Origin of the sequence: Pseudoalteromonas sp. APC 3893 (assembly GCF_030408095.1) — a bacterium.
Taxonomy (GTDB): Bacteria; Pseudomonadota; Gammaproteobacteria; order Enterobacterales; family Alteromonadaceae; genus Pseudoalteromonas.
The window spans coordinates 1-57,671 of the sequence record NZ_JASDCD010000010.1; the positions used below are offsets into that span (position 1 = coordinate 1).

Sequence of the window (57,671 nt, forward strand, 5' to 3'; positions counted from 1 at the left end):
AGAATTTAGAGATAAAATCGATGAGTTTTTTAGTCAAACACTTCCTAATTTAGGCGATATTTTGGCGAGCAGAATTAACGACAATTTTCAGGTGTTAAATTCTGCATCTTGAGGTGTGATGGGTATATGACGGCGGCTGAAACAGGGCACTTAGTTTTTGGTACACTGCACACCACCTCGGCACCTAAAACCATTGACCGTATTATTGATGTGTTCCCAGGTGAAGAAAAAGACATGGTACGTTCAATGCTCTCTGAATCACTGCGTGCGGTTATTTCGCAAACATTGTTGAAAAAAGTTGGCGGTGGGCGAGTTGCAGCCCACGAAATTATGATTGGCGTCCCTGCTATTCGTAACTTAATTCGTGAAGATAAAATTGCGCAAATGTATTCATCTATTCAAACGGGTTCGTCTCATGGCATGCAAACGATGGATCAATGTTTGATTAATTTAGTGAATCACGGTGTGGTTTCTAACGCAGAAGCACGCGCTAAAGCGCAAGATAAAACTAATTTTGGCGGCTAGACCGAAGGATAAGAAATATAATGACTCATTCTCTTAACTATTTTTTACAACTGATGATAAACAAGCAAGCTTCTGATTTGTTTGTTTCGAGTCAGCTACCGGTCAGCGCTAAAATTAATGGCGAATTGATTGCATTGGGAGACGATAAAATTTCGGATGAGGAATCCTTAGCGTTAGTTGAATCGGCAATGAGTGAAAAGCAAAAAGCCGAATTTCATAACTCTAAAGAGTGTAATTTTGCCATTGCTACTGATGAGGGGCGCTTTAGGGTTTCTGCGTTTTGGCAGCGCGACTGTGCTGGAATGGTCATTCGTCGCATTGTGACTACAATACCTGATGTGAATGAATTAGGCCTACCTTCAACTCTGACCGATGTCATAATGGCTAAACGTGGTTTAGTGTTGTTTGTAGGTGGTACTGGTACGGGTAAATCAACTTCATTAGCAGCACTGTTGGGCTACCGTAACCGTAACCAGCGAGGCCATATATTAACCATTGAAGATCCGATCGAATTTGTACATGAACACCGCAAGAGTATTATTACTCAGCGTGAAGTAGGACTTGATACAGAGAGCTTTGAATCAGCTCTTAAAAGTTCCTTACGCCAAGCGCCAGATGTTATATTGATTGGTGAAATTCGCTCGCAAGAAACAATGGAGTATGCACTAAGCTTTGCCGAAACAGGGCATTTGTGTGTTGCTACTTTGCACGCGAACAACGCCAACCAAGCAATCGACCGAATTATGCACCTTGTGCCAAAAGAAAAGCACGATAAGCTAAAGTATGATTTATCCTTAAATTTACGGGCAATCATAGCTCAACAATTAGTGCCTACTGCTGATGGAAATAGTCGTGTTGCTGCAATTGAGATTTTACTTAATACACCAATCATCGGCGAACTAATTAAAAAAGGTGATATTGGCGGTATTAAAGAAGCGATGGCTAAGTCAAAAGATATGGGGATGCAAACCTTTGATCAAGCTTTATTTGAGCTATACAAGCAACAACGTATAAGCTATGCAGATGCATTGCACCATGCTGATTCACCAAATGATTTACGTTTGATGATTAAATTAAGAGATAACGAACAGCAGGGAGCTGGCTTTTTACAAGGTGTAACCATAGATGGTTTAGACCAAAAGGGTTCGTAATATGCAAAGTAGTCCTAAATGGTGTTTTTTGGCGTTGCTGTTTATCAGTTTAAGCACACCGTTTTTTGCTATTTCTCAACAAGATGTCATCCCTATTTATTTACGGGATGACGTTTACCATGATTACGTCCGTTTTTTAGACGGTGAAACCCCCGATAAAATTAACGATTTTAGCGGTAAATTCATTCGCCGTGATGTGGTCGATATGATCATTGCCCAGAAGGCATTACATTTGGGTGGGTTTAAAAAACGCTTTGATTACCAAGTTGGTAAGGTCAATTTTAGAAACACTAGGCTGCTTGAGCAAGGTGAGTTACTTATTAGCTTTGATACTTATTGGTATCAAGATGCCAAGCTGCTGGAAGAAAAAGTGCTAATTAGTGAACCAGTGATCCGTAAAGGAGAGTACTACGCTGGCATTTTTACTGCCCCTGATAATCAAGCAGTTTTCAAAATCCAGCATTTATCAGATTTTAATCAACTAACCAGTGTATCCACTCCACGCTGGCGAACAGATTGGCGCACGCTTGCACAACTACCGTTAAAAAACCTTATTCGTGAAGATGAGTGGTTAAGCCAAGTTCGAATGGTTTCCATGCAGTGGGTTGATTTTATGCTGATGCCCTTAATGCCTGCGATTAATAATCATTATGAGCTTGAAAATATCACCTTAAAAGCAATTCCTAAGGTTTTAATATTATTAGATGATAGTCGCCACTTTGTGGTATCAAAACTTCACCCAGAAGGCTACAGAGCGTTTGCTGCGTTACAAAAAGGCTTGCAAATAATGCGCGACCAAGGTGCAATTGAAAGAGCATATCGACAAGCTGGGTTTATTCCTGAGCTGACCGATCAAGTGATTATTAACCTACCACTTACCCGTAAGCTTGTTCAAAATAGCTCTCTAAAATAATCACTGCAGACATGTTATCCACGTTGCCTTTGCCTAAGCTCTTGTAACCACCTTGTTCAAATAACCGAGCCTTGGCGTCAGCTGTAGTTAAACGCTCGTCTTGGGTCTCTACGGGTAGGCCAAAATTATTATGTAAGCGGTTGGCAAACTTCTTAGCTTTGAATGTGACTTCTTGATTTGTTCCATCCATGTTCAGTGGTAAGCCAACTACTAATAGATCTGGCTGCCATTCATCAACGTGTTTTTTAATAAAATCCCAGTTTGGTATGCCATCTTTGGCTTTTACAGCGCTGAGACTTGAGGCTGATCCAGTCAGTTCTTGGCCAATGGCAATACCAATACTGGTCGTGCCAAAATCAAAGCCCATCACAGTACGTTCACCTTTGGGCTTAAGTTGTTTTTTGCTCATTGTTTCTTCTATTTAAAGTGCGTTGCGTTTAGGCATGACCTGCTTCAGCGCTTAATTGGCTAATATCAAAACCTAACGTTTCAACGGCCTTTTCCCAGCGTTGCTCCACTGGAGTGTTAAATATAATGTCAGGGTCCGCTTTGATGATAAGCCACGAATTTTCAAGTAGCTCTTGTTCCAGTTGACCTTGCTCCCACCCAGCATAGCCTAAAGTTATAATAAATTGCTCCGGTGCTTGCGTGGTCGTTAGGCTTGCTAATACATCTTTTGAAGTCGTAATCATTATTTCACTACTAAGCTCTTGGCTTGCTGCATAGCCCGGCTTTGGTGAGTGCAACACAAAACCACGATCGGTTTTTACAGGCCCGCCAGCAAACACGGCGACTTGTGATGCTTGATTTGATTTATCGTTATCGATTTCAATTTTATCAAGTAAATCACCTACAGTGATATTAATAGGCTGGTTAATAACCAGCCCCATAGCCCCATCTTCATTGTGCTCACAGATATACGTTACTGCACGTTTAAACAAAGGGTCTTGCATTGAAGGCATTGCGATTAAAAAGTGATTTTCTAATGATTGCATAACGTTACCCCTTTATTATATTGAAAATTAAGTATGGCTTAGTTTTCTCTCTATCGCATCAAATAAGATGCCGGTAATTGAAATATCATAAGCAGCCTCAATCTCTTTGACGCAAGTAGGGGCTGTTACGTTTATCTCGGTTAGCTTATCGCCAATAATATCAAGCCCAACAAAAACCAAGCCCTTTGCTTTTAATGTTGGTGCCACTGCTTGGGCTATTTTAAGGTCTGACTCACTAATAGGACGAGCTTCACCACGACCGCCAGCAGCTAGATTGCCACGGGTTTCACCATTTTGTGGAATACGCGCTAAACAATAGGGGATCACCTCACCATCAACAACCAGTACGCGCTTGTCGCCTTGTTTGATTTCAGGGATGTAATTTTGCGCCATCGCAAAGCGGCTACCATGCTCCGTCAAAGTTTCGCAAATGACGCCTATATTGGCATCATTTTCTGTCACTCTAAAAATAGATGCGCCACCCATACCATCTAAAGGCTTGAGGATAATATCTTTATGCTCAGCTAAAAATGCTCTAATTTGATGCTTATCCCTAGTTACTAAGGTATCTGGAGTATGTTCACTGAACCATGCGGTAAAGAGCTTTTCGTTAGCATCACGTAAGCTTTGTGGTTTATTGACGATTAATGTCCCTTCAAGTTCAGCACGTTCCAGAATATAGGTTGCATAAATATATTCAGTATCAAACGGCGGATCTTTACGCATTAAAATAACGTCTAAATCAGCAAGGGCAATGGTGGCTTTTTCTTCAAGTTCATACCAGTGGCTTTCATTATCAAATACTTGTGCTTTAGCTGCTGTTGCAAAAGCTTTACCTTTGCGTAGAGATAAATCATCCATTTCCATGTAATAAATTTCATAGCCACGACTTTGAGCTTGCATCATCATTGCAAAGCCTGTGTCTTTTTTAATGTTAAACCCGCTGATTGGATCTGAAATTATACCTAACTTAATTGCCATGTCGTTGCCTTACTAAATATGTTGCAATAGATATGAGGGTGCTTTTAGTAATTTCAATTAGCTAAATCACCAAACTGTAGTTGTAATGCACTTAAGACCGTTAAAGCGGCGGTTTCAGTTCGTAAAACTCGTGGGCCAATGCGAATATCTGTAAAACCTTGCTGTTTGGTTTGTGCTATTTCTTCATCAGTAAAGCCACCTTCAGGGCCAACTAAAAAGCGAACACCACTTTTTGGTACTGTGATTGTCTTAATCGAATGTTCGGCACGTGGGTGCAGAGTCAGCTTTATTTCATCACTGCTTTGTTTTAGCCACTCATTTATATCAATAGGGGGGTGGATGGTGGTAATACGGTTACGACCTGATTGCTCTGCTGCAGAAATAGCTATTTTTTGCCATTGTTGGTGTTTCTTTGCTAAACGCTCAGCACTGAGTTTCACACCACAACGTTTACTAAAAATAGGGGTGATCTCTGTAATACCTAATTCAACAGACTTTTGAATGGTAAAGTCCATTTTATCGCCGCGAGATATACCTTGACCTAAATGAATACTCAATGGTGATTCAACGTCTATGTCGTTAAATTCAAGTGGCATAGCAACGACAGACTTTTTGCCAACTTCGATGAGTTCACACAAGTATTCACCGCCTTGGCCGTTAAATAATGATATTTGTTCACCCACCTTCATACGTAACACTCGACCAATATGACCTGCTGCATCATCGTTTAAATGAACGGGGGTTGAAAGTGCGATTTCGCTTGCTTGATATATATGAGGAACGCGCATGATGACCTTAAGATAAATAGCTAATGTAGCTTATGGTATGTAACGCTGCTCTTTGGTGCAAATATTATTAGCAGAACTAAACTTTAACTGTTTATTTTTTCATTTAAGGCGTCTAAATCTAGAGGTGTTTCTGCAATATCATCTTGACAGGATAAGTGGTTACTGTGTGCTTGTTCGGTGACCGGTTCAAAATGATAGCCGTGTTCAACCTCACTCACTAAAAATCGTACATTGTGCAGTGAGTTGAAGATAAAACGTTGATTGTCATCTGCAAGTAAATAATCGGTTTGATTAAATAAAACGCCTACAATATCGTGATGTTCGTGTAAGTAGCTTGCCAGCTCTGACACGCTAATTTCATTATTAAAATCACAGTAACAATAATCTTTGATAAGCTCATCAAACATCAATTTTACGAGCTGGCGGGTATTTATACCAGCAACTACTAAAGTGCTAGGGGTGCTGGTGCTAGCTTGACCAAAATAGTGTTCAGTGAATTGTCGGCTAAATTCACTGTCATTATCGATCAACAAGTAATTATCTACTTTAAACGGCATGGGGCCCCACATGTTGGTATTTTCAATAGCTAAATTGAAAACATACTAATAAGTAAATAGCCTATAACGCTGAAAACAGCAAATTCGATACAGGCAATACCAATGTTATCTTGATGGTCAATCTCAAGTGCAGTATCAATATTGGGTAAAGAAATGAACTTAATAATGGCCGTTAGTATATACAGTAATAACCACATCGTGCCGCAATGTAAAGCTAATGTGAAGATATTCTCTACCATTTTTCCGTTATGGAAAATTGCGCTTGCCAGCCCTGCATAAATCGCTAACGCTAAACCAATAGATTTTCCCGCATAACGTATGCCTATGGAAGTATTTTCTAGATTGAAGTTACTTTGTAGTGAGGCACCTTGATTTGCTCTAGCAAATCGATATTCGCGTAATTTACTATCTAAAGCAAAAATTCCCTGCAATAAAAAGAAGCTAACAAATGCGATTAATAAGCTACTAAACCCCTGAGTATGTGACCAGTTATAAAGGCCTAAGGTAATAATACAGTTTGCGATTAACATGCCAGAATCAACCAAAGCTGCACATACGTTTTGTTTTAAAATAGCTGCTTCTTCATTAAATCGATGCAAAATCCATTTACGATGAATTAAATGACCGATTTTAATGAAGCTAAATAAAAGTACAATTAATGTAATAACCTTTAAGGGGTTTGATTGTGCTGCGCTGATGCTAATTTCCTCAAACAAATAGGCAATGGTTGCAACGACTACACTTATCTCTGAAGCAAAACTAATACCCATAGCAAAGTTGTCATGTTGGGCAAGTTCTTCTTTCAAAGCTTGCTTTGCCTTGAAGTGGTTTAGTCCTCGTAAGCCTATTACGGTTAAACAAATAACCGCAAAACAAATGGCAATCGCGAGTAAACTAGTGTTAGATAAAGACAAATATGACATGTTGAACCTAGATAACAATTAATAATTTCATTCTAGTATGATTACTGCTGATATAAAAGAGAGTATTTAATGAGCCAACAACTCCCCACACAAATACAGACCCTTGGTACGGAACGCTTTGTAGAACTATATGCTGAGCGTCCAGTAAACGAGAAAATTATCAAGCTACTTGGCTTGAGTGAATTTGCTTGGCGTTGTTTAGAGTCTCAACCTGAGCTTATTGATATGTTGCTTTCAGAGCGTGACATGTTGCTGCGGGACTGCCCTTGCCCTTTTTTAGGCTATGAGCTTAGTAATATAGATGAAGTTGTAGGCTATAAAATACTACGCCAGTACAGAGAGCGCTACTGGCTCAAAGTGGCGTTCTTGGATATGTGTTGTGATAACGATATAGCAGATAGTATTCGCTATATTTCTATGTTGGCAGACAGCTTAATCGATGGTGCAAATCGTTGGGCTTTTGCACAAGTAGCTAAAGTTAATGGTGAGCCTGTGGATGAGCAGGGCAACGCTATGCAAATGTTGGTTTTAGGGATGGGCAAGCTAGGGGGAAAAGAGCTTAATTATTCCTCTGATATCGATTTGATATTTGCTTATCCGCAAAGTGTAAAAACACAAGGCGGTCGACGCTCACTCGAAGCGCAAGTTTTTTATACTAAAGTTGCACAAAAATTGATTGCGTCATTGAACCAAAATACAGCTGATGGGCAGGTATTTAGAGTCGATATGCGACTTCGTCCTTTTGGTGAAAGCGGCCCGTTAGTGATGAGTTTTAATGCAATAGAAGATTATTATCAAGAGCAAGGGCGAGAGTGGGAACGCTATGCCATGCTAAAAGGTCGTTTAATTGGTGAGCAAACTCAATACAGCGATGAATTTTACCAGTTATTAAAGCCTTTTGTGTATAGGCGTTATATTGACTTTTCAGTGATAGAATCACTGCGTAAAATGAAGCAAATGATTGCTCAAGAGGTTAGGCGTAAACGCTTAACCAATAATATTAAGCTTGGTGCGGGTGGCATACGTGAAGTTGAATTTGTGGTACAGGCATTACAAATGGTTCGCGGTGGACGTGAGGCTAATTTACAAACGCAATCACTGCTTAAAGCCCTTACAGAGCTAAGTGCAACCAATGTAATAGCTTCAGACGAAGCTAAACTCCTACAAAGTAATTACTTGTTTTTACGTAAAGTTGAACAGTACCTACAAATCTTTGATGATCAACAAACACAAACATTACCAGATGATGAACTTAATCAGCTGCGTCTAAATTTTTTACTAGGGCACATTGATTTTAGTCACACACTCGATGAAATAAATAACATTATGGCTGCGGTACATAGTGAGTTTGAATTAGTCATTGGTTATGACAGTGAGCCTGATGATCCTTGTGAAAGTGCCTTTGTAAGTGCATGGGAGCATAATGATGTAAGTTTACTGTCAGAGGCAGATGACAGTTGGCAACAGCCTTTGAGTGACTTTAGGGAGCGATCAGCTAAAGCAAAGATAGGTTTACGAGGTCGTGATATTCTCGATAAATTAATGCCATTGCTGCTAAAGCAGTTAACTCAGTGCAATGCATCAGACGCGGTGTTTAGTATGATTAGTCAAGTGCTGAATAAAGTCATTTCGCGTACTGCATACCTCGAGCTGTTGTATGAGAACCCTGGTGCGCTCAAACAGCTTGTAACCTTGTGTTGCCACAGTAAATGGATTGGTGAGCATATTTCTCGTTATCCTATCTTACTTGATGAATTGATTGACCCTGCTGTACTTTACAAACCCACGCCATTGACGGCTTATAAAGATGAAGTACGACAATATTTTTTACGTATAGATAGTGACGATTTAGAGCAGCAAATGGAGGCGTTACGCCAATTTAAGCAAACCCATCAGTTACGTATAGCCGCAGCTGATGCGACAGGCGTGTTGGATGTAATGAAGGTTAGCGATCACTTAACAGCGCTTGCTGAAGCGATTGTTGACCAAGCCGTAAACATAGCTTGGCAGCAAATGGCCACGCGTTTTGGTATTCCGCCCAACACAGATGATGAAAATAAAGGGTTTGGTGTTATAGCATATGGTAAAACAGGAGGTTTTGAAGTTGGTTATGATTCGGATTTAGATTTGGTATTTGTACATAACCACGATGGTACAAGCCAGACAAATGGCGAAAAAAGTATATCCTCTAGGCAGTTTTATTTAAAACTCGCGCAGCGCTTGATGCATTTATTTAATACGCGTACGGCTTCAGGTATTTTATATGAGCTCGATACACGTCTAAGGCCTGAAGGAGCCTCAGGGTTGATGGCTATTAACTTGGAAAGTTTCCATCATTATCAATTAACGCAAGCTTGGACTTGGGAGCACCAAGCGCTAGTACGCTCAAGAATGATTTTAGGGCAAGAAGAACTGCAACAAAGGTTTGAGCAAATCCGCTTAGAAATACTGTCGCAGCAGCGTGATAATGCCGTGTTAAAAGATGATGTCATCAAGATGCGTGAGAAGATGCGCAGTCACTTAGCTAAAGGCAACGACAAGGAGTTTGATTTAAAACAAGATGCTGGTGGTATGGCTGATATTGAGTTTATAACCCAGTACCTGGTGCTAAAAAACGCGCATACATTTTCTCAGTTAACGACTTTTTCAGATAATGTGAGAATTCTGACTGACGCAGCTCGATTAGGTTGTATTGATACACCGTTGAAACAAGGGCTAATTGCAGCCTACATTGAATATCGCTCTCGCTATCATGTGCTAAGTTTGGATCAGCAAGGGCGTTGTGTTAGCCGTGAAGAGCTTAGTGAGCATATTAATTTAGTAGTAAAAGCTTGGCAGGAAATTTTTGAACTAATTAAATAGCCGTGAATTTAGAAGTCTGAGCGAGTGTAAGTATTCACTTGCTCTCATTCAGATAAACACTAACTTTTTAAGCGTCGGCAGTTTTCTCTTACATATTCAGAAGGGAGCTCAGTAATCACTGCTGCCCTTTGTTTAAAGCAAAAGAAGGTGTATACCTCGTTTTCAAAATCATCATTTATAGCACGGCCAACTTGGTATAAAGTCGAGTTGAAATTACTATCTACTCGAAAATGATCTTTAACGACGTAGTCTTTGCTTAAATACCAATAGAGCACGATATCTTCATTGCGTGCGTATTGCGACATCACTTTTTTAAGAGTCGACCCATTTTCAAAACGTCTTGCTGTGAACTCACCCGTCCAATTTGGAGATGATGGCTCGACAACACGAGCTCGCTCTATTAATGCTGCATCAATATTTAACTCAGGTTTTGGTAGTTTTAAAACATATTTATCTCGTTCATTATTTTTATTTACTTGATTACGCAACGCCGAATAAAACCGCGATAACCCTTGCGCAGCAGCATTTTTTGTTTCTTTCATGTCCATAACGGGGCCATGACCAAATAAAAAATAAATGGCGGCTATAATTAATATAACTGCTAGTGATAAATGCTTAACCCAAAACCACATAACTCATACTCTTGTTTTTGTGTTTGTTCATAAAATCATATTAAACCACGAAAGTCATCTTCTACTTATAGTAAGAAGGCGCGTTTTCGTCAGGGCGAGTTTTAAAACGTCTGTGTAGCCACATGTATTGCTCTGGTGCTATTGTTACAGCCTGTTCCATGCGTTGATTCACTCGTGTTACATCTTGTTTGTCATCGCCACTTGGGAAGTTTTCAAGCAATGGGAATATTTCTAGGTGATACTTACCGTCTTTGTCACGCTGGCTAGCAAAACTGACGACCTCACAATGTTTACTCGCCGCGAATAATAGCGTTCCTGTTGTTGTTGCCGCCTCAGCTACTGCGAAAAAAGGGGCAAACTCACAGCGCTTTCGGCCATAGTCTTGATCTGGTAAGTAGTAACACACTTTTTTGTTTTTAAGCGCTTGTAGTAGCCCTTTAACGTCACGTTTGCCAATTAAAAACTCATTAGAGCGTAAACGACCATTAGTTGTAAAATATTCCATTAACGGATTATTGTGCGGGCGATAAAAGCCAACACCTTGACAGTTTATTCCCATCACTCGGCTGGCCATTTCTAAGTGTAGAATGTGGGGGACTAACAACAAAGCGCCTTTGCCTGATTGATTAATTTTTTCTAGGTGTTCTAGTCCTTTAATTGAGCCGAATACTTTATTTACTCGCCATTGTGGCCACCACCATGCCATACCTGTTTCCATCATGGCGATGCCAGTATTCTCCATATTTTCTAGCACTAGTTGTTGTTGTTCGTGTTCAGGCATATCAGGAAAACACAGTTTGATATTTACTTCAGCAATGTGTCGGCGCTTCTTCATAAAGCGGTGTACTAAACGCCCTAAATATTTACCCATTAGTAATTGTAGTTTATGAGGAAGCCATGAGATCAAATAAAGAAAAAATACGCCAACCCAAGTTAACCAATAGCGAGGACCTAAAAAAGACAGCTTGAAAGCAGAGGAATTAACCACAAAAAAACATCTCAGAAAATAAAAGAAGTAGTTTAACTGTATGTGTTTAAAAACACAAAAAAGCCAGCATTAAGCTGGCTTGATAGTTAAAAAGCGATGGAATTAATTGCTTAAATAGCTTTTAATCCCTGATTAATAGCAATTAAGTCTTCACTGGTAAGGGTACCAGCGGCTTGCTTTAAGCGTAATGTAGAAACCACATAGCGGTAACGTACATTGGCTAGGTTACTCTTTGCATTGTAAAGATTTTGCGTGCTAATGAGTACATCTACAATGGTACGAGTACCCACTTCAAACCCGGCTTCGGTGGCTTTTAATGCACTTTCTGCTGAAACAACAGCTTGCTCAAGTGCTTTAAAGGTAGCAATGTCAGACACAACTTGATTATAAGATGTAATAACAGAGCGAGTTACACCACGCAATGATGCTTCTAAGTCTTCACTGGCAGCAACGTAAAATGCACGGGCTTGCTCTGTTGCTGCAGTTGTTGCACCACCAGAATAAATCGGCACAGTAAAATCAAGACCAACCGTTGCGCTATCACCACGAGGTTTCATGGTGTTGCTATTATAATCGGTTAATGAATCCCCATAAGTAGCATTTAGGGTTAGTTTTGGATAATGCCCAGATTGCGCTAAATCAATTTGATCTTTAGCAATATCGACCGTTACTTTTGCAACTTGTAAATTTAAGTTCTTTTGCTCAGCCAATTTTACATAGTCAGTTGATTGTTTGTTTGGCTTTACTGTCGAAAATGTTTGGGTATCTAGCGTGTCTAATTTGGCATGATATTTACCAGTGATTTCACGAAGTTGCTCTCGAGCAGTTTCAACGCCGTTTTTAGCCACAATCTCTTGTGCAACTGAGTTATCATATTGTGCTTGTGCTTCGTGAACATCAGTGATAGCTGTAAGGCCAACAGCATAGCGTTGTTTAGTTTGCTCAAGTTGACGCTCGATTGCACGTTTTTCTGACTGTACAAATTCAAGATTGTCGATGGCACTTAATACATTAAAATAGCCATCCGCAACACGAACTATTAAATCTTGCTGTGCAAAATCATATTGTGCAGAAGCTTGTAAAGCTTGTTTGTCGGCGATATCTAAAGAATTCCATGCACCTAGGTCAAAAAGTGTTTGATTTAAACTCAGTCCACGGCTGAATGTATCAGTATCACCGTCTATTTTTGCATAGCCTAATGGGTCAGTACCTTCATATGTTGTGCTATCTGTCTTATCATAGCCCATTGAAAAGCCAATTTGCGGTAGTAAGGCGCTTAAAGCTTTATCACTGTTATAAGATTGTGCATCGGCTTGTGCTTTAGCTTTTAAAACCGTTGGATCATTTGCAGTGGCAATTTCGTATACTTGTAATAAATCTTCAGCATTTGAAGCTGTAGCAGTCAATGCGCATGATAAGCCGATCAGCGCAGCAAGAATGTTCTTTTTCATTAGTTGTTCAGTCCTTAGACAGTTTGCGTACTAAAAGCATGGTAACCTGTTTTGTCAAATAACTAAAAAAAATTTGTGTAAAACAGCGCAAACAAGTGTAACAGAATATAATAAACCGCAAAATTTTTGAGTTAAGAAACCGATTAAGGAAATAAATGACTAATAAAGCGATTACTCAATTTACCAATAATGATGTTGACGTTGCGCCAATCGAAAACTTATACAGTGGCTTTTTTAAAATTAACCTTTATCAATTTGAACATGCTTTATTTGCCGGAGGTAAGTCACAAACCATTAAGCGTGAAATTCTTGAGCGTGGTGATGCTGTTGCTGTGCTTCCTTATGATCCCCTTACTAATAAAATATTGCTTATAGAGCAGATACGCATTGGTGCTATGCGTAGTAAAGAGTCGCCTTGGCTTTTAGAGTGTATAGCTGGTATGACTGATGGCAACATTGATTATGAAGCCGTTGTTAAACGCGAAGCCTTTGAAGAAGCTGGCCTTCAATTGCAGCAACTTGAGTATATGTTATCGTACTTATCAAGCCCTGGTGGCACCACTGAGCGTCTTTATCTTTATTTAGCCATCGTAGATTTAAGCCAACATACTAGCGGTGTTTTTGGTCTTGAGACAGAAGGGGAAGATATTAAGACACATGTGATAGATTTTGACGAGGCCTTAGCGCGTCTAAGCAGTGGTGAAATAGATAATGCGGCAACGGTGATATCTTTGCAGTGGTTAGCGCTCAATCGCGAGCGTATAATAAGTAAGTAGACTACTTTTAACTCTTAACTTTATGGCGGTAACTTGACAGCAACAGCAGTGAAACAACGATATATCCAAAGCTTACCTAAATACCTTACTTTGTGTGAGCATAATTACCTGCGCGCTTTAAAGCTGTTACCGCTAAGTAAAGAGGTTGGTCAAACACGCCGCGTTCAATTAGGTGAGCATCAGTTTGAAATTAACGTTGATGGCTGTGCCAAGTACACCATGGATATTTCAATAACTCAGTTATCTGGTGTTATTCAAGGCATGACGCCGTTATTTTTAACTGTGCGTTTGTACCATGATGCGAAAGTTGCTGAGATTGTTCATCACGATTATCATCAAAGAATTAAGCCATCATATGGCTACCCGAATCCTTTAATGCATCAAAAAGATGAAAAATATCAACTCAATGCTTTTTTATACGATTGGCTAGTGGCCTGTATTGATAGTTGCCGTGCAGTGCTTAATTGGGACGTTAATAATGGCTTGGTTTGAACAAAGTGTTCAGTTTAATCGTGAAGTATTAAAGCTGGCTCATGTTACAGATAGTCATTTGTTCGCCAGTCGTCATGGCGAATATTTTGGAGTCAACACTGCCGACCACTTCCTCGCTTGTTTAACACACATGGCGACGAAAAACTTAGATGCAGTGGTATTTGGCGGCGATTTAACCCAAGATCACAGCGTAGAGTCATATTCATTATTTGCTCAATTAATAGCAGAGTCACCATTAACTTGTCCTGTTTTTTGGTTGCCGGGGAATCATGATGAGCTAAATTTATTAACATCTCTGGCTAATAAGCAAATCTCAAATGCGAAGCGACTAATCACTAATAGCTTTGCTGTACTTCTACTTAATTCAAAAGGAGCAACACCTGCCGGATGGGTAACTGATGCTCACCTAACAGAAGTGGTAGACTGTTTAGAGCAAAAAAAATTGCCGAGTGTTGTTTTTTGCCATCATAACCCATTACCAATAAATGGTTATTTGGATAAGCACATGCTAGAAAATGGCCCGCAATTGCTAAATAGGCTCAATAACAGCAATTATGTAAACTGGTTGTTTCATGGTCATGTACATAACAATTATGAGTTTGATTACAGGGATATGAAAGTGGTTTCAACCCCTGCAAGCTCTGTACAATTTTTAAAAAACACACCTGATTGGCAACAACAAAATCAAGGTGCAGCTTATAGGCTTATTACTCTATCTATGAGTGCAGAGAGTGGAAATTTGACCTGCGACACGGAATTGGTATGGTTAAACGTGTAATTTATATTCATGGCTTTAATAGTAGCGAAAAATCATATAAAGCTGTGCGCTTTGGCGAGTATATGGCAAACTATGACGTTGAATATTTTGTGCCGCGCTTAAACCATGAGCCTTTACATGCCATTATTCAATTAGAGCAACTACTAACGCCAGAGACAGTTTTAGTTGGTAGTTCTTTAGGTGGTTTTTATGCCACGTATTTATCGCAAAAATATCAGCTTCGTGCAGTGGTCATTAATCCTGCGGTTGAGCCTTTTTTATTATTGAGTTCATTTTTAGGGCCTAATTATAACCCTTATCAGGATACCCACTACGAGCTAAATAAAAGCCATATTAGTGCGTTAAAATCACTGTTCATAACACCGCTAACTTACCCATCATTACTGTATTTATTACAGCAAACGGGCGATGAAGTACTCGGCTTTGAACAGGCAGTTAATTATTATTCACAGTGTAAACAACATATTGAGTTTGGTGGCGATCACAGTTTTCAAAACATTGAGAGCACCTTTGTAAGTATTGTGGATTTTCTTAAAATCACGTAAAACATAGCTAAGCGCATAAAAAGATAAAAACTATGAGTCAGCAAAATTATAACGCCGAAGCCATTGAAGTCTTAAATGGTTTAGAACCCGTAAAACGCCGTCCAGGTATGTACACAGATACCACGCGCCCTAATCATTTAGGCCAAGAGGTGATCGATAATAGTGTCGATGAAGCAATGGCTGGGCACGCGAGTAAAATCGACGTCATTCTACATGAGGACAACTCGTTAGAGGTGAGTGACGATGGCCGTGGTATGCCAATAGATATTCATCCTGAAGAGGGTATTCCTGGGGTCGAGCTGATTTTTACCAAATTGCATGCCGGTGGTAAATTCTCAAATAAAAACTATCAATTTTCAGGTGGTTTACATGGTGTAGGTATTTCGGTTGTTAATGCACTATCTACTCGTGTTGAAGTGCAAGTACGTCGTGATGCGCAGCAATTTATGATGGCGTTTGAAAATGGCGACAAAGTTGAAGACTTAAACGTTATTGGCACTGTGGGTAAGCGTAATACGGGTACGACGGTGCGTTTTTGGCCTGATGCCAGCTACTTTGATTCTGCTAACTTTTCACTGACTAAATTACATCATTTACTTAAAGCCAAAGCTGTATTATGCCCCGGTTTACGCATTAAGTTTATTAACAAGCAAACTAAAGAAACTCAAGAGTGGTATTACGAAACGGGCTTACGTGATTACTTAAATGAAGCTGTAAAGGGCTATGAAGTCTTACCAAAAGAACCGTTTACAGGGGAATTTTCCAGCTCCACAGAAGGGGCTGATTGGGCTGTTGTATGGCTACCTGAAGGCGGAGAGTCAATTGCAGAAAGTTATGTAAACTTAATTCCGACTGCGCAAGGTGGTACGCATGTAAATGGCTTGCGCCAAGGCTTATTAGAAGCAATGCGTGAGTTTTGTGAATTTAGAAACCTGCTTCCACGAGGCGTTAAACTGACTCCTGACGATATCTGGGAGCGTTGTAGTTATGTCTTGTCAGTTAAAATGCAAGATCCTCAATTTGCAGGCCAAACGAAAGAAAAGCTTTCATCGCGCTCTTGCTCAGCGTTTGTATCAGGGGTGGTGAAAGATGCATTTAGTTTGTGGCTCAACGAGCACACTGATATTGCTGAGCTTTTATCTGAGTTATGTATTTCAAATGCTCAGCGTCGTCTTCGTGCTGCTAAAAAAGTTGTTCGTAAACGCGTGACGGCAGGCCCTGCATTACCAGGTAAATTAACGGACTGCAGTGCGGCCGATAATGATCGCACTGAATTGTTTTTAGTTGAGGGTGATTCTGCTGGTGGCTCTGCCAAGCAAGCTCGAGATCGAGAGTTTCAAGCAATTATGCCGCTGCGTGGTAAAATTTTAAATACGTGGGAAGTAGAGTCAGGCCAAATATTAGCTTCACAAGAAGTGCATGATATATCGGTTGCATTAGGAATGGACCCTGATTCAAAAGACTTATCAGCACTGCGATATAATAAAATATGTATTTTAGCGGATGCTGACTCTGATGGGTTACACATTGCAACTTTACTCTGCGCACTCTTTGTTCGTCACTTTCCTGAGTTAGTTAAGCAAGGTCATGTATATGTGGCTATGCCGCCTCTATTTCGCATTGATATTGGTAAAGAGGTTTACTATGCACTGGATGAAGATGAAAAATCGGGTATCTTAGCGCGCATAGAAGCGGAGAAAAAACGCGGTAAAGTTAACGTGCAACGCTTTAAAGGCCTGGGCGAAATGAACCCGCTGCAATTGCGTGAAACCACTATGGATCCGAATACGCGTCGCTTAGTGCAGCTTACATTAGACGAAGAGCAACACACTCTCGAAATGATGGATATGTTGCTTGCTAAAAAGCGCTCTTCAGACAGACGTCAATGGTTAGAAGATCACGGAAATCGCGCTCAAGTATAACTACAAAGGAAGCAGCTTATGCACCCTCAACTTGGTAGGCTTTATTAGTGGCTGTTTTAAATCGCTATTTGTTAAGCTTCGCATTAGCAGTGTTTTTTAGCACTGCTAATGCGAATACTTCAGTTGAGCAGCAATGGTTAGAGGAAAAGCTGGCCATTGCTGAAGAAAAAAGCATTGAGAACCCAACGCTTGCTGTTATATACCTTAATAATATCCTAAAAGATAAAGCACCTACGTTAACTGAAATTCAACGCATAAAACTACAAATCACGCTTGCTGAAAACTACCTGCTTAATAGTGATATGAATAAAGCAGTTGAATTAGTCAAACAGATACAACGTTATCAAGAGTTACTCGATGCGACTTCAGCGGTTAGCTACTTTATTGTTAAATCGGATATATACTTGCTGCAAGGTGATTCTAAGTTAGCATTAGCTGAATTAGATAAAGCTAAAGAAAAAATAACGCTGTTAGATGATAAAGCTAAAGGTAACCTTTATGCTGCTTTTGCCAACTATCACGTTAGTAATCACAACGAGAGTAAAGCAAAAGATTATTATTATAAAGCCTACGAAGTCTTTCTTAAAAGTGGCGATGACTTACAGCTCGCTTACATTGAATCTATGATGTCACAATCTTATGAGGCTTTATATGATTTTGATAAAGCTATTGAGCTGCAAAAAAAAGCCCTGTCTTATTTTAGTCGTAAAAATTTATCGTTTGATATGATGGTTTCTTATTATCATCTAGCTAAGATTTACCTCAAGCTTTCACGTAATTCAGACGTAATTTTGAATGCTGAGCAAATTTTAAAGATTAACGCAGAGTCACAATCATCCTGCCCTAAATTTAATTACTATGCATATATCACTCTTACGCAAGCATACTTACAATTAGGTAATATTGAACAAAGCGTTAAGTTTTTAGATTTAAGTAATCAGTTTGTGGTCGGTATTGAAGACGTCTATAAGAAGATAGACCACTTCTTAATTCAAACTGAAATTGAAATAACACAATCAAAACTTGAACAAGCTAACCGAACAATTACTGAAACTAACGAGCTTTTAAGTGATATTCCAGCTGAAAGTGCAATAAATTTTTTACTTCGGTTAAAAAAATTGCAAGCAAAATTGTCCATAAAAGAAGGCGACTTTGAACGAGCAACTGAGGAATATCAATCATATATTTCGCTCAATGAGCAGCATTATAACTATATACGTGAACTGTTTCGCTCTGAGAATAAAGCCCAATTTGACATCAAAAAATTGGAACTAGAGAAGCAATTACTCGAAAAAGATAAAGAACTTAATGAATTTGCTATGTTAGAGATTAAGCAAGAACAAGCACTTCATCATACAGCTATGTTCAGTATTTTGATGTTCTTGCTCGTGTTACTTATTTTTACATGGCGCCAGTATCGATTGAAACGAGAGTTTAATGTACTCGCTAATACTGATTATTTAACCGGTGTGGCAAATAGGCGAAAAGTCATGGACTATGCAGAGCTGCAATGGCAAGAGTTAAAACAAGGCTATAATAAATTTGCGCTAATTAGCTTTGACTTAGATCACTTTAAAAAAGTGAACGATAACTACGGTCATCCAGCTGGTGATTTAGTATTAAAAACCATTGTTAACGTTGCCCAGCAAGCAATTCGTGAAAATGACTTCTTGGGACGGATTGGTGGCGAAGAGTTTTTAGTTGTTTTGACTGGCACGGATCAAGTTGAAGCCACTGAAATTGCTTACAGAATAAAAAGTGCCATCGAAAAAGCACAAATCCAGAGCGATAAAGGAATAATTAGAGTCACTGCAAGTTTAGGCGTGACTCAAAAGAATGAGCAAACAAGCACATTCAAAGATTTACTAAAGCAAGCAGACAAAGCCTTATATGCTGCTAAAGAAAATGGCCGAAACAGGGTAGAGGTTTATGAATAAATTACTGACATTAATAATCAGTTTAGGGCTGTTAAGTACACCCGCAGGTGCAGCAAACATACTTAAAGAGCTGAGCGTCGCTCAAGGCTTTGAAGTGAGTATTTTTGCCGATGATGTAGAGAATGCTCGCCAAATTGCAGTGTCTAAAAAAGGCATTGTTTATGTTGGCTCTCGTAAAGCGGGCAAGGTATATGCACTGATAGATCACAACAGTGATGGTGTTGCAGATAAACAGATTTTAGTCGCCAGTGACTTATCAATGCCATCAGGGCTTGCCATTAAAGGTGATGATTTATATGTAGGTGAAGTACACCGTATTATTCGCTTCAAAAATATAGATAAACAACTCAAAGCACCAAAATATGAGGTCGTTTATGATGCATTACCGACAGAGCGTCATCACGGTTGGAAATTCCTACGCTTCGCACCTACCGGCGAATTGATAATCCCAGTAGGCGTACCCTGTAATATTTGCGCTGAAGATGAGCGATTTGGTCGAATATTTGCACTGGATGTAAATACCAAGCAAATTACCACACTTGCTAAAGGTGTGCGCAATTCGGTTGGCTTTGATTTTCATCCAAGCACACAAGCTATGTGGTTTAGCGATAATGGACGAGATATGATGGGTGATGACATACCGCCTGATGAATTAAATCGCTTAACTAATGAGGGTGAACACTTTGGCTTTCCTTATGTACATGCGGGAGCTATTTTAGATCCTGAGTTTGGTAAAGGTAAAAGTACCAGCGATTATACGGCACCCGCATTAGCGTTAGCTGCTCATGTGGCCCCACTGGGTATTCACTTTTATAACGGTAAGCAATTTCCGAGCGATTACAAACAACAGTTATTTGTTGCTGAGCATGGTTCATGGAATCGCAGTAAAAAGTCAGGATATAAAGTGGCTGTTGCCACTATTGAGCAAGGACGTGTGATAAAATACACGCCGTTTATAACGGGCTTTATGAAAAACGAAGAAACATTGGGTCGTCCGGTTGCTTTTGCAGAACTTGCCGATGGCAGCTTATTGATCTCCGATGATTACGCCAATGTGATCTACCGTGTAAGCTATAAAAAAATTAGGTAGGCTTTGATGAGTGATACAGATACCTTGCTGATGCAAGGAGTTGAGCAACAAACAATGGGGCGTTTTACAGAAGACGCTTATTTGAATTATTCCATGTATGTGATCATGGACAGGGCATTGCCACATATTGGCGATGGTTTAAAACCGGTCCAGCGCCGTATTATTTATGCGATGAGTGAGCTGGGATTATCGGCTGCAGCTAAATATAAAAAATCAGCACGTACCGTCGGTGATGTATTGGGTAAATATCACCCTCACGGTGATAGTGCCTGCTACGAAGCTATGGTGTTAATGGCGCAACCGTTTTCTTATCGTTATCCATTAGTGGATGGTCAAGGTAACTGGGGGGCGGCGGATGATCCTAAGTCATTTGCAGCAATGCGTTATACTGAAGCTCGTTTATCCAAATTCTCGGAAGTGCTGCTCAAAGAGCTAGGCCAAGGTACCGTTGATTGGACTCCTAACTTTGATGGCACCATGGATGAACCACAGGTTCTACCCGCTCGACTGCCACATATTTTATTAAACGGTATTACCGGCATTGCAGTTGGTATGGCGACAGATATTCCACCGCATAATGTGCGAGAAGTGGCCAGCGCATGCTGTTTATTACTTGATAAACCAAAAACTGAGCTGAATGAGTTGCTTGAATTAGTTCATGCTCCAGATTATCCAACTGATGCTGAAATAATCACTCCAAAAGCAGATATTCAAAAGATTTATCAGACTGGGCGTGGCTCAATAAAAATGCGTGCAGTTTATACGCAGGAGCAAGGTGATATTGTTATCACTGCATTGCCACATCAATGCTCTGGTAGTAAGGTCCTTGAGCAAATAGCCGCGCAAATGAATGCGAAAAAGCTGCCAATGGTGGCTGATTTACGTGATGAGTCAGATCACGAAAACCCAACGCGTATAGTGATTATTCCACGTTCAAATCGCATTAAAGCAGAGCCGTTAATGGCTCACTTATTTGCCACCACAGATCTTGAAAAAAACTACCGTGTTAATTTAAATATGCTTGGCCTTGATGGCCGCCCGCAGGTTAAAGACTTACGCAGTATTTTGACTGAGTGGTTAGTCTTTAGACGCGAAACAGTGCGTCGTCGTTTGCAATACCGGTTAGACAAAGTACTTGCACGCTTGCATATCCTTGAAGGTTTACTAGCCGCCTTTTTAAATATCGACGAAGTTATCGAGATCATTCGCTCAGAAGATAAACCAAAGCCAGTTTTAATGCAGCGCTTTGATATAACTGAAATTCAAGCTGAAGCAATTTTAGAATTAAAGTTACGTCACTTAGCTAAACTTGAAGAATTTAAGATTCGCGGTGAGCAAGATGAGTTAGCAAAAGAGCGTGACAAGCTTGAGCTTACTTTAGGTTCAGATCGTCGTATGTCGACGTTACTGAAAAAAGAAATTCAAGAAGCGGCTGAGTTGTACGGCGATGATCGTCGTTCGCCTGTTGTTGAGCGTATTGAAGCAAAAGCATTGAGCGAAAAAGATTTAATCCCTTCAGAATCAGTGACGGTTGTATTATCTGAAAAAGGGTGGGCACGAGTCGGTAAAGGCCATGATTTAGATGTTGAGGGCTTAAATTACAGAGCGGGTGATGAATACAAAGCATCTGCGCGTGGTAAGAGCAATCAACCTGCCGTGTTCTTAGATTCAGCAGGACGGGCATTCGCTACCGATGCACATGGCTTACCATCAGCGAGAAGCCAAGGCGAGCCAATGACGGGGCGTTTCAACCTCAGTGCAGGGGCTAACTTCGAACATGTTGTCATGGGAGAAGATAAACAAGTATTACTGATGGCCTCTGATGCAGGTTATGGTTTTATTACTGACTTTGTTGATTTAGTCAGTAAAAACAAAAACGGTAAAGCACTTGTAAGTGTGCCTAAAGGTGGGCAGTTACTTGCACCGATCCGCGTCAATGATGTAGCGACAGATTACTGCATGGCTATTTCAAATGAAGGGCGGATGTTGCTTTTCCCATTGCGTGACTTACCAAAACTAGGCAAAGGTAAAGGAAATAAAATAATTTCCATCCCAAGTGCAAAAGTGCAAGCTCGTGAAGAGTTTGTAAAAGTGCTCACAGTCGTGCCACAAGGCTCTAGCGTGACACTGCATGCAGGTAAGCGTAAGTTAACACTCAAACCGAGTGATCTTGAGCATTATCACGGAGAACGGGGGCGTCGCGGAAATAAGCTACCACGAGGCTTACAACGTGTTGATGAGGCTGAAGTTGAGTTCATGCCAAATGACGAGATAAACGAATCCTCTCAGCCAGAATAAAGACAGCTATACTTTATAATCATACGGCCTGCTAATGCAGGCCTTTTGTTTTTAAAGGATAAATTAATTTAAGCTTACAAGTGTGCGCTAAACTCTCGTTTAGCGACTAAAATAACGCTATAATGCCCGCGCTTTAATTATTGGAGAGTATTTTTGCTAGCTTTTATTCGTATCTTAATCATGGCTTTGTTTATTTTGTTGAGCTGCTTTTGCGGCTTAATATTGTGTTTAGTTAAACCATTTCATAAAAATAATGTACATATTATTGCAAGTTGGTTTGGCTCAATGGCTAAAATGCTTGGTGTTAAACTCATTATTACACGCCACAGCGAAGCACAAAGTGCAGGACCTGCTGTGTACTTAGCAAATCATCAGAATAATTATGATTTATTTACATTACCCGCTGCAGTGCCAGAAAACTGTGTAAGTTTAGGTAAAAAAAGTTTGAAATGGATCCCGTTCTTTGGTCAGCTTTATTGGCTGTCTGGAAATATTCTTATAGATAGGACGAATCGTTCAAAGGCGGCGGGTACGATTTCAAAAGCAGCTGAAAAAATCAAACAAAATGGTTTATCTGTATGGATGTTTCCTGAAGGAACGCGTAGCTATGGCCGAGGCCTATTGGCTTTTAAAACAGGGGCATTTCATACGGCTTTGAATGCACAGGTTCCAGTTATACCCGTGTGTATGAGTACAACGAATAAAACCATTAAACTAAACCGCTGGGACAATGGTACAATCTACATTGACATGTTAGCACCACAGCACCTTGATAAAGAGATAAGTGCGCGTGAGCACGCAAGCCGCGTTCACGCTATAATGGCAGCTAGAATTACCGAATTAGATGCGCAAGTGAGAGAAAAGTAATGGAAAATTGGCGTGAAATTAGTGAAGACATCGTAACTTCTTTATTAGAAGATGGCTCTGATCCTGAAATCCTATATGAAGTAGAGCACCATTTTGTTTGTGAAGACTTCGTAAAACTTGAGCAAGCCGCACTTGCTGCGTTTAAACTAGGCTATGATGTTGAAGAACCTGCTGAATTAGAGCTTGAAGATGGCGCTAAAATTTGGGGGTTTGATATAGTTGTTGAAGCTGAGTTAGACGTAGACGTAATTATGGAAGACGTTGATAAGCTTGCTCAACTTGCTGTTGATACCGGTGTTGAGTACGACGGCTGGGGTACTTATTTCCAAGAATAAGTGCTAGCCACTAGGTCCTAGCCACTAGGGCCTAGAGCAATTTACCAACCCGCCAGTTTTCTCATACTTATTTATTGTTCCTGCTTTTAGTTATAGACATTTATACTGGATAGTTGATAATAAAAAGCCATTATTGAAAAAAGTAACTTATTGCTATTTATGCTCATTACCCTTCCTATTTCCGAGCTTGTGCCAGGTATGTTTGTTGACAGTGTTAGCAAACAGTATGAAGGCGTTGATAGTATAAAAATTAAAACTCGTGGATTAGTCCGCGATAAATCGATTATTCAACGCCTTATCTCTGAAGGTGTGCAAGAGTTACTGATAGACTTTACCCAAAGTGACGTAGGGATTCCTGCTAAATATCAGGAAAAACCTGATACCACCGCAGAAAAAGCGCAACCAGGTAAAGCAAAGGAAAAAGCAAAAAAAGTAGTTTCTGTTGAGCAAGAGTTTGCCAAAGCCAGCGTTAACTATGAGCAGCATAACCGAAAGTTACAAAGTTTATATGGCGATGTAACATCGGGTTTGAAAATGAATATCTCGTTATTAGACGATATCGCCAAAGATATCGTTGCTTCAGTATTTCGAAATCATAATGCCATGACAATTCTGACTCGGCTCAAAGATAAGAATATGTATAACTGGCGTCATATGACCAATTGCGCGATTTTAGTGACAGTTTTTGCTAAGTATCTCGGTTATAAAGAAGAAATCGTACAAGAGCTGGCAATGGGGGCATTGTTACATGATTTAGGTCAAGCTAAATTACCACAGGGAATATTCTCTAAGCCTGAAGAAGTGAACGAGCTCGAGATGCAGGCAATAAAAAAGCACGTTGCTCAGAGCCTTGGGCTTGTAAAAGGTGAAAAGGGAATAACGCCATTGATGCTTGATATGATAGTTAATCATCATGAGCGCTTAGATGGTAGCGGTTATCCGCGAGGAATAGCTGGAGAGAAGTTAAGTCGCCCGGCTAGGATCATGGCTATTGTCGATGTATATGATGCGATGAGCTCTGATAGGCCGCATCAATTAGGAGATGAACCTATCAATGTTTTACGCTATTTACTGGGTAGTAAGCACTTATTTGATAGTGAATTAGTACAGCGGTTTATTAAATGTTTAGGCGTACACCCAGTTGGCACCATAGTTAAGCTAAACAATGAACGTTTAGCGTTAGTCACTGAAGGAAACCATCAAAACCCAATTAAGCCTAAAGTTAAAATATTTTACAATGCTAAGCATAACCACCATGTTACGGCAAAAGATATTGACTTAACGTCGCCTGAGCATGATTTAAAAATCCTCGCTAGCATAAAGCCCCTTGATTATCAGCTTAATTTGGCTCGTTTGTTAAAAGAGCACTTGCTGGTTTAGTATCTTTTGTAATTGATTTATCACAGTACTTTTTGGTTGACTGTCTTGCGGATAATAATGCCCCACTAAAACAACTCACCATTAATACTAGCCATAGTAGTGTGCCTTTCTCCGAGTGAAGTGCACCACAGCAACATAGTAAAGCTATAAAAGCAGCCACTATCGCTCCTAACCAATAATGATTAACAGGGTTATCGCATTCACCGGCTCTGGTACATGCGCAAAAGTTTGCTTTACAAAAACTAAATACGCTGGCTCCACAAAAAACAAGGGCCATAATAACTAATACTATTTCCACAGCTATCCCCCTTCACTGGTGTTTGCAAATAGTCTAATTGCGCAGATTAACCAAGTCAATGTAAATGATAATTAATTACAATTAGAGCTTTAACTCTAATATCACATTTCTCATCCGATGAGTTTTAAAAAAATGTTAAAGTGTAGTTAAAAACCCTATTTTTTGCTGTTTTTTGCCATATTCATGAAGTTTTTTACAAAAAATTAAGGTAGTGTAGCGAAGTTTTGAAAATAATTACTTGATCCTAAATAACCTGTGCACAGGTTAAGAACAACTAAATGGGTATCCAAGCTTTGCTTTGGTTAAGGAAACACAATGAAATTTACTAAAACTCTTATTGCAGCATCTCTTGCTGTTATGTCTGCAGATACTTTTGCAGCGGCATTTCAATTAGCTGAGCAAAATGCTTCAGGCTTAGGCCGTGCGTATGCAGGTGAAGCTGCAGTTGCTGATGATGCTTCTGTCGTTGCTCGTAATCCCGCTCTTATGTCTATTTTTAAAGAAAATCAACTAAGTGTAGCTGGTATCGCCGTAATCCCTGACGTTAGCTTACGTGGTACGCAGGCGAGTAATTCATCTGTAAACCCAAGTCAATTAAATGATAGCAGCATTGCTCCTGCTGCATTCGTTCCTGCGGGTTATTTTGTTATGCCTATCGATGACAAGTTTGCTGTCGGATTTGGTGCGTTTTCAAATTTTGGTTTATCAACTGAGTTTGAAGCCGATTACCCTGCAGGGCAACTTGCTGGTGAAACCGAGATTGTGACTGTAAACATGAATGTTAGTGGTTCATATAAAATTAATGAACAATTTAGCGTAGGCCTTGGCCTTAACTATGTTTATGCAGATGCAAAAATTGTTCGTAATTTTGGTGCTACGTCAGAGCAAACTCAAGCTCAGTTTGATCAATTATCGCAAGCTGGGTTGTTACCTCCAGATTTTCGTGTTCCATCACAAGCTGAGGCTGTGCATTTAGAGGGAGACGATTACGGGTTTGGTTGGAATATAGGTGGTATGTACCAGTTTGGCGAAAATAGTCGTTTTGGTTTTAACTATCGTAGCGAAACAGATATCACTTTTGAAGGCGAGTTTTCAAGTCAGCTTCCAGTTGGCTTAGGTGTTGGCTCTGGTGGGGCAAGCCTTCCTGGTCGCGTTGAGATTACGTTGCCGGCAATTGCTGAGTTTTCAGGCTCACATCAGTTAGATGAAAAAGCAGGCTTACATTATAGTGTTTTATGGACCGGCTGGAGTAGTTTCCAAAAGCTACAAGCAGATGTTGATGGGCGTGATGAACCTGGTTTCTCAAAAAATGAGAACTTCTCGAACTCAATGCGCTATTCAATTGGTGGTGACTACCAGTTTAATGACGCCGTTTTATTACGTGCAGGCCTTGCATATGATGAGTCTCCAGCTGATAAAAACCATATGTCAATTTCTATCCCAGATACAGATCGTTTTTGGTACTCATTTGGTGCTAACTACACAATGAGTGAGCAGGCAAACCTAGATATTGGTATGAGTATTTTACGTGGTAAAACACAGAATTTCACTGAATCAGATAACCAGGGTCAGCAGTGGGGCTTTGAATCAAAAGGCCATGCAGTGTTAATTGGTGCACAGTATAACTACACGTTTTAACCTTTTCTGCTAAGCGAGGCGATTCGCTTTCTGATATAAAACAAAAAAGCCGCGTTATGAAGTTTCATAACGCGGCTTTTTTGTTTTCACTGCTTTATAAGTAGGTCATTAATGACCTACTATATCTTTAAGTGAAAAAATCTAATCTGCATTCACTGGAATAATTTGTTCTTATATTGCAAAATAATTGAAATAAAATAGGAGTCGAACGATTATTTTAGTTTCTATATAGATAACAACTCAACTTTTGATAGTATATTGTCGGCATATACTAAATATCACTACATCAGGAATAATAATGACTAGCAGCTCAGCACATACTTCATTAATCCAAGAATTAAACACAATTGTAGGTAGTAAATTTACGCTAACTGATGATTCGAAAATGCAACCCTACTGCAAAGGGTTTCGCTTTGGCTCTGGTAACGCTTTAGCGGTGATAAAACCGGCAACATTAGTTCAAGTTTGGCAAGCGTTAAAGGCGTGTGTTGCAAGCGATGTGATAGTGATAATGCAAGCGGCTAATACGGGACTAACCGGTGGCTCTACACCTAATGGCAATGACTATGATCGACCTATTGTTGTGATTAATACAATGCGTATAAGTGATGTCCAGTTAATAGATAATGCAAAGCAAATAGTTGGTCTGGCTGGGGCGACTTTATTTGGTTTAGAAGATGTATTAAAACAGTATGGTCGTGAACCACACTCGGTTATTGGTTCGTCGTGTATCGGTGCTTCTATAGTTGGTGGTGTTTGTAATAACTCTGGTGGTGCTTTAGTACAGCGCGGCCCTGCTTATACTGAACTGTCTTTATTCGCTCAAATAGATGAGCAAGGTCATTTATCTTTAGTAAACAATTTAGGCATACACCTAGGTGATACTCCAGAAGATATTTTGACAAATTTACAAAATAAAAACTACACTGAGAAAGATGTAGAATTTGGCGAGCAACGAGCATCTGATAATGAATATCACGAACGTATTAGAGATGTTGATGCAGATACACCATCACGATTCAATAATGACGGACGTCGCTTATATCAAGCCTCAGGCTGTGCAGGAAAGTTAGCTGTTTTTGCTGTACGCATGGATACATTTCCTATTCCTGAAAAATATCAAGTATTTTACCTTGGTACTAATGACGCTAACGTATTAGCGCAAATTCGCCGGGATATGCTGTCATCCTTTAAGACTCTGCCTGTTTCAGGCGAGTACATCCATAGAGAGTGCTATGATGCATGTAAAAAATACGGCAAAGATACGTTTTTAGTGATTGATAAACTAGGTTCAAAGTTCATTCCTAAGATGTTCGCTATGAAGCGAAGCGTTGATCGTATTGCTGATAAGCTTTCATTTTTACCGACTAAGTTCTCAGAGCGCGTTATGCAGTATTTGAGTTATTTATGGCCAAATCACTTACCTAGAAGAATGGAAAACTTTCGTGATAAATATGAACACCATTGGATAGTTGAAATGAGTGGTGATGGAGTTGACGAAGCCAAAGCTTACTTTGATAAGTTTTTTAAAGAGAACGAAGGCAGTTACTTCGAATGCACTAAAGATGAAGGTAAAAAAGCAATTTTACATCGCTTTGTAGCCGGCGGCGCTATTGGGCGTATGCATGCAATGCGCGCTAAAGAGCTTGGTGATGTGATGACCATAGATGTAGCATTTCCCCGTAATGAAAAAGAGTGGTTTGAGCAACTACCAAAAGAGTTAGATGACCAAATAGAAGTGAAACTTTATTACGGGCATTTATTTTGTCATGTTATGCATCAAAACTACATTATGAAAAAAGGCGTTGATGCAAAGGCTGTGAAAAATAAAATCTTACAAACGTTTGATGAGCGTGGTGCAGAATATCCTGCCGAGCATAATGTGGGCCATGAATATCTAGCTAAAGGTGCCTTAAGATCATTTTATAAAGAACTTGATCCAACCAATTCTTTTAATCCAGGTATAGGTAAAACAAGTAAGTGTAAACATTGGTCTTGATAATAAAGTGTTAACCTTGTAAATTCTTTTGTTTTCTTATCCTCTAAATATTTTATTCCCAAAAATTAAATAAATTGTTGGGAATAAAATTATTTTTCTGAAATTGCTTTTCTTAACTACTTTTTAATTAAATCGGCTTTATTGTTTATCCATCTGATTTTTAAGATAATTAAATTTAATGTCAGCTCTTAAATTAATATGTATATCAGCTCTACTTATAGCTAAGTGGGCTAAAATAGCATGAGTTAATTTTTTTCATCTATTGAGTTTATTTTTATCAGTTGTCACAGCAGAGCTATTACTCTAAATTTATAGTCAAGCAAACAATAGGACTAACCAAAACAGGTTACTGCTTATTTCGGCTACTAAGCCAAGTTATAAATGTCATGAGTTTGCAGCCTTAAGGCTAAGAAAAGAATCTTTATAATTGTGTGTGAAGATGTTGTCAAAAAGACGACTCAAGTTAGGGATTAACTTGGCTTGAGTTGCTTTTTATTTTAACCACCACGCAGTTAGATGAACCAAGTTTTCATCAATGAATTTAAAGTGCACAGATTGCACTTAAAACCGAATCTTTATAATTGTGTGTGAAGATGTTGTCAAAAAGACGACTCAAGTTAGGGATTAACTTGGCTTGAGTTGCTTTTTATTTTAACTACTACGCAGTTAGATGAATCAAGTTTTCATCAATGAATTTAAAGTGCACAGATTGCACTTAAAACCGAATCTTTATAATTGTGTGTGAAGATGTTGTCAAAAAGACGACTCAAGTTAGGGATTAACTTGGCTTGAGTTGCTTTTTATTTTAACTACTACGCAGTTAGATGAATCAAGTTTTCATCAATGAATTTAAAGTGCACAGATTGCACTTAAAACCGAATCTTTATAATTGTGTGTGAAGATGTTGTCAAAAAGACGACTCAAGTTAGGGATTAACTTGGCTTGAGTTGCTTTTTATTTCAACCACCACGCAGTTAGATGAACTCAGTATTCATCAATGAATTTAAAGTGTACAGATTGCACTTAAAACCGAATCTTTATAATTGTGTGTGAAGATGTTGTCAAAGGCGGCTCAAGTTTTTTTAAGCTTGGGCTGTTTTTATATCTGCTGTATACATTTCTCCCCTAAATATTGCTTATTCCTAAATACAATAACCTAAATATTTTTCTTATTATTTTTTCCTTGTAGCGTATGTTGATTTTGTTATACTTCCGAACGAACTTTCAGTACTTATTGAAAGTTTATTGATTTAGATCATCCATACATAGTTAAAAATATAGTATGTGAACAACATTTTTTAGTAAGGTTTTATTCGTTTGAGTTTAAATACGTGTTCGCCATCCTGCATGTTAACAACGTTAGGTCGTTGGCAACTGGCTGTGCGTGCAACACTTGCTGGACGAGAACTTTTATCTGTATTTTTAATCTTACTGCTTAATTTGTCTATGATTGCCAGTGGAGCAATTGAAGATGCTATAGAGCTCAAAAGCTTATTAACCGAAGGGGCTGTTTATGAGTCATCTTTAGTTAATGTGTTTAGTTTTTTAACTTACCCTGTAATATCGTGTCAGTTACTTATCGGGTTATGTTGGTTACTATTTCATTATATCCCATCACGTCGTGCGGGTATTATTTTACGTAAAACGACCTTTTCACTTGTCCAAACACTAAAGTCTCAAATTACAAGCCATGCCCATGGTTGTCGCGCTCCCCCTAGCTTTAACGGTTGAATGCTATCTAATTTAGTTAAGTCAATACCAAGCTTTATTCTCAAAATAGATAGCAGCAGTGTGTCTGTTATTCAACCATCCCTAATTAACTCATTCAAGCTTTTGGGTTTGCTGTAAAGCTGTTTGAGAAATATAAAGCGTTGTTTATGTAAAAACTAAGCAGCTCGCATCAAATTATATAACCATTTTACGTCAAACTTTATTGCTTGAACGCATCGCAACGTATTTTGGCTGTAAGTTGTAGGGTAGTCATTTGTTAAATCGAAATCTATGTAATAGTGCTCTAGGCACTCTTTTACTGGCACTGACCGGCTGTAAAGGTGGAGTGCTTGATCCCAAAGGGCAAATCGGAATAGACGAAAAAAATCTAATTATCATCGCCACTGTATTAATGCTCATAGTGGTAATTCCAGTAATAGTTATGACGCTGTACTTTGCGTGGAAATATCGCGATGGACAAGATCATGAAGTATATGCCCCAAAATGGGCACATTCTACAAAAATTGAAGCGGCGGTATGGGCTATTCCTATTGTGATAGTCATTATATTAGGTGTTATTACTTGGCAATCTACCCAAGAGCTTGACCCATATAAACCGTTAGAAGGTAAAGGTGAGCACTTAACGGTAGAAGTAGTTTCGCTCAATTGGAAATGGTTGTTTATTTACCCTGAGCAAGGCATTGCTTCTGTGAATGAACTCGTGTTTCCTGCCAATGTTCCTGTGGAATATAAAATAACTTCGCAAAGCACCATGAATTCTTTTTTCATTCCCCAACTGGGTAGCCAAATTTACTCTATGGCTGGTATGGAAACCAAACTGCATTTAATCGCTAATGAACCAGGCACGTTTAAAGGTTTTTCTGCTAACTACAGCGGCGCAGGTTTTACTGGCATGAAATTCAATGCCATTGCTACACCAACGCAAGCTGACTTTGATACTTGGGTAAACAAGGTTAAAAGTCAAAAAAATACACTTTATAAAGCGGATTACGATGCATTGGCACAGCCTAGCGAAAATAACCCTGTTAGCTATTTTAGCGATGTTGAAGAGGGCTTGTTTCATACTATTGTTATGAAATATATGCAGGCGCATGGTGATATGAACAAGAAGCATAAAGCATTGCCTGAACACAGTGGTCACACAATGCATAGTGAAGGCGAGGAATAATTATGTCGTTATTTGGAAAATTAACATTAGATGCAATTCCGTTCCATGAACCCATTTTAATGGTGACAATGGCGGTAGTAGTGATTGCAGCAGCATTAATAGCTACATTGGTTACAAAATATAACAAATGGGGTGTGCTATGGCACGATTGGATCACCTCGATTGATCATAAACGCTTAGGTGTAATGTATATCATTCTTGCGCTTATTATGCTTTTTCGTGGTTTTTCTGATGCCATTATGATGCGAGCACAGTTAGCGCTCGCGACAAGTGGTGCACCGGGTTATTTACCACCAGAGCATTACGATCAAATATTTACAGCTCACGGTGTGATTATGATCATCTTTATGGCGATGCCATTTATGATTGGTTTAATGAACATTATTTTGCCCTTGCAAATTGGTGCTCGTGATGTGGCCTTTCCATTTTTAAATAACTTAAGTTTTTGGTTAACCGCAGGTGGAGCAATATTAATTAATATTTCTCTATTTTGTGGGGAGTTTGCAAGAACTGGTTGGGTGGCCTATCCGCCATTATCGGAGATGTCCTTTAGCCCGGGGGTCGGGGTCGATTATTATATTTGGGCATTACAAATATCGGGTATTGGTACGTTGTTAACAGCAGTAAATTTCTTAGTCACTGTATTTAAAATGCGTGCACCTGGAATGCGCTTAATGCAAATGCCAATTTTTACTTGGACATGCACTTGGGCAAATATCTTAATCGCTGCGTCATTCCCAATATTAACAGCTGTGCTGACTATGCTAACACTGGATCGCTATTTAGATTTTCACTTTTTTACTAATGAAGCGGGCGGTAACGCCATGATGTATATCAACCTGTTCTGGGCTTGGGGTCACCCTGAGGTGTATATATTGATTTTACCTGCTTTTGGTATTTTTTCCGAAGTCATCTCTACCTTTACTGGTAAGCGTTTATTTGGGTATAAATCTATGGTTTATGCCAGTGGTGCTATCTCAATTTTGGGCTTCATCGTGTGGCTACATCACTTTTTTACTATGGGATCGAGCGCTAATGTCAATGCCTTCTTTGGGGTAATGACCATGGTGATTGCGGTACCCACCGGTGTGAAGTTATTTAATTGGCTATTTACTATTTACCGTGGTCGATTACGGTTTACCGTGCCAGTACTATGGACGCTAGGTTTTATGGTCACCTTTACAGTAGGTGGTATGACAGGTGTATTACTTGCTATTCCTGGCGCTGACTATGTCTTACACAATAGTTTGTTTCTAATTGCACATTTCCATAACACGATTATAGGTGGTGCGGTATTTGGTTACTTAGCAGGTTTTGCTTTTTGGTTTCCTAAAGCTATGGGCTTTAAACTTCATGAAGGGTGGGGTAGAGCGTCATTCTGGTGCTGGTTAGTCGGTTTCTTTGTTGCATTTATGCCTTTGTATGTGCTTGGTTTTTTGGGAATGACACGACGTTTAAATCACTCTAACAACCCTGATTGGAATATCTGGTTATATATCGCCTTTGTTGGAGCGGTGATTATTATGTTCGGCATTGTATTTCAAGTGGTGCAGCTGTTTGTTAGCTTTAAAAACCGCGAAGCATTAAAAGATACAACAGGTGATCCGTGGAATGGTCATACGCTTGAGTGGTCTACCTCATCACCACCACAGTACTATAACTTTGCAACGATCCCACATGTTCACGACATAGATACGTGGACAGACATGAAAGAGAAAGGCCAAGCGTATCAGCAAAAGTCGAGTTATGCGCCAATCCACATGCCAAAAAACACCTCGGCAGGGGTGATGATGAGTGCCTGTTTTACCACATTCTGTTTTGCCATGATCTGGCATATTTGGTGGTTGGCAATTGTCGGTGTTATTGCTGGAGCCGCGGTATTCTTTAAACGCTGTTACACCAGCGATATTGATTACTATGTGCAACCAGAAGAAATTCTTGAAATTGAAAGTGCACATAATGCCAGTGCAACAACATTTAACCAAGGTAAGGAGTTCAGCGCATGAGTTCGATCCCTACTGATATGAATATCATCAATCATGATGCCCATGCTCACGAGCATCATGATACCGGTGGTGACACGGTATTTGGTTTTTGGCTTTATCTAATGACCGACTGCTTATTATTCGCCTCATTTTTTGCCACTTATGCTGTTCTTTATATGAATACCGCTGGTGGTGTGTCAGGCAAAGACATTTTTGAACTGGATTTTGTAGCGCTTGAAACCGCAGCATTACTTTTAAGTAGTATCACCTTTGGTTTTGCGATGATCTTTGCCCGTGCCCAGAAAAAGGCCGCGACGTTAGCGTGGTTAGCGGCTACTTTTGCTTTAGGTGCTGTGTTTATCTCTATGGAAATTTATGAGTTTAATCACTTAATTACTCATGGTAATGGCCCACAGCAGAGTGCTTTTTTATCTGCGTTCTTCTCATTAGTTGGCTTACACGGCTTGCATGTGACGGCAGGTTTAATTTGGATGGCAACGATGATGATTGAAATATCACGGCGGGGTCTAAAGTCTGCCACCGTTACCCGTTTAAGTTGCCTCAGCTTGTTTTGGCATTTTCTAGATGTGGTATGGATTTGTGTTTTCACCGTTGTATATCTAATGGGGGTAATGTAATGAGCCATAGTGAATCTCATGCTTTAAACGAGCTACAAACACAAAGCGACAATGCAGCTACACATGGCAGCGTTAAAGATTATTTAATTGGTTTTGTTTTATCGATTGTACTGACGGTGATTCCATTTTGGGCGGTCATGAATGGTACGCTCTCAAAGCCAACGACCTTTGCCTGCATCGTCATAATGGCCATTGTGCAAATTTGGGTGCACTTAAAATACTTCTTACATCTGAACTTTAAAACTGAGGAGGGTAAAGCGAGCTCATTATCGTTTATTTTTAGTGCTTTGATCATCGTGATGGTGGTAGGGCTGTCGGTGTGGATCATCTACGAATCGAACGCCATGATGATGTACTAGCCCCCAGTTAGTACATTGTTAACAGAAAAGAAAAGGGGACAGAAGATGTTTCGTCGTTACTTAAAGGTCACTAAACCCGGTATTATTATGGGCAATGTCATCTCGGTTGCGGGTGGTTTTTTACTTGCTTCGCAAGGGAGTATTGATGGCTGGTTAATGCTTGCAACATTAGTGGGTTTATCTTTGGTCGTAGCTTCAGGTTGTGCGATTAATAATGTGATTGACCGTGATATTGATAGGTTTATGGCGCGTACTAAAACACGGGTGACTGTAACCGGTGAAATGTCAGCTAAAGCAGCTTTACTACATGCTACTGCGCTTGGGGTATTAGGTTTTGCTCTACTAGTAATTTTTACTAACTGGATTGCCGTTTTTTTTGCTGCTTTTGGTTATGTGATATATGTAGGGATTTACAGCTTATACATGAAGCGTTGCTCAGTGTATGGCACATTTGTAGGGAGTTTATCAGGCGCTGCCCCCCCTGTTGTGGGCTATTGCGCCGTGACAGCACAATTTGATGTTGGCGCATTAATTTTACTGGTAATGTTTAGTTTATGGCAAATGCCACATTCTTACGCAATTGCTATTTTTCGCTATAAAGACTACCAAGCTGCACGCATTCCAGTACTGCCAGTAGCGCACGGTATTGATAAAGCAAAGCACCATATTGTGTTATATATCGCCGTATATGCGTTAGTGGTGATGCTCTTAACAATTGGCGGTTATACCGGTATGGCGTTTTTAGCGGTTGCTTGCACCACTAGCTTTTGGTGGTTATTAATGGCACTAAGAGGTTATCGCCGCAATATTGATATTAGTGGATGGGCGCGCCAAGTGTTTGCGTTTTCAATCCTTAATATTACTGCTTTGAGCATTGCTATGGCAGTTGATTACCAAAGTGTGCCATCCCAATTATTTGTACTTAATTAAAACCAATTTTATTCCAAAGTTAACAAAGGCTCTGAGTTCTCCGAGGAGCCTTTTTTCTTTATGTGTTAGTTTTCTAATTGCAAGTCTTCGCTATCAAAATAAAGTGGCTTTAAAGTGCCGCAGTTAATGAATTTATAGGTTAACTCGCTTTCTTTTGGCACACGTTTAGAAGTACGGAATTTTTGCAAACAGGCACTGGTTAGATCAACATAAATAAGGTGGTTATAGCTAGGAGCCTGACTTATTTTATGAATGTAAATGCGCTCATTTTCTTTTAAAGTGATTAAATCATAATCTTGCCATTGCGATGACTCAGCTAAATAGTTCAGCTCTCGTGCATAGAGGCGTTTACTCATTTCTATGGTGCGATTTTTATATACTAAGATGCCATCGCGGCGGTAATCACCGTTATACACATCAGCAGTGATTGTAATCTCTTCATCACGTATTAAACGTTGGATATTAAATGGCTTAGGCTTAATTGTTATCAGTTCTGCACCTCTTACAACATTTAAAAAAGCGACATCGGGGTTTTCTATTTTGTATACGATTTGCACATCGTGAGGTTGTTTGTATGTGGGAAGATTGACGGCAAAAATACGTGAACCCTGATTCACCAATGCCATGGCATGTTCTGCATTATAAGCTGGGTTTATAGGTGGTAATTCTTTTGTCTCTTCCTCGCAATACGCTACAGTTGGTAGTCCTAGCAGCAACATAAAAAATAAAAATCGCATAATAACCTCAATTAATTTATAGGTTTAAAGTGTAGCTTAAATTTGTACTAACATGATTAAAAACGTGCTGCTTGCTCTACAACAATGGCATGGCGCTGGGCGAGACGTAAATGGTCTCGGTCATAGCCGCCACCAATCACGGTTGCCACTGGTGTATTATGCTCAATACAGCGTTTTAGAACCAAGTTATCTCGTTTTTCAATACCTTGCCAGGTTATGTCGAGTTTACCTAAACCGTCTTCTTGCCATATATCAACACCGGCATCATAAAGCACTAAATCGGGGTTGAGCTGCTTAAGCAAAAATTGCAATGTGTCATCTACTACACCTAGGTATTCATCGTCTTGCATGTTATTTGCCAGACCAATATCTAAATCGCTGGGGGACTTTCTAAATGGGAAGTTCTTTTCGCAGTGAATTGAGCAAGTATAGACATAAGGCTGGTGAGTAAGCATTGCTGCGGTGCCATCACCTTGGTGTACGTCGAGGTCAAAAATAAGTACATTGGTCACTTCACGGTTTTGTATAAGGGTTTGTGCTGTAAAAGCAAGGTCGTTCACCATACAAAATCCTGAACCAAAATCTGTATGCGCATGATGAGTCCCGCCAGCTAAGTGGCAGGCGATACCACTTTTAAGCGCAAGACGTGCTGTTTCAAGAGTGCCAAGTGGCGCTGTAAAAGTACGGGCTATAAGTGGTTCTGACCAAGGTAGACCAATGCGTCTTAGGGCTTTTTCTTCGAGATTATTATGCCATAAGTCAGCTAAATAATTTGCGCAGTGGACGAGCTCAAGATCATCTGGACTACCGAGCCTTGGTTGAGTTAAATTGTTATTAACGAGCCCTAGCTGTTTTACGTGCTGATATAAATTAGCAAATTTACTCATCACAAAGCGGTGTTTAGGATCAAAGTTAAATGAGTAATTTGGATGATAAACCAGAGGCAAGTGTGGGTTTAAAGTCATAACAGCGCATTTTTAATAATTTACGCCATGGTAATCAAGTTACAGCAGATAGTCTATTTTTGTGGAGTGTGGATAAGCATTGCGAGTTCACGGTGTAATATCGCGTCATCACCTAAATTAAGCTCTACCAAACGTTTTAAATGCGTAATACTATCAATATCTATATGAGTACAATGCAAACCAAAGTGCAGAGGCTCAATATGACTAATCTCAACCGCCATAGCAATGCTTACTTGGCTATCAGGCAAGGTAAAGGCAAGTTCAGCTGATTGGTGTTTGTCAGCTTTTAAGCCATTGGGGTGGCTAATCAATACACCATTGAGTGATACATCGAGTAATTCACAATTGTACTTTTGATCGTTTATTAAAAGTGTTGCGGGAGTAGAAAACAACACGCGAGTATATTGGCGACGATTATCCATAAAAGTTAAGACCCAGTAATGAATACAGGAGCTCATATTATAGTCAATAATTTACTAATTGAGAGTGGGTTTTGCTCATTTGAAATAAAAAGCCCCGCATAAATGCAGGGCTTAAAATATGTTTAGTACCTAGTACCTAGTACCTAGTACCTAGTACCTAGAACCTAACCAATTTTCTTGTATTTAATACGCTTCGGTTGCGCTGCAGCTGCACCGAGGGTTTTCTTTAACCATTCTTCATATTCGGTGTAGTTACCATCAAAGAAGTTAATTTGGCCTTCATCACGGTAATCAAGAATGTGCGTAGCAATACGATCTAAGAACCAACGGTCATGCGAAATACACATTACATTACCCGGGAACTCTAAAATTGCATTCTCAAGCGCACGTAATGTTTCAACGTCCAAGTCATTGGTTGGCTCATCCAGCAGGATAACGTTGCCGCCAGCCTTTAATAACTTAGCTAAATGTAAACGGTTACGCTCACCACCAGATAGGTCTTTAACAAACTTTTGTTGGTCATTGCCTTTAAAGTTAAAGCGGCCTACGTAAGCACGGCTTGGGAATTCAAAGTTGCCAATTTTAAGCATATCTTGGCCGTCAGCGATTTCTTGGAAAACCGTATTACTGTCGTCCATGTTGCCACGGAATTGATCAACTGTAGCAAGCTCAACTGTTTCACCAATGGTGATATCGCCGCTATCTGGCTTTTCTTCACCGCTTAGCATTTTAAACAGGGTCGATTTACCCGCACCATTGGCACCGATAATACCCACAATAGCGCCCTTAGGCATGGTGAAGTTTAAGTCATCAATGAGTACGCGGTCACCAAAGCTCTTCTTCAAATTTTTAACTTCAATCACTTGGTCGCCTAAACGCGGGCCAGGTGGAATAAATAGCTCATTGGTTTCGTTACGCTTTTGGTAATCAGAGTGTTGTAACTCACTAAACTGCGCCATACGCGCCTTAGACTTAGCTTGACGACCTTTCGGGTTCGAACGTACCCATTCAAGTTCTTGCGCAATTGATTTTTGACGGGCTTTTTCAGATTTTTGCTCTTGCTGCAAACGTGCATCTTTTTGTTCAAGCCAAGAAGAGTAGTTACCTTCCCATGGGATACCTTCACCACGGTCAAGCTCTAAAATCCAACCTGCTACGTTATCTAGGAAGTAACGGTCATGCGTTACCGCCACAACGGTGCCTTCGTAATCATGTAAGAATCGCTCAAGCCATGCAACTGATTCAGCATCTAAGTGGTTAGTTGGCTCATCGAGGATAAGCATATCTGGCTTTTCAAGTAATAAACGACAAATAGCGATACGACGACGCTCACCACCTGATAACACTTCAACTTTAGCATCCCAAGGTGGCAGACGCAGCGCATCAGCAGCACGTTCTAATACGTTATCAATGTTGTGGCCGTCATGGGCTTGAATGATCGCCTCAAGTTGACCTTGCTCTTTGGCTAGCGCGTCGAAGTCAGCGTCTTCCATCGCGTATTCGTTATACACTTCATCAAGACGGCTTAGTGCGTTTTTAACTTCACTTACTGCCTCTTCAACTGTTTCGCGCACGGTTTTGCTTTCATCAAGTACCGGCTCTTGCGGTAAGTAACCAATTTTAATACCCGGTTGAGGATGTGCTTCACCTTCAAACTCTTGATCAACGCCAGCCATAATACGTAGTAAGCTTGATTTACCCGAGCCGTTTAAGCCAAGTACACCAATTTTTGCGCCAGGGAAAAAATGCAATGAGATATCTTTTAAAATAGTGCGCTTAGGTGGCACTACTTTCGATACTCGACTCATCGAGAAAATAAACTTATCTGGTAAAACCATGGAAAAAGCCTTCGAATTATAAATAAAATTATGATGGCTTATTGTAGAGTCTCATAGCCTAAACAGTCAACGAATCAGCAACGTGAGCCCTGTGTTTTTAAGGAAATAGGCGATATACTAAATTCATTTAGACATCTATACATCTAGAGGTTGAAATTTACTGCTAACCGTTCATAATTAGCCATTGGTTAAAATAATGCTTGGAGTGAATGAATGCCTATTACAGTGAAAGATGAATTGCCTGCAATTGCAAAGTTACGTCAAGAAAACGTATTTGTAATGCCAAAAACCCGTGCGAAAACACAAGAAATTCGCCCGATGCGACTGGCCATCTTAAACTTAATGCCGAATAAAGTTGAAACCGAAGTACAGTTTATTCGCTTACTGGCAAACTCACCGCTGCAAGTAAATGTTGAGCTGTTACGGTTAGATACTCACCGCAGCAGCAGTAATTCTGAAGAGCACCTAGACACCTTTTACCGTTATTTCTCAGAAGTAAAAGACAACAACTACGATGCTATGTTAGTTACCGGCGCACCGCTTGCGCATTTAGAATACGACGATGTCGCTTATTGGGATGAGCTCAAAGTGATACTCGATTGGGCTGAGCAACATGTAACATCAACCTTGTTTTCGTGTTGGGCGGCACATGCAGGGTTGTTTCACCATTATGGTTTAAAGCGCGAATTAAAACCGAAGAAGCTCAGTGGTGTATTTACTCATCATTGCTACTTTGAACACGCCGCGCTTACACGTGGTTTTGATGATACCTTTGTGGTGCCACATTCTCGTTTTGGCTACATTGATATTGAAAAAATTAACGCCTGCGAAGATTTAGTTGTATTGGCAGGCTCAGAGCAGGTGGGTGCTTACTTACTTAAGAACAAGTCGGGGAGTCAGGTGTATATTACAGGTCATCCAGAATACGATGCCGACACATTAAAGGGCGAATACCAACGTGACCTTGCAAAAGAGCCCAACGCCGCTATGCCTGAAAATTACTTTCCCGATAACAACCCAGATAACGAGCCGTCGAAAACCTGGCAAAGCCATGCTTTCTTGTTATTTTCGAATTGGTTAAATTACTATGTGTATCAAACCACACCTTATGATATTAATCTCGTTAGCCAAGCAGTAAGGACTAACAACTATGCCGAGTAATACAGTGAATAAATATGCAGAATTAACCGAGGCGCTCAAACAGCGAATTTTAATCCTCGACGGCGCTATGGGCACCATGATCCAAGAGCATAAATTAGAAGAAGAAGACTACCGTGGTGAGCGTTTTAAAGACTGGCATGTATTAATTAAAGGCAATAACGACTTGTTAAGCCTGACTCAGCCTAAAATAATTGCTGATATTCACCGTGGCTTTTTAAATGCTGGTGCCGATATTATTGAAACCAATACCTTTAACTCGACCACTGTCTCAATGGAAGATTACGACATGGCAAGTATCAGCCGTGAGGTAAACCTCGAGTCAGCCAAGTTAGCACGCAATATTTGTGACGAGTTCACCGCTAAAAATCCTGATAAACCACGTTATGTGGCTGGTGTACTTGGACCAACGTCAAAAACTTGTTCTATTTCACCTGATGTAAATGACCCAGGTTATCGTAATATCACCTTTGATAAATTAGTCACGGCGTATGTTGAGTCTACCCTTGCTTTAATGGAAGGCGGCGTTGATTTAATTTTGATAGAGACTATTTTTGATACCTTAAACGCCAAAGCAGCCTCATTCGCTGTTGAAGAAGCGTTTGAGCAAGCAGGGCGTACATTACCGGTGATGATCTCAGGTACCATTACTGATGCATCAGGGCGCACGCTTTCAGGGCAAACTACCGAAGCGTTTTATAATTCAATCCGTCATATTAAGCCTATTTCTATTGGCCTTAACTGCGCACTAGGCCCTGATTTATTACGCCAATATGTAGAAGAGTTATCACGGGTGTGCGAAACCTTTGTCTCTGTTCACCCTAATGCAGGCTTACCTAATGAATTTGGTGAATACGATTTAGAAGCGCCTGAAATGGCTGTTGAGATCATTGATTGGGGCAAATCGGGTTTTATAAATATTGTTGGCGGTTGCTGCGGTACAACACCTGCTCATATTAGAGCGTTTGCTAAAGGCCTTGAAGCGGTTAAACCTCGTGTATTACCTGAGCTTGAAGTGCGCATGCGCTTATCTGGCCTTGAAGCGTGTAACTTAAATTAGGAAACCGACATGACACAACAAATTGCAGTATTTACTAACGTCGGTGAGCGTACCAATGTAACCGGCTCAGCCATGTTCAAGCGATTGATCATGGAAGAAGACTATGAAACCGCCCTTAATGTTGCCCGCGAACAAGTTGAAAATGGCGCACAGGTAATTGATATCAACATGGACGAAGCCATGCTGGACTCAAAAGCCGCGATGGTGAAGTTTTTAAACTTAATTGCCTCAGAGCCTGATATTTCTAAAGTACCCATCATGGTTGATTCCTCTAAATGGGAAGTGATTGAAGCGGGCTTAAAGTGTATTCAAGGCAAGGCGATTGTTAACTCAATCTCACTAAAGGAAGGTGAAGAGCCATTTAAACGCCAAGCCAAAATTATTAAACGCTTTGGCGCTGCTGCCGTTGTTATGGCGTTTGATATCGATGGCCAAGCAGACACCGCAGATCGTAAGTTTGAAATATGTGAGCGCAGTTACCGTATTTTAGTTGATGAAATAGGCTTCCCACCGGAAGATATTATTTTCGACCCAAATATCTTTGCGGTTGCCACAGGTATTGAAGAGCATGATAACTACGCGGTCGAGTTTATTGAAGGCACGCGTCGCATCAAGCAAAACTTACCCCATTGTAAAGTGTCGGGTGGGGTATCAAACGTATCGTTCTCGTTCCGTGGTAACAACCCTGTACGTGAAGCGATTCACTCGGTATTTTTATACCATGCCATAAAAGCAGGCATGGATATGGGCATAGTCAACGCAGGGCAACTTGCCGTTTATGATGATATACCAGATGAGCTACGTAAAGCCGTTGAAGACGTTATTTTAAATACCGACTCAGGTGCCGGTGAGCGTTTAGTAGAGCTTGCGCCTAAGTTCTCAGGTATGGCACAAACTGAGCGTGTTGAAGATTTAGAATGGCGTACGTGGCCTGTTGAAAAACGTCTTGAACATGCGCTTGTAAAAGGTATTACCGAATACATAGACGAAGACACCGAAGAATGCCGCGCGGGTGCCGATAAACCCATACACGTTATCGAAGGGCCATTAATGGATGGCATGAACGTGGTAGGTGATTTATTTGGCGCGGGTAAAATGTTTCTACCTCAAGTGGTAAAATCAGCCCGGGTAATGAAGCGTGCTGTGGCATACCTTGACCCATTCATTGAAGCTGAAAAAGAAGAAGGCGCCACTAACGGTAAAGTTGTAATGGCTACCGTTAAAGGTGACGTGCACGACATAGGTAAAAACATCGTGGGCGTTGTTCTGCAATGTAATAACTACGAAGTAATTGATTTAGGTGTAATGGTACCGGCAGAAAAAATACTGCAAACAGCGATAGATGAAAAAGCCGATATTATTGGTCTATCAGGCCTTATTACCCCATCGCTTGATGAAATGGTACACGTTGCCAAAGAAATGAAGCGTCGCGGTTTTGAACTACCGTTATTAATTGGTGGCGCGACCACATCAAAGGCTCATACAGCAGTAAAAATAGAGCCGCAATATGATAAAGGCGTGGTATATGTAAATAACGCCAGCCGGGCTGTGGGGGTGGTTTCAAACTTATTATCAAAAGAACTAAAACCTGCCTTTTTAGCGAAAACACAAGCTGAATATGTAAAAGTACGTGAGCAGCAAGCACGTAAAAAACCACGTTCAAAACCGGTGACAATTCAACGTGCTCGTGATAACGCAGCCCAACTTGATTGGGATAACTACACACCACCAGTGCCGAAAAAACTTGGTGTGACAGAGTTTAAAGATGTATCAATTGCGACACTTCGTAAGTACATAGACTGGACGCCATATTTTATGACCTGGTCAATCGCGGGTAAATACCCACGTATAATGACTGATGAAGTTGTCGGCGAGCAAGCACAAAGTTTATTTAAAGACGCCAATGAGATGCTCGACGAGCTTGAACAATCAGGTGGCTTACAGCCGCTTGGAGTCATTGGTTTATTCCCAGCTAACCGCGTAGGCGATGACATTGAAATCTACACCGACGAAAGCCGAACTGAGTTACTAACTACATCGTGCCATTTACGTCAGCAAACTGAAAAAACGGACTTTGCGAATTATTGTTTAGCGGATTACATCGCGCCCAAAGGCACACCTGATTACTTTGGTGCGTTTGCGGTAACTGGCGGGCTTGAAGAAGATGACTTAGCCGATGCCTTTGACGCCAAGCAAGATGACTATAATAAAATTATGGTCAAAGCGGTTGCCGACCGGCTCGCTGAAGCATTTGCCGAGTACTTACACGAGAAAGTACGTAAAGAGTATTGGGGTTTTGCACCGGATGAAAACTTATCGAACGATGAGCTTATCCGTGAAAACTACCAAGGTATTCGCCCAGCCCCTGGCTACCCTGCGTGCCCTGAGCATACTGAGAAAAAGAAAATCTGGGAGCTACTTGATACCGAAAAGCGCATTGGCATGCAACTCACCAGCTCATACGCCATGTGGCCAGGCGCCGCAGTATCAGGTTGGTATTTCTCTCACCCAGAGGCTAAATACTACGCCGTAGCCGCAGTACAAAGAGATCAGGTGGAAGATTACGCCAAGCGAACCAACATGACGCTAGCAGAAGCTGAAAGATGGTTATCGCCCAACTTGGGGTATGAGCCACAATAGAGCTATTTAACAGTTTTTAATCTATAATAAAAGCTACTAGTACGATTCGTTTTGGTGGCTTTTTTGTTTTTAAGGTATCGTTTATGAGGTGTTTTCTATGTTTGTTACTCTTGTGTTTTAATGGGGTAAAAGCTGAATCAGCATTCGCGATTGATGTTGTACATAGTGAAAATTTTGATAAGCGTTATCTCTCTTTTTTAAATGGGCGTGAGGTAATGGAAGTTGATAGCTTTTATCCTACAACTAACGGAACTCACCTAGAAATTATTGAAAGAATATTATTACAACAAGCACTCTACTTAGGGGGAGAAACTCGACCTGTAACATTTCGTTCTAAGCCCCAAGCGAGTGCGTCTGAGTTTGATGCAATAATTGATGGTAAAAGTTTAATGTTAGCGAGAACTGTTTGGCATGATGAATTACTTGATTTTAAAGGCTCACTTTATATTAGCGAACCAATAATCAATCTTGGAGAATATCAAGCGGGTTTATTTGTTTCAGTTAATAATAAAAAAGAAACTGATAATTTAAAATTGAGTGACTTAACGGTTGTTGTGAATCCGCGGTGGCGAGTGGACTGGTTAGCATTAAGTAATTCACCGATCACAATGATAAGCCATATTGGTAAGTGGGAAGATATGCTTGCTATGGTTGATGCGCATATAGTAGACGCAATGATGATTAATTTTAGCGTGGGTGAAGAGCTTGAATTGAATTATGAAGGTAAACATTTTACTCCTATTAAAAATGTTAAAGTTGTCCTGCCAGATACACGCCATTTTATTGTCAGTAAAACTCACCCAGAAGGTAAAAAAGTAATTGCTGCATTGGAGAAAGGATTGAAAATATTAAGACACCGAGGAGTAATTACTAAAGCTTTGAAGCAATCAGGTTTTATTAATGAAGCGACAAGTGGTTGGCAAATAATTAACCAGCAAATGATAGCTCCTAAAATTAATGATTAAAGTTTATTTATTTCTCATCATCGCAATGTCTTTCTTTAGTGGCTCTGTTTATTCACAAACTGAGCAAGAGTTAGGGTATGGCTCACAAGAAAAGCTGGAGTTTTATTATAAGAAACTCAAAAAGGATATTGCTGCTGATGATAACTTCTCTATCATGCAATATTTACCGCAGTTAAGAACTTTAGCTGTATCACAAAAATCCAATGATATAGAAATTGAAACTTACTTATTAGAAGCCAAAATAAAACGTCGCTATGGATCTTACGAACAAGGTCTTAAGTTAAACTACCAAGCTTTATCTTTAGCGAAATCATATAATAATGAAATTTATATAGCTTGGGCATATCTCCATTTGGCGAATTTACAGCTAGAGTTAGATAAATTTAGTTCAGCTTTAGAATATCTTCAAAACGCTATCGATTTCTATGAGAAAGAACAAAGTGACTACACTGCGCTTATGTATCTTTGGCAAAGTAAAATATATTTAGCTATGGGGAGTTATTATCAAGCATTAGAGTCGAGTAAGAAAGCATTAAACCTAGTTAACAGTAATGCCAAAATACACTTTGATGTTTCAGTTAATCATGCAACTATTTTATTAAAGTTAGGAAAAGACGTTGCAGCAGATACAGCATTGAAAAACGTAGATTCGTCTTTTATTGATAGCGCACCAGGGCAGATGAAACTTCAATATTACCTAGCGCTCGCAAATTTAAATCTGCAAAAAGGTAATTTTTTGCAGGCTACCAAAATAGCAGTAAAACAATTAAATCAAAACCCTAATACCCGTTTTCTAGAAGAGCGAGCACAACTACAGTACTTGGTTGCAATGGCGTATAGGCAACTCAAACAGTATAAACTTGCGTATGAATATCTAGCTCTTCATACATTCAGCAAAAAAACATTTAACCTTCAGCGCCGCAATAATAAGTTACTACAACTTGAAGCCCATTATAATTTTGATATTCAAAGCCAAAAATTACAAGTGTTGAGTAAAGATAATGCGTTAAAAGAGCAACGTTTGTTACAGCAAGAGCAGTTGTTTGAGAATCATAAACTAGAGCAACAAAAGTGGATTTTAGCTGTTGTTTTATTTTTTGGGGCAATGGGCTTTATCTATTGGCGTTGGCAGAATCAACGATACTTGGTGAAATTACAGAAACGAGTTGATGAGCGAACGGCTGAACTTGCTAAAAGTAATGAACGTTTAAAAGCATTCAGTTTCACAGATAGCCTTACCGGATTAAATAACAGGCATTACCTATACAATGCTATAAATAGCGTACTAGAAAAGCAATCCAATCTAGTTTTTGCTCTTATTGATATCGATCACTTTAAAAAAATTAATGATACCTATGGGCATAATGTGGGTGATCAGGTATTAGAACAGTTTTCGTCGATCTTAAAAAAGTACCGTACTAGCGAAGACTTGTTAATACGTTGGGGTGGTGAAGAGTTTTTATTTATTAGCTCAAATAAATACCATGATTCGGCGAAAATGTTTGAACAAATTAGACAGGAAGTGTCTGCACATCCATTTGTTTCATTATCCGGAGAGAAACTTACCATAACTTGCTCGATAGGGTTTGCAAACTATCCGTTTGTAAAAGATTCACCGCAAGACTTTTCTTGGGAGCAAGTTGTTGAACTAGCGGATGGTGGGTTGTATTTAGCTAAAGAAAACCAACGCAACGCTTGGGTTGGATTATCGGCAAATGAAAACGTTTTAACTTGGGACAAAGACGCAATTAATAACTATCGAGAGTATATACAAAGGGGACATTTGATAGTAAAAACAAATATTAAAACTAATATTTCGATATTGTAATTATTTAATCCTATAGGGTGGTTTTTCGTTCAAATTTGATGTGAGTTTTCAGAGCTGTGGTGATAACCATAACTATACGTTTAAAAATGGCCGATACAGCTATGTACTGCAAGTAACAGTAATTGGCTGTGATACCTCACCTTCAGGTTGGCTTGAAGTATATAAAGACGATAAGCAGTTATTATTTGAAAACGTGGTGAGCAATAAATAAAAGTTATATGTAAAAATAAAAAACCGCCAAACGGCGGTTTTTTGCTAAGCGGTTATATATTAGTGACTTTTTTCAAAGTCGTTAACTTCGCGCTCGGCTTCTTCTTTAGATCTACCATATTTCTGCTGGATTTTACCAACCAGTTCAGTACGGCTACCTTCGATTTTGTCTAAGTCGTCATTAGTTAAGTCGCCCCATTTTTGTTGCGCTTTACCTTTAAGTTCTTTCCAATTACCTTCGATACGATCACTGTTCATAATTAGCTCCTTATAGTGGTTAATGAATTTACTTTCACTTCTAAAGGAGCAAGGCTTATACCAATCCTAAATAAAAATATTTAATCACGAATTATCAGTTGATTATGAATTCTTGTTACGGCTGAGTAGGTTTGGGAGTTATAAAGACTTTAAAAAATATACCTCATTTTTGTAATTTTTTCTGACTTGTAATTCACAGTAGAAACCGTTTGCTGTAGTTTTTGCTACAATGGCGCAAAGTCATTGAGAGAAAATTGTCGTGCTGCCGGTTCAAGATATATATCAACAACTCACTGCAATATTAAAAGCTAATCCTATTACTTTGCTGCAAGCTCCACCTGGTGCGGGTAAGTCAACTTGGTTGCCACTAAACTTAATGCGTGATGGGCACTATAAACGTATTGTAATGCTTGAACCACGACGTTTAGCTGCGCGTAATATTGCAAGTTATTTAGCTCGTTGCCAAGATGAACCTGTTGGGCAGAGTGTAGGGCTTCGGGTGCGAGGCGAAAGTAAAGTAAGTGCAAATACTCGGCTTGAGATTGTCACTGAGGGCATGCTCACGCGGATGCTGCAAAATGACCCAGAACTAAGTGATGTTGATTTACTGATATTTGATGAATTTCATGAGCGCTCAATTGCTGCAGATACATCCTTGGCGTTTGCACTTGAAACACAAGCTGCACTGCGCGAAGACTTAACTATTTTACTTATGTCGGCAACACTTGATACCGAGCGTTATTCCGATTTTTTTGCTTGCCCGATAATAGAATCACTTGGCCGCAGTTACCCAATTGACGAAGTGTACACTCCAATAAAAGATGAAAGCCGCTGGCTTGAAGAAATACCCAGCATAATTAAACAAGCACTCAATGAGCAAACCGGCAGCGCACTGGTGTTTTTACCAGGGCAACGTGAAATAGTGCGTGTGCAACAAGCGCTTAATGATTTACCGGCAGATTGTGAGGTGTTTACCCTGTTTGGTGAGCAAGATAAAAATCAGCAACAAGCAGCCATAGCTCCTGCAGATAAAGGGAAGCGTAAAGTCGTGCTAACCACTAATGTTGCTGAAACCAGCTTGACCATTGAAGGCATTCGCATTGTTGTGGATAGTGGTAAACGCCGTGCTGCCAGCTTTAATTTAAAAACTGGGGTAACAGAGCTCACCACACAAAGTATCTCTCGCTCATCAGCAGTACAACGGGCAGGACGTGCAGGGCGTATTGAGCCCGGCGTGGTTTACAGGTTGGGCTCCAAGCAAACCTTTGAGCGGCGTAATAGCCACGATAACCCTGAAATTCTCACCTCAGATATAAGTCAGCTCATACTCGAGGCAAAGCTCTGGGGCGCTGATATCAGCGAGTTAACCTTGCTTGATAAACCAACTGAGCAGCAATGCAGCCAAGCGCTAAGTTTACTGCAAATGTTAGAAGCGGTTGATGATAAGGGAAAGCTGAGTGTTTTAGGCAGTAAAATGCTGACGTTTGGTGCTGATATTCGCTTGGCACACATGTTATTAAAAGCGCAGCAGCTTGAAACACAAAATGCGGGGATTTATCGTTTAGCCATTTATTTGGTCGCCTTATTAGAAAGCCGCGTTAATTGCGCTGCTGAGCTTAATGTTGCTTTGCACAGTATGCAGCAACGACCCCATCCCGTATTTAAACAGCAGCTTAAATATTGGCAAAACCGTTTAAAGGTGAGCGATGATAAAAGTGAGTTAAATACCGAGTACCTCAGCGTGCTGGTGGCGCTGGCTTATCCTGATCGCATTGCAAAAAAAAGAGGAAATGGTTACTTACTCGCTAATGGCGCTGGCGCTGAACTAAATAGCGATTATTGGCACAACGATGAATATCTAGCAATAGCAACGATGGGCGGCCATAAAGGTGGGCGGATATTTGCAGCAACAGCGTTGAGCCCATTTGCGCTTGAGGAATATTTACCGCATTTATTTACTGAGCTAACTCGCTGTGAGTTTGACGAAAAAGCAGCACGTTTTATTCATCAAGATGAAGTTAAGCTCGGTGCTATAACCCTTAGCTGTCAACCAAGTAAGCAAAAGCTTGATAAAAATGAGCGTGCCAAAGCATGGCTAAGCTTATTTAAAAAGCAAGGTTTTGCATTGTTTAATGAGCAACCCGATGCCCAGCAGTTACTTATTCGCATGAGTTTGGTTTATAGACTGTTACCTGAGCAATTCCCACTTATAACAGAGCAGTCACTTATTGACCAAGCCGATACTTGGCTTGGCGTATACCTTCAAGATATTAAAACGCTTGAGCAGCTTAAAAAGTTTAACTACTTTGAGGCGTTACAAAATTGCTTTGATTGGCAACAACAAACGGCTTTGAAGTCACTATTACCACTTAGATTAACCGTACCAAGCGGTTCAAATATTCGTATTGAATATCAACTCGATGGCCCTGCAAAACTCAGCGTGCGTATGCAAGAAGTATACGGCATGACAAGCTCTCCAGTACTTGCTCAAGGTAAGCTCCCGTTACTGATGGAATTATTATCGCCGGGTAAACGCTCGTTGCAGTTGACCCAAGATTTAGCTCACTTTTGGGCAACCAGTTACCGCGAAGTGCAAAAAGAGATGAAAGGTAGATACCCAAAGCACTTCTGGCCTGATGATCCCGCTAATAGCGTTGCAACGAATAAAGTAAAAAGTAGGATGTGAGTAAAGCTAGCGAGGGTAAAGTTCATAAATTATGCTTTTATAATTAACTGCTCTTTAGTAGGCTGGAGCTGCTAATTTTTAACAAGGAGTTATGATGAGAAAGCACTGTATTATGTTTTTTCTTATGGTTGTTGCAACGTTTAACCTGAATGCCAACGAAGAGCAACCTGTTGCTAAACAGTGGTTAGCTGTTGTCGATAGTGGTGATTACGCATTGAGTTGGCAGCAAAGTGATGCGTTCTTTAAAGAAAATGTTAGCCAAGACCTATGGGTATCAAAACTAGGTGAAGTTCGTACCCCGCTAGGTGATGTAAAATCCCGTGAGCAAGTAAACCGTAAAACGTTTGACTCGTTGCCTCAGTTACCAAAAGGTGAGTATGTGTTACTGCAATTTAATACTGATTTTGCTAATAGACCTGAGTCGACTGAAACAGTTACTTTGAAAAAGTCGGACCAGCAATGGTTAGTGATTGGCTACTTTATTCAATAGCCAACCTGAGACCTCATCAACCAGAGAGTCAATATGGCTAATCATATAACACTTGCTCAATATGTAAAAAAACGTACTGGCGTGTCTTTAGGTGCTAAAGGCTCAATGAATAACATGCTTAAACGCTCTTTTGGTGCGCCATCCTTTTATTTATTTTGGCGCTATTGGAACCCAATCTGGAGCTACTATTTGTCACGCTATGTGATGAAGCCTACATCATCATTTTTGCCTCATTGGTGTGCCGTGATCAGCACGTTTGCAATCAGTGGTGCGTTACATGACTTAGCCGTAATGCTAATAAAGTGGAAATTACTGTGCTTTTTCACCCCTTGGTTTAGTTTGATGGGTGTGTGCGTGGTATTAAGTATCAAACTAAAGTTATCGTTTTCGCACTTTCCAATGTCTGTTAGAGCCTTCATTAATTTTCTTTATATTAGCGGTAGTTTTTACCTTACTGATCTGCTTTTTTAAACTGCATACTAAAAAATAAAGCTATACATTTCATTTGTTTGTTGTTTATATGGTGTAGGTAATTTAAACAATGGAATACCTGATGAAAAAAATAACGGCTATATTTTCAGTGGTTTTAATGTGCATATCAGTCAGTGTTACGGCTGCAAATAAAGAGCTCGAAACGCTCGCACAACAATACTTCTCAACGATGGTCGCTACGCAATCGCCGAGCGCGACGCATAAAGAGTTAGAAGCGTTTTTGGCGTTGTTAAGTGATGATGTAGGTAATCAACATATTCCATTCCAACCTGATGATACCCGCGAACCTGACGGTAAAGAAAACATGCGTAAAGGCATGACATTTTATTTAGCTGCTCACACCGAGTATGAAGCCAAATTACTCGACACATTTATTTTTAATAACTCAGGTTTTGCAGTCCGATATAGTCATCATGCTAAAGGTATTCATCCACAAAACCAGCAACCTATAGAATATAGCCAGACTATTATGGATGTTATTGAAGTAGAAGACGGAAAAATAGTGATGATACGTAAGTACCACCAGTAGCTTTATTTTAAATAACCAAAAGGAGTTTTTAATGCCGCACTTTGTTATTGATTGTGCCAGTTCAATTCTAGAGCTATGCGATGAAGCAACTCTAAACGAAGCGATACACAAGGTTGCTCATAGCACCGACTTATTTGTTGAAAGTGATATAAAAGTAAGAGTTAACTCCTTTGATAGCTACTTAGTCGGAAATAAGCAAGAGCCATTTATTCATGTATTTACACACATAATGCAAGGGCGAACTACAGAACAAAAAGCGGTACTATCTAAAGCGGTCGTCACTAAATTAAATGAAATGTTTCCTGATATTAAAAATATAGCTATGAATATAAATGACTTTGAAAAAGCGACTTACTTCAATAAAACCCAACTTTAAGCTTTCACCTAAAAAAAGAATACCATGCTACGTTTAAGAGAGTTCAAATCAGACGATCAAACTTTACTCGTCAACTACTTAAATAACCCGGATGTAAAACGGTTTTTATCCCCTAAAATACCATCCCCTTACACTATTGATGATGCCCGCTGGTGGGTTGAAGAGGGTAGTAAAGTAGGTATAACCCGTGCTATTGAGGTGGATGGCCAATTAGCTGGCTCTATTGGCGCTCTACCTGGACAGTTTGAATACGCTAAATCAGCAGAGATTGGTTATTGGCTAGCAAAAGAATTTTGGGGGAAAGGGATAGCCGTTAAGGCACTAAGCGCACTGTTTAATGAGGTGCAGCTAAATACTGATATAGTTAGATTACATGCTGTTGTGTTTGCTGGGAATACGCAATCAATCAAGGTACTTGAAAAATCAGGCTTTGAGCATGAAGGTCTGCTTAAAAAAGCTATTTATAAACAAGGTACATTTTGTGATGCAGGTGTATACGGAAAAATTATAAATTAATGTAATGATTTTATAATTAAATAAAAAGCGTTAAAAATCCCGAATGTGATTATAACTAGCTAGAGTAAAGAAAGTGTTCCCCAAGTATGCGGTACTCGGTATTAGTCCTGAAACCATAAGGTCTCAGGGCGGGGATCTGCGGTTTACCGTAGGCTTCTCGGTACATGCCGAGCTTGCACAATAGTAGACGAACAGAAACCCTAACATAAAATTTATCGGCTCAGGGACTTAACCAAGCTCCAACAACCTAGGGAACACGTCCAGTATATAAGACATAAACCAAACCTTACACCCCAAAATGAAAAAACTTCTATCACTTGCTTGGTTTTTCGACGCTGGTAACTGGCTATTTACTTTTTGGCTTGCTTTTTGACCTCAATCATACAATTAATTGGAGTTGCTATTTATCGAGTGGTAGCATTGAGTTAAATACCACTGTGAAGAAAAAATCATGAGCGAATTACCAGATTACCAACAAGCCCAACTCCTATTGGAAAAAAACCAAATTTTTGTTTCCCCAGCAGAAGCCCACGGCGTGATCAGCGGTTTACTTGCGTGTGGTTTGAACATTGAAGCCAAAGATTACTTAGCGTTATTAAGCGATGTATTTAATGATGGCCAAGCATTCAGCAATGATCTAAAAACCTTTTTTGCCACTATTTATAAGCAGGTTGTTGAAAGCTTTAGTGGTGAAGAGTTTCAGTTTGACTTATTTTTACCAAGCGATGATGAAACCTTAATAGATCAAGCGAATGGTTTAGTGTCTTGGGTAGCCGGCTTTATGCTTGGTTTTGGCTTAAAACAAAAAGATTACGGTAAATTGTCAGCAGACGTGAAAGAAGTGATCAGTGACTTTAGTGAAATCACACGTCTAGACACCATGTTTGATGAAACCGAAGAGGACGCTCAAGCGTTTCATGAAGTGGTTGAGTACGTACGAGTTTCAGCATTGTTATGTTTTGCAGAGCTTGGCAAAGAGCAAACCACTGACACGAAAAAAACACTTCATTAAACAACAAAGATAGAGTTGAACATGCCAACAGTGTGTATTGATAAAGCCGAATTTAAAGCGCGTCGAGAACACTTGCTTTCGCTTATGGGGCCAAATAGTGTTGCAATTATCCCTGCTGCTAGCGAAGTTACTCGCAGTCGAGATACTGACTATGCCTTTCGCCAAGATAGCGACTTTTATTACTTAACAGGGTTCAATGAACCAGACGCGGTATTAGTGTTATCTACCCTTAGTGATAAGCAAAGCACACTGTTTTGTTTAAACAAGGATAAACTTGCGGAGATATGGCATGGTCGCCGAATTGGTTTTGAAAAAGCGAAAAAAGATTACTTATTCGACCAAACATGTGCACTCAGTGAACTAACTGAACAATTATTGAATTTGGTGAACGGCCAGCAGATATTATTTTATGCACAAGGTAGTTATCCAAAGTTTGATGACAAAGTGTGGTCATTATTAGGCACACTGCGAAGTAACCGTACATTAAAAGCACCTACAACGATTAAAGATATTAGCGCTTTGATCCATGAAATGCGTTTATTTAAATCACCTGCAGAGGTGAATATTATGCGCAGTGCATGTGAAATTAGTGCCCAAGGGCATATTCGAGCGATGCAATTTGCTAAACCGGGCGCGACTGAGTATCAATTAGAGGCTGAGCTACATCATCACTATGCGATGAACGGTGCGCGTTATCCTGCTTATGGCACCATTGTTGGTGGAGGCGATAATGCTAATATTTTACACTATACCGATAATTGTGATGTGTTAAACGATGGTGATTTAGTGCTTATTGATTCGGGTTGTGAGCTACAAGGTTATGCTGCGGATATAACGCGTACCTTTCCTGTAAATGGTCAATTCAGTGAGCCTCAGGCTCAGCTCTATAATATCGTATTAGCTGCTCAAGAAGCTGCATTCATTGAAGTTAAACCTGGTGGTTGCCTTTCAAAAGCAAATAAACGCGCAATGATCGTACTTACTCAAGGCTTAATTGATTTAGGTATTCTGCAAGGTGAATTACACGAGCTTTTGGCTAGCCAAGCGTGTAAGGCGTTTTATATGCACGGCCTTGGTCATTGGCTTGGTTTAGATGTGCACGATGTTGGTGACTACAAGCAAGATGAAAAAGAACGCTCATTTGAAGCTGGCATGGTGCTTACCATTGAGCCTGGGCTTTATATTAGTCTTGATGCTAAAGCACCAGAGCAATTTAAAGGTATTGGCATTCGTATTGAAGATAACCTACTAGTTACAGAGCAAGGTTATGAAAACTTGACTCAAAGTGTGCCTAAAAGTATCAGTGAAATTGAAGCGCTTATGAGCCTAAAGGCTAACTAAACCCTAGGAGTAAAGCGTGGCAGAACAGTTTGATGTTGTAATAATCGGTGGCGGCTTAGCGGGGGCAAGTTGTGCGTTAAGCCTTGCCAGTGGCGCATCTGATTTATCTATCGCGGTTGTTGAAGCGAATCAACCCAGTGATGATTATCACCCGAGTTTTGATGATCGCAGTATTGCACTAGCCCAACAGTCGGTGCAATTTTTACAAACTGCCAATATATTTGACCCACAAGCTTCGTTTGCAGCTGTTATTAAACAAGTTAGCGTGTCAGATCGCGGTCATTTTGGTAAAACACATATTGATTGCAATGAATTTGCGCAAAGCGCTTTGGGTTATGTAGTTGAGGTTAATCCATTTGGCCGGTCTTTACATAATCAATTAATGAATACCGCGGTTAAAGTATTTTGTCCTGACACCATTGCAAGTTTGAATTACCAAGTAGATTCAGCACAGCTAACACTTGAGTCGGGGGCTGAGTTAAACGCAAAACTTGTGATCATTGCTGATGGCGCACAGTCCCCAACGCGACAATTAGTCAATATTAACTTTACAACCGAGCCTTATTCACAAGGCGCGATTATTGCGAACATTGAAGTGGCGGGTGGTCATCATGACCATGCATTTGAACGTTTCACAGAGCACGGGCCTATAGCACTACTACCTATGAGCAAGAACCGTTACTCATTAGTATGGTGTATGGAGCCTGAGCAAATCAAGCAGCATATGGCGCTTGATGATATGGCATTCATTATGGCACTACAAAATGCATTTGGTTATCGCGCCGGACAATTTGTTAAAGCAGGTGTACGCACCAGCTATCCACTCGTTTATGGCCGTGCGGACTCACTCTATAGCCATCGCACCTTATTAATAGGCAACTCAGGGCATGCTATTCACCCTATCGCAGGGCAGGGTTTTAATTTAGGTTTGCGTGATATACAAGTACTATGTGACTTAACAAAAGGGGAGCATGAGATTGGGAGTTATGCATTTTTGCGTCATTACGCTCAGCTGCGAAGCCAAGATATAAATACTGTTATGACGCTAACCGATGGCTTGGTTCGATTATTTTCAAACACCTCTCGTGTTTTAGCATTCGGCCGCAGCTGCGGTTTATTCACAATGGATTTATGTTCTTCATTTAAAGCTCCGTTAGCAAAACAATTGATGGGGCAAGTAAAGCAAGGTAAACGACTATGAAACAAGCACAAGTATGTGTAGTTGGTGGCGGGTGTGTGGGGCTCACACTTGCACTGGGTTTAGCAAAAGCTAACGTTAGTGTCATTGTCATTGATGCCGCTGCTAAACAGCAATTACCAGGTGATGATTATGGTTTGCGTGTCAGTGCATTAAGCCTTGCTAGCCAAGCGTTATTTGAATCAATTGGTGTGTGGCCACAAATTGTTGCTCAGCGCGCTCGCGCATACACCCATATGGATGTTCGAGATCAAGATAGCTTTGGTAAAATAGCATTTAATAGCGATGAGCTTGATTTACCTCAGTTAGGTCACATTGTAGAAAATGACATTATTCGCTATGCATTGATAAATGAGCTTGAAAAGCACAGTCAAGCGACCCTGATGTTTGAAACGCGGTATCAACAAATTCACCAAAGTGAAAATGATGTATTTGTTACTCTTGAATCAGGTGAACCAATTATTGCTAAGCTTTTGGTGGCAGCGGACGGTGCTAACTCTTCAATTCGAAAACAGTTTAACTTACCTATCACGTTTAAAGATTATGATCATAATGCGATTGTTGCGACGGTAAAAACCGCCGAGCCACATAATAATACTGCACGCCAGGTATTCTTACCTACTGGGCCATTAGCATTTTTACCTCTGACAGATAAACACACGCATTCAATTGTTTGGTCAACGAGCCCTGAGCATTGTCAGTCCCTATTAGCGATGGATGATGCTGATTTTAATAAAGCGGTTATGGCTGCACTGGATGGTCAATGTGGTTTATGCGAGATACAAAGTCAGCGTGCTGCATTTCCACTTAAAATGCGTTACGCCCAGCAATGGGTTGCAGGTAAAGTGGTGCTCATCGGCGATGCTGCACATACAATTCACCCCCTCGCAGGGCTTGGGATGAATTTAGGCCTGAAAGATGCCAGTTATTTGATTGAATTACTCAGTGAGCAAAATACAGAGTTTGCCAGTGATCGCACCTTGCGTGATTACGAACGCACCCGCAAGCTCGATGCGCA

53 protein-coding genes, 1 other RNA gene and 2 pseudogenes (1 of these 56 running past the window's edge) are annotated in these 57,671 nt (G+C 40.1%); 40 read left to right on the top strand and 16 right to left on the bottom strand.

The window, feature by feature from the left end; genetic code table 11:
- The 4 genes and pseudogenes from QMA12_RS12320 to QMA12_RS12335 form a co-directional block, all read left to right on the top strand.
- Positions 1 to 112: pseudogene (locus QMA12_RS12320) on the top strand (IS630 family transposase); the annotation flags it as partial.
- Between the two features lie 14 nt (positions 113 to 126).
- A pseudogene (locus QMA12_RS12325) lies at positions 127 to 525 on the top strand (ATPase, T2SS/T4P/T4SS family); the annotation flags it as partial.
- Positions 526 to 545: 20 nt separating this feature from the next.
- Positions 546 to 1,676: a PilT/PilU family type 4a pilus ATPase gene (locus QMA12_RS12330; RefSeq protein WP_087532860.1), complete on the top strand. Its 1,131-nt coding sequence runs from the start codon at positions 546 to 548 to the stop codon at positions 1,674 to 1,676.
- Between the two features lies 1 nt (position 1,677).
- Positions 1,678 to 2,589 carry a hypothetical protein gene (locus QMA12_RS12335; protein WP_254911193.1) on the top strand — a complete coding sequence of 304 codons (912 nt, stop codon included), beginning with the start codon at positions 1,678 to 1,680 and terminating at the stop codon, positions 2,587 to 2,589.
- Here the strand turns inward: QMA12_RS12335 and ruvX are convergent.
- From ruvX to QMA12_RS12365, 6 genes are all read right to left on the bottom strand, one after another.
- Positions 2,552 to 2,998 carry a Holliday junction resolvase RuvX gene (ruvX, locus tag QMA12_RS12340; protein ID WP_087532861.1) on the bottom strand — a complete coding sequence of 149 codons (447 nt, stop codon included), beginning with the start codon at positions 2,996 to 2,998 and terminating at the stop codon, positions 2,552 to 2,554. The genes QMA12_RS12335 and ruvX overlap by 38 nt on opposite strands.
- Before the next feature lie 28 nt (positions 2,999 to 3,026).
- A complete protein-coding gene (locus QMA12_RS12345) occupies positions 3,027 to 3,584 on the bottom strand; it encodes a YqgE/AlgH family protein (RefSeq protein ID WP_087532862.1) in 558 nt (185 codons plus the stop codon).
- A gap of 27 nt (positions 3,585 to 3,611) precedes the next feature.
- Complete coding sequence (gene gshB / locus QMA12_RS12350; RefSeq protein ID WP_290209274.1) at positions 3,612 to 4,565, bottom strand: glutathione synthase; 954 nt, start codon at positions 4,563 to 4,565, stop codon at positions 3,612 to 3,614.
- A 53-nt stretch (positions 4,566 to 4,618) separates the two neighbouring features.
- The gene (gene rsmE / locus QMA12_RS12355) at positions 4,619 to 5,353 is read right to left on the bottom strand and encodes a 16S rRNA (uracil(1498)-N(3))-methyltransferase (RefSeq protein ID WP_087532864.1); all 735 of its coding nucleotides are present in this window, start codon (positions 5,351 to 5,353) and stop codon (positions 4,619 to 4,621) included.
- An 83-nt stretch (positions 5,354 to 5,436) separates the two neighbouring features.
- Positions 5,437 to 5,910 carry a hypothetical protein gene (locus QMA12_RS12360; protein ID WP_087532865.1) on the bottom strand — a complete coding sequence of 158 codons (474 nt, stop codon included), beginning with the start codon at positions 5,908 to 5,910 and terminating at the stop codon, positions 5,437 to 5,439.
- Between the two features lie 29 nt (positions 5,911 to 5,939).
- A complete protein-coding gene (locus QMA12_RS12365; RefSeq protein ID WP_087532866.1) occupies positions 5,940 to 6,833 on the bottom strand; it encodes a hypothetical protein in 894 nt (297 codons plus the stop codon).
- Positions 6,834 to 6,902: 69 nt separating this feature from the next.
- Between QMA12_RS12365 and glnE the strand changes: the two genes are divergently transcribed.
- Positions 6,903 to 9,695, top strand: coding sequence for a bifunctional [glutamate--ammonia ligase]-adenylyl-L-tyrosine phosphorylase/[glutamate--ammonia-ligase] adenylyltransferase (gene glnE, locus QMA12_RS12370; RefSeq protein WP_290209275.1), 2,793 nt, complete (start codon positions 6,903 to 6,905; stop codon positions 9,693 to 9,695).
- A 59-nt stretch (positions 9,696 to 9,754) separates the two neighbouring features.
- Here glnE and QMA12_RS12375 read toward each other — a convergent pair whose 3' ends face one another.
- The 3 genes from QMA12_RS12375 to tolC all read right to left on the bottom strand — a co-directional run bounded on the left by QMA12_RS12375 (position 9,755) and on the right by tolC (position 12,766).
- The gene (locus QMA12_RS12375) at positions 9,755 to 10,327 is read right to left on the bottom strand and encodes a TcpQ domain-containing protein (RefSeq protein ID WP_087532868.1); all 573 of its coding nucleotides are present in this window, start codon (positions 10,325 to 10,327) and stop codon (positions 9,755 to 9,757) included.
- 61 nt (positions 10,328 to 10,388) lie between these two features.
- Positions 10,389 to 11,315, bottom strand: coding sequence for an LpxL/LpxP family Kdo(2)-lipid IV(A) lauroyl/palmitoleoyl acyltransferase (lpxL, locus tag QMA12_RS12380; protein ID WP_087532869.1), 927 nt, complete (start codon positions 11,313 to 11,315; stop codon positions 10,389 to 10,391).
- A 110-nt stretch (positions 11,316 to 11,425) separates the two neighbouring features.
- On the bottom strand, positions 11,426 to 12,766 hold the full coding sequence (tolC, locus tag QMA12_RS12385; protein WP_087532870.1) for an outer membrane channel protein TolC: 1,341 nt from the start codon (positions 12,764 to 12,766) through the stop codon (positions 11,426 to 11,428).
- A 155-nt stretch (positions 12,767 to 12,921) separates the two neighbouring features.
- Here tolC and QMA12_RS12390 point away from each other — a divergent pair, with 155 nt between their 5' ends.
- From QMA12_RS12390 to QMA12_RS12440, 11 genes are all read left to right on the top strand, one after another.
- Positions 12,922 to 13,542: an NUDIX domain-containing protein gene (locus QMA12_RS12390; RefSeq protein WP_087532871.1), complete on the top strand. Its 621-nt coding sequence runs from the start codon at positions 12,922 to 12,924 to the stop codon at positions 13,540 to 13,542.
- Between the two features lie 33 nt (positions 13,543 to 13,575).
- Positions 13,576 to 14,034, top strand: a complete 459-nt coding sequence (locus QMA12_RS12395; RefSeq protein WP_290209276.1) for a DUF1249 domain-containing protein — start codon at positions 13,576 to 13,578, stop codon at positions 14,032 to 14,034.
- Positions 14,021 to 14,812 carry a metallophosphoesterase gene (locus tag QMA12_RS12400; protein ID WP_087532873.1) on the top strand — a complete coding sequence of 264 codons (792 nt, stop codon included), beginning with the start codon at positions 14,021 to 14,023 and terminating at the stop codon, positions 14,810 to 14,812. The genes QMA12_RS12395 and QMA12_RS12400 overlap by 14 nt, the downstream gene beginning before the upstream one ends.
- Positions 14,797 to 15,357, top strand: a complete 561-nt coding sequence (locus tag QMA12_RS12405) for a YqiA/YcfP family alpha/beta fold hydrolase (RefSeq protein ID WP_087532874.1) — start codon at positions 14,797 to 14,799, stop codon at positions 15,355 to 15,357. The genes QMA12_RS12400 and QMA12_RS12405 overlap by 16 nt, the downstream gene beginning before the upstream one ends.
- Before the next feature lie 32 nt (positions 15,358 to 15,389).
- Positions 15,390 to 17,279 carry a DNA topoisomerase IV subunit B gene (parE, locus tag QMA12_RS12410; protein WP_290209277.1) on the top strand — a complete coding sequence of 630 codons (1,890 nt, stop codon included), beginning with the start codon at positions 15,390 to 15,392 and terminating at the stop codon, positions 17,277 to 17,279.
- Between the two features lie 47 nt (positions 17,280 to 17,326).
- The gene (locus QMA12_RS12415; RefSeq protein WP_290209278.1) at positions 17,327 to 19,216 is read left to right on the top strand and encodes a GGDEF domain-containing protein; all 1,890 of its coding nucleotides are present in this window, start codon (positions 17,327 to 17,329) and stop codon (positions 19,214 to 19,216) included.
- A complete protein-coding gene (locus QMA12_RS12420) occupies positions 19,209 to 20,306 on the top strand; it encodes a PQQ-dependent sugar dehydrogenase (protein WP_290209279.1) in 1,098 nt (365 codons plus the stop codon). Before QMA12_RS12415 ends, QMA12_RS12420 begins: the two co-directional genes overlap by 8 nt.
- Positions 20,307 to 20,312: 6 nt before the next feature.
- Entirely contained in the window at positions 20,313 to 22,604 is a 2,292-nt protein-coding gene (gene parC / locus QMA12_RS12425; protein WP_087532878.1) for a DNA topoisomerase IV subunit A, read from the top strand.
- A gap of 153 nt (positions 22,605 to 22,757) precedes the next feature.
- Positions 22,758 to 23,471, top strand: a complete 714-nt coding sequence (locus QMA12_RS12430; RefSeq protein ID WP_087532879.1) for a 1-acylglycerol-3-phosphate O-acyltransferase — start codon at positions 22,758 to 22,760, stop codon at positions 23,469 to 23,471.
- Positions 23,471 to 23,806 (top strand): ribonuclease E inhibitor RraB, encoded by a 336-nt coding sequence (rraB, locus tag QMA12_RS12435; protein WP_087532880.1) that lies wholly within the window; start codon positions 23,471 to 23,473, stop codon positions 23,804 to 23,806. The genes QMA12_RS12430 and rraB overlap by 1 nt, the downstream gene beginning before the upstream one ends.
- A gap of 159 nt (positions 23,807 to 23,965) precedes the next feature.
- Positions 23,966 to 25,186, top strand: a complete 1,221-nt coding sequence (locus QMA12_RS12440; RefSeq protein ID WP_290209280.1) for an HD-GYP domain-containing protein — start codon at positions 23,966 to 23,968, stop codon at positions 25,184 to 25,186.
- Here QMA12_RS12440 and QMA12_RS12445 read toward each other — a convergent pair.
- Complete coding sequence (locus QMA12_RS12445) at positions 25,146 to 25,484, bottom strand: hypothetical protein (protein WP_290209281.1); 339 nt, start codon at positions 25,482 to 25,484, stop codon at positions 25,146 to 25,148. The two genes, QMA12_RS12440 and QMA12_RS12445, sit on opposite strands and share 41 nt — an antisense overlap.
- Positions 25,485 to 25,799: 315 nt before the next feature.
- On the opposite strand from QMA12_RS12445, the gene QMA12_RS12450 reads away from it, so the two are divergent.
- The 8 genes from QMA12_RS12450 (at position 25,800) to cyoE (ending at position 35,932) form a co-directional block, all read left to right on the top strand.
- A complete protein-coding gene (locus QMA12_RS12450) occupies positions 25,800 to 27,122 on the top strand; it encodes an outer membrane protein transport protein (protein WP_290209282.1) in 1,323 nt (440 codons plus the stop codon).
- A 298-nt stretch (positions 27,123 to 27,420) separates the two neighbouring features.
- Complete coding sequence (dld, locus tag QMA12_RS12455) at positions 27,421 to 29,121, top strand: D-lactate dehydrogenase (protein WP_087532884.1); 1,701 nt, start codon at positions 27,421 to 27,423, stop codon at positions 29,119 to 29,121.
- A gap of 1,347 nt (positions 29,122 to 30,468) precedes the next feature.
- The gene (locus QMA12_RS12460; RefSeq protein WP_290209283.1) at positions 30,469 to 30,852 is read left to right on the top strand and encodes a hypothetical protein; all 384 of its coding nucleotides are present in this window, start codon (positions 30,469 to 30,471) and stop codon (positions 30,850 to 30,852) included.
- Positions 30,853 to 31,105: 253 nt separating this feature from the next.
- A complete protein-coding gene (cyoA, locus tag QMA12_RS12465; protein ID WP_087532886.1) occupies positions 31,106 to 32,020 on the top strand; it encodes a ubiquinol oxidase subunit II in 915 nt (304 codons plus the stop codon).
- A gap of 2 nt (positions 32,021 to 32,022) precedes the next feature.
- Positions 32,023 to 34,026 (top strand): cytochrome o ubiquinol oxidase subunit I, encoded by a 2,004-nt coding sequence (cyoB, locus tag QMA12_RS12470; protein ID WP_087532887.1) that lies wholly within the window; start codon positions 32,023 to 32,025, stop codon positions 34,024 to 34,026.
- Complete coding sequence (gene cyoC / locus QMA12_RS12475) at positions 34,023 to 34,643, top strand: cytochrome o ubiquinol oxidase subunit III (RefSeq protein ID WP_087532888.1); 621 nt, start codon at positions 34,023 to 34,025, stop codon at positions 34,641 to 34,643. Before cyoB ends, cyoC begins: the two co-directional genes overlap by 4 nt.
- Positions 34,643 to 35,002 (top strand): cytochrome o ubiquinol oxidase subunit IV, encoded by a 360-nt coding sequence (cyoD, locus tag QMA12_RS12480; protein WP_087532889.1) that lies wholly within the window; start codon positions 34,643 to 34,645, stop codon positions 35,000 to 35,002. Before cyoC ends, cyoD begins: the two co-directional genes overlap by 1 nt.
- A 45-nt stretch (positions 35,003 to 35,047) precedes the next feature.
- Positions 35,048 to 35,932 (top strand): heme o synthase, encoded by an 885-nt coding sequence (gene cyoE, locus QMA12_RS12485; protein WP_290209284.1) that lies wholly within the window; start codon positions 35,048 to 35,050, stop codon positions 35,930 to 35,932.
- A 65-nt stretch (positions 35,933 to 35,997) separates the two neighbouring features.
- Here the strand turns inward: cyoE and QMA12_RS12490 are convergent, their stop codons facing one another.
- The 4 genes from QMA12_RS12490 to ettA all read right to left on the bottom strand — a co-directional run bounded on the left by QMA12_RS12490 (position 35,998) and on the right by ettA (position 39,894).
- Entirely contained in the window at positions 35,998 to 36,669 is a 672-nt protein-coding gene (locus tag QMA12_RS12490) for a hypothetical protein (protein ID WP_290209285.1), read from the bottom strand.
- A 56-nt stretch (positions 36,670 to 36,725) separates the two neighbouring features.
- On the bottom strand, positions 36,726 to 37,634 hold the full coding sequence (locus QMA12_RS12495; protein WP_087532892.1) for a histone deacetylase: 909 nt from the start codon (positions 37,632 to 37,634) through the stop codon (positions 36,726 to 36,728).
- Between the two features lie 53 nt (positions 37,635 to 37,687).
- On the bottom strand, positions 37,688 to 38,056 hold the full coding sequence (locus QMA12_RS12500; RefSeq protein WP_290209286.1) for a PilZ domain-containing protein: 369 nt from the start codon (positions 38,054 to 38,056) through the stop codon (positions 37,688 to 37,690).
- A 164-nt stretch (positions 38,057 to 38,220) separates the two neighbouring features.
- Positions 38,221 to 39,894, bottom strand: coding sequence for an energy-dependent translational throttle protein EttA (gene ettA, locus QMA12_RS12505; protein WP_290209287.1), 1,674 nt, complete (start codon positions 39,892 to 39,894; stop codon positions 38,221 to 38,223).
- A gap of 213 nt (positions 39,895 to 40,107) precedes the next feature.
- Here ettA and metA point away from each other — a divergent pair, with 213 nt between their 5' ends.
- The 6 genes from metA (at position 40,108) to QMA12_RS12535 (ending at position 47,756) form a co-directional block, all read left to right on the top strand.
- Positions 40,108 to 41,055, top strand: a complete 948-nt coding sequence (gene metA, locus QMA12_RS12510; RefSeq protein ID WP_290209288.1) for a homoserine O-succinyltransferase — start codon at positions 40,108 to 40,110, stop codon at positions 41,053 to 41,055.
- Positions 41,045 to 42,112 (top strand): homocysteine S-methyltransferase family protein, encoded by a 1,068-nt coding sequence (locus QMA12_RS12515; RefSeq protein WP_290209289.1) that lies wholly within the window; start codon positions 41,045 to 41,047, stop codon positions 42,110 to 42,112. The genes metA and QMA12_RS12515 overlap by 11 nt, the downstream gene beginning before the upstream one ends.
- Positions 42,113 to 42,121: 9 nt before the next feature.
- Positions 42,122 to 44,752, top strand: a complete 2,631-nt coding sequence (gene metH, locus QMA12_RS12520) for a methionine synthase (protein ID WP_290209290.1) — start codon at positions 42,122 to 42,124, stop codon at positions 44,750 to 44,752.
- A gap of 83 nt (positions 44,753 to 44,835) precedes the next feature.
- Positions 44,836 to 45,717, top strand: coding sequence for a hypothetical protein (locus QMA12_RS12525; RefSeq protein ID WP_087532898.1), 882 nt, complete (start codon positions 44,836 to 44,838; stop codon positions 45,715 to 45,717).
- Positions 45,710 to 47,545: a GGDEF domain-containing protein gene (locus QMA12_RS12530; protein ID WP_290209292.1), complete on the top strand. Its 1,836-nt coding sequence runs from the start codon at positions 45,710 to 45,712 to the stop codon at positions 47,543 to 47,545. The genes QMA12_RS12525 and QMA12_RS12530 overlap by 8 nt, the downstream gene beginning before the upstream one ends.
- A 40-nt stretch (positions 47,546 to 47,585) precedes the next feature.
- Positions 47,586 to 47,756, top strand: coding sequence for a hypothetical protein (locus QMA12_RS12535; RefSeq protein WP_176372542.1), 171 nt, complete (start codon positions 47,586 to 47,588; stop codon positions 47,754 to 47,756).
- Positions 47,757 to 47,815: 59 nt separating this feature from the next.
- Here the strand turns inward: QMA12_RS12535 and QMA12_RS12540 are convergent, their stop codons facing one another.
- Positions 47,816 to 48,013 (bottom strand): CsbD family protein, encoded by a 198-nt coding sequence (locus tag QMA12_RS12540; RefSeq protein ID WP_087532900.1) that lies wholly within the window; start codon positions 48,011 to 48,013, stop codon positions 47,816 to 47,818.
- Positions 48,014 to 48,272: 259 nt separating this feature from the next.
- On the opposite strand from QMA12_RS12540, the gene hrpB reads away from it, so the two are divergent.
- The 6 genes from hrpB to QMA12_RS12570 all read left to right on the top strand — a co-directional run bounded on the left by hrpB (position 48,273) and on the right by QMA12_RS12570 (position 53,102).
- Entirely contained in the window at positions 48,273 to 50,699 is a 2,427-nt protein-coding gene (gene hrpB, locus QMA12_RS12545; protein ID WP_290209293.1) for an ATP-dependent helicase HrpB, read from the top strand.
- Between the two features lie 91 nt (positions 50,700 to 50,790).
- Positions 50,791 to 51,189, top strand: coding sequence for a DUF4019 domain-containing protein (locus QMA12_RS12550; protein ID WP_290295277.1), 399 nt, complete (start codon positions 50,791 to 50,793; stop codon positions 51,187 to 51,189).
- Positions 51,190 to 51,222: 33 nt separating this feature from the next.
- Positions 51,223 to 51,660 carry an MBOAT family O-acyltransferase gene (locus QMA12_RS12555; RefSeq protein WP_290209295.1) on the top strand — a complete coding sequence of 146 codons (438 nt, stop codon included), beginning with the start codon at positions 51,223 to 51,225 and terminating at the stop codon, positions 51,658 to 51,660.
- A 118-nt stretch (positions 51,661 to 51,778) separates the two neighbouring features.
- Positions 51,779 to 52,210, top strand: a complete 432-nt coding sequence (locus QMA12_RS12560; RefSeq protein WP_290209369.1) for a nuclear transport factor 2 family protein — start codon at positions 51,779 to 51,781, stop codon at positions 52,208 to 52,210.
- Between the two features lie 31 nt (positions 52,211 to 52,241).
- On the top strand, positions 52,242 to 52,586 hold the full coding sequence (locus tag QMA12_RS12565) for a 5-carboxymethyl-2-hydroxymuconate Delta-isomerase (protein WP_290209296.1): 345 nt from the start codon (positions 52,242 to 52,244) through the stop codon (positions 52,584 to 52,586).
- Between the two features lie 24 nt (positions 52,587 to 52,610).
- Entirely contained in the window at positions 52,611 to 53,102 is a 492-nt protein-coding gene (locus QMA12_RS12570) for a GNAT family protein (RefSeq protein ID WP_290209297.1), read from the top strand.
- Between the two features lie 73 nt (positions 53,103 to 53,175).
- On the opposite strand, the gene ssrS is transcribed toward QMA12_RS12570, so the two are convergent.
- A non-coding RNA gene (gene ssrS, locus QMA12_RS12575) (6S RNA) lies at positions 53,176 to 53,359 on the bottom strand.
- A 194-nt stretch (positions 53,360 to 53,553) separates the two neighbouring features.
- On the opposite strand from ssrS, the gene QMA12_RS12580 reads away from it, so the two are divergent.
- The 4 genes in view from QMA12_RS12580 to QMA12_RS12595 are tightly spaced (at most 21 nt apart) and all read left to right on the top strand, a layout consistent with a single transcriptional unit that may run on beyond the window.
- Positions 53,554 to 54,114, top strand: a complete 561-nt coding sequence (locus tag QMA12_RS12580; protein ID WP_290209298.1) for a UPF0149 family protein — start codon at positions 53,554 to 53,556, stop codon at positions 54,112 to 54,114.
- A gap of 21 nt (positions 54,115 to 54,135) precedes the next feature.
- Positions 54,136 to 55,455: a Xaa-Pro aminopeptidase gene (gene pepP, locus QMA12_RS12585; RefSeq protein WP_290209299.1), complete on the top strand. Its 1,320-nt coding sequence runs from the start codon at positions 54,136 to 54,138 to the stop codon at positions 55,453 to 55,455.
- 16 nt (positions 55,456 to 55,471) lie between these two features.
- Positions 55,472 to 56,656, top strand: coding sequence for a 2-octaprenyl-6-methoxyphenyl hydroxylase (ubiH, locus tag QMA12_RS12590; RefSeq protein WP_087532910.1), 1,185 nt, complete (start codon positions 55,472 to 55,474; stop codon positions 56,654 to 56,656).
- Positions 56,653 to 57,671, top strand: partial view of an FAD-dependent monooxygenase gene (locus QMA12_RS12595; RefSeq protein WP_087532911.1) — the 5' portion only. Its footprint extends 148 nt past the window's final position; the window shows 1,019 of its 1,167 coding nt (coding positions 1-1,019); it begins with the start codon at positions 56,653 to 56,655; the stop codon falls past the right edge of the window. Before ubiH ends, QMA12_RS12595 begins: the two co-directional genes overlap by 4 nt.

What these genes read in the sequence shown, in the direction of transcription:
- QMA12_RS12330 (WP_087532860.1), top strand. Translation starts at nt 546, where the DNA reads ATGACTCATTCTCTTAACTATTTTTTACAACTGATGATAAACAAGCAA.
- QMA12_RS12335 (WP_254911193.1), top strand. Translation starts at nt 1,678, where the DNA reads ATGCAAAGTAGTCCTAAATGGTGTTTTTTGGCGTTGCTGTTTATCAGT.
- ruvX (WP_087532861.1), bottom strand. Translation starts at nt 2,998, where the DNA reads ATGAGCAAAAAACAACTTAAGCCCAAAGGTGAACGTACTGTGATGGGC.
- QMA12_RS12345 (WP_087532862.1), bottom strand. Translation starts at nt 3,584, where the DNA reads ATGCAATCATTAGAAAATCACTTTTTAATCGCAATGCCTTCAATGCAA.
- gshB (WP_290209274.1), bottom strand. Translation starts at nt 4,565, where the DNA reads ATGGCAATTAAGTTAGGTATAATTTCAGATCCAATCAGCGGGTTTAAC.
- rsmE (WP_087532864.1), bottom strand. Translation starts at nt 5,353, where the DNA reads ATGCGCGTTCCTCATATATATCAAGCAAGCGAAATCGCACTTTCAACC.
- QMA12_RS12360 (WP_087532865.1), bottom strand. Translation starts at nt 5,910, where the DNA reads ATGCCGTTTAAAGTAGATAATTACTTGTTGATCGATAATGACAGTGAA.
- QMA12_RS12365 (WP_087532866.1), bottom strand. Translation starts at nt 6,833, where the DNA reads ATGTCATATTTGTCTTTATCTAACACTAGTTTACTCGCGATTGCCATT.
- glnE (WP_290209275.1), top strand. Translation starts at nt 6,903, where the DNA reads ATGAGCCAACAACTCCCCACACAAATACAGACCCTTGGTACGGAACGC.
- QMA12_RS12375 (WP_087532868.1), bottom strand. Translation starts at nt 10,327, where the DNA reads ATGTGGTTTTGGGTTAAGCATTTATCACTAGCAGTTATATTAATTATA.
- tolC (WP_087532870.1), bottom strand. Translation starts at nt 12,766, where the DNA reads ATGAAAAAGAACATTCTTGCTGCGCTGATCGGCTTATCATGCGCATTG.
- QMA12_RS12390 (WP_087532871.1), top strand. Translation starts at nt 12,922, where the DNA reads ATGACTAATAAAGCGATTACTCAATTTACCAATAATGATGTTGACGTT.
- QMA12_RS12400 (WP_087532873.1), top strand. Translation starts at nt 14,021, where the DNA reads ATGGCTTGGTTTGAACAAAGTGTTCAGTTTAATCGTGAAGTATTAAAG.
- QMA12_RS12405 (WP_087532874.1), top strand. Translation starts at nt 14,797, where the DNA reads ATGGTTAAACGTGTAATTTATATTCATGGCTTTAATAGTAGCGAAAAA.
- parE (WP_290209277.1), top strand. Translation starts at nt 15,390, where the DNA reads ATGAGTCAGCAAAATTATAACGCCGAAGCCATTGAAGTCTTAAATGGT.
- QMA12_RS12420 (WP_290209279.1), top strand. Translation starts at nt 19,209, where the DNA reads ATGAATAAATTACTGACATTAATAATCAGTTTAGGGCTGTTAAGTACA.
- parC (WP_087532878.1), top strand. Translation starts at nt 20,313, where the DNA reads ATGAGTGATACAGATACCTTGCTGATGCAAGGAGTTGAGCAACAAACA.
- rraB (WP_087532880.1), top strand. Translation starts at nt 23,471, where the DNA reads ATGGAAAATTGGCGTGAAATTAGTGAAGACATCGTAACTTCTTTATTA.
- QMA12_RS12440 (WP_290209280.1), top strand. Translation starts at nt 23,966, where the DNA reads ATGCTCATTACCCTTCCTATTTCCGAGCTTGTGCCAGGTATGTTTGTT.
- QMA12_RS12450 (WP_290209282.1), top strand. Translation starts at nt 25,800, where the DNA reads ATGAAATTTACTAAAACTCTTATTGCAGCATCTCTTGCTGTTATGTCT.
- dld (WP_087532884.1), top strand. Translation starts at nt 27,421, where the DNA reads ATGACTAGCAGCTCAGCACATACTTCATTAATCCAAGAATTAAACACA.
- QMA12_RS12460 (WP_290209283.1), top strand. Translation starts at nt 30,469, where the DNA reads ATGTTAACAACGTTAGGTCGTTGGCAACTGGCTGTGCGTGCAACACTT.
- cyoB (WP_087532887.1), top strand. Translation starts at nt 32,023, where the DNA reads ATGTCGTTATTTGGAAAATTAACATTAGATGCAATTCCGTTCCATGAA.
- cyoC (WP_087532888.1), top strand. Translation starts at nt 34,023, where the DNA reads ATGAGTTCGATCCCTACTGATATGAATATCATCAATCATGATGCCCAT.
- cyoD (WP_087532889.1), top strand. Translation starts at nt 34,643, where the DNA reads ATGAGCCATAGTGAATCTCATGCTTTAAACGAGCTACAAACACAAAGC.
- cyoE (WP_290209284.1), top strand. Translation starts at nt 35,048, where the DNA reads ATGTTTCGTCGTTACTTAAAGGTCACTAAACCCGGTATTATTATGGGC.
- QMA12_RS12490 (WP_290209285.1), bottom strand. Translation starts at nt 36,669, where the DNA reads ATGCGATTTTTATTTTTTATGTTGCTGCTAGGACTACCAACTGTAGCG.
- QMA12_RS12495 (WP_087532892.1), bottom strand. Translation starts at nt 37,634, where the DNA reads ATGACTTTAAACCCACACTTGCCTCTGGTTTATCATCCAAATTACTCA.
- QMA12_RS12500 (WP_290209286.1), bottom strand. Translation starts at nt 38,056, where the DNA reads ATGGATAATCGTCGCCAATATACTCGCGTGTTGTTTTCTACTCCCGCA.
- ettA (WP_290209287.1), bottom strand. Translation starts at nt 39,894, where the DNA reads ATGGTTTTACCAGATAAGTTTATTTTCTCGATGAGTCGAGTATCGAAA.
- metA (WP_290209288.1), top strand. Translation starts at nt 40,108, where the DNA reads ATGCCTATTACAGTGAAAGATGAATTGCCTGCAATTGCAAAGTTACGT.
- QMA12_RS12515 (WP_290209289.1), top strand. Translation starts at nt 41,045, where the DNA reads ATGCCGAGTAATACAGTGAATAAATATGCAGAATTAACCGAGGCGCTC.
- metH (WP_290209290.1), top strand. Translation starts at nt 42,122, where the DNA reads ATGACACAACAAATTGCAGTATTTACTAACGTCGGTGAGCGTACCAAT.
- QMA12_RS12525 (WP_087532898.1), top strand. Translation starts at nt 44,836, where the DNA reads ATGAGGTGTTTTCTATGTTTGTTACTCTTGTGTTTTAATGGGGTAAAA.
- QMA12_RS12530 (WP_290209292.1), top strand. Translation starts at nt 45,710, where the DNA reads ATGATTAAAGTTTATTTATTTCTCATCATCGCAATGTCTTTCTTTAGT.
- QMA12_RS12540 (WP_087532900.1), bottom strand. Translation starts at nt 48,013, where the DNA reads ATGAACAGTGATCGTATCGAAGGTAATTGGAAAGAACTTAAAGGTAAA.
- QMA12_RS12550 (WP_290295277.1), top strand. Translation starts at nt 50,791, where the DNA reads ATGATGAGAAAGCACTGTATTATGTTTTTTCTTATGGTTGTTGCAACG.
- QMA12_RS12555 (WP_290209295.1), top strand. Translation starts at nt 51,223, where the DNA reads ATGGCTAATCATATAACACTTGCTCAATATGTAAAAAAACGTACTGGC.
- QMA12_RS12560 (WP_290209369.1), top strand. Translation starts at nt 51,779, where the DNA reads ATGTGCATATCAGTCAGTGTTACGGCTGCAAATAAAGAGCTCGAAACG.
- QMA12_RS12565 (WP_290209296.1), top strand. Translation starts at nt 52,242, where the DNA reads ATGCCGCACTTTGTTATTGATTGTGCCAGTTCAATTCTAGAGCTATGC.
- QMA12_RS12570 (WP_290209297.1), top strand. Translation starts at nt 52,611, where the DNA reads ATGCTACGTTTAAGAGAGTTCAAATCAGACGATCAAACTTTACTCGTC.
- QMA12_RS12580 (WP_290209298.1), top strand. Translation starts at nt 53,554, where the DNA reads ATGAGCGAATTACCAGATTACCAACAAGCCCAACTCCTATTGGAAAAA.
- pepP (WP_290209299.1), top strand. Translation starts at nt 54,136, where the DNA reads ATGCCAACAGTGTGTATTGATAAAGCCGAATTTAAAGCGCGTCGAGAA.